52 protein-coding genes (2 of these 52 only partly in view) are annotated in these 57,671 nt (G+C 70.5%); 35 read left to right on the top strand and 17 right to left on the bottom strand.

Annotated elements, in window-relative coordinates; all coding sequences use genetic code 11:
* From ACFPCV_RS15635 to ACFPCV_RS15615, 5 genes are all read left to right on the top strand, one after another.
* Positions 1 to 29, top strand: the final stretch of a protein-coding gene (locus ACFPCV_RS15635; protein ID WP_378056850.1) for a single-stranded DNA-binding protein. It extends 472 nt beyond the left edge of the window; the window shows 29 of its 501 coding nt (coding positions 473-501); its start codon lies beyond the left edge, outside the window; the stop codon is at positions 27 to 29.
* A 42-nt stretch (positions 30 to 71) separates the two neighbouring features.
* Positions 72 to 332 (top strand): 30S ribosomal protein S18, encoded by a 261-nt coding sequence (gene rpsR / locus ACFPCV_RS15630; RefSeq protein WP_378056849.1) that lies wholly within the window; start codon positions 72 to 74, stop codon positions 330 to 332.
* Positions 333 to 346: 14 nt separating this feature from the next.
* On the top strand, positions 347 to 799 hold the full coding sequence (gene rplI / locus ACFPCV_RS15625) for a 50S ribosomal protein L9 (RefSeq protein ID WP_378056848.1): 453 nt from the start codon (positions 347 to 349) through the stop codon (positions 797 to 799).
* Positions 800 to 1,265: 466 nt separating this feature from the next.
* A complete protein-coding gene (gene dnaB, locus ACFPCV_RS15620; RefSeq protein WP_378056847.1) occupies positions 1,266 to 2,645 on the top strand; it encodes a replicative DNA helicase in 1,380 nt (459 codons plus the stop codon).
* Between the two features lie 322 nt (positions 2,646 to 2,967).
* Positions 2,968 to 3,711, top strand: coding sequence for a hypothetical protein (locus tag ACFPCV_RS15615; RefSeq protein ID WP_378056846.1), 744 nt, complete (start codon positions 2,968 to 2,970; stop codon positions 3,709 to 3,711).
* Between the two features lie 85 nt (positions 3,712 to 3,796).
* Here the strand turns inward: ACFPCV_RS15615 and ACFPCV_RS15610 are convergent, their stop codons facing one another.
* The gene (locus ACFPCV_RS15610) at positions 3,797 to 8,053 is read right to left on the bottom strand and encodes a hypothetical protein (protein WP_378056845.1); all 4,257 of its coding nucleotides are present in this window, start codon (positions 8,051 to 8,053) and stop codon (positions 3,797 to 3,799) included.
* Positions 8,054 to 8,295: 242 nt separating this feature from the next.
* Positions 8,296 to 9,108, bottom strand: coding sequence for a hypothetical protein (locus ACFPCV_RS15605; RefSeq protein ID WP_378056844.1), 813 nt, complete (start codon positions 9,106 to 9,108; stop codon positions 8,296 to 8,298).
* A 310-nt stretch (positions 9,109 to 9,418) separates the two neighbouring features.
* Between ACFPCV_RS15605 and ACFPCV_RS15600 the strand changes: the two genes are divergently transcribed.
* Genes ACFPCV_RS15600 through ACFPCV_RS15570 form a run of 7 tightly spaced genes read left to right on the top strand, consistent with a single transcriptional unit; the run spans position 9,419 to position 16,516 of the window.
* Positions 9,419 to 10,555, top strand: a complete 1,137-nt coding sequence (locus tag ACFPCV_RS15600; RefSeq protein ID WP_378056950.1) for an AI-2E family transporter — start codon at positions 9,419 to 9,421, stop codon at positions 10,553 to 10,555.
* Entirely contained in the window at positions 10,552 to 11,682 is a 1,131-nt protein-coding gene (gene macS / locus ACFPCV_RS15595; protein ID WP_378056843.1) for a MacS family sensor histidine kinase, read from the top strand. Before ACFPCV_RS15600 ends, macS begins: the two co-directional genes overlap by 4 nt.
* Positions 11,682 to 12,329 (top strand): response regulator, encoded by a 648-nt coding sequence (locus ACFPCV_RS15590; RefSeq protein ID WP_378056949.1) that lies wholly within the window; start codon positions 11,682 to 11,684, stop codon positions 12,327 to 12,329. The genes macS and ACFPCV_RS15590 overlap by 1 nt, the downstream gene beginning before the upstream one ends.
* Before the next feature lie 30 nt (positions 12,330 to 12,359).
* Positions 12,360 to 13,652 (top strand): serine--tRNA ligase, encoded by a 1,293-nt coding sequence (gene serS, locus ACFPCV_RS15585; protein WP_378056842.1) that lies wholly within the window; start codon positions 12,360 to 12,362, stop codon positions 13,650 to 13,652.
* A gap of 5 nt (positions 13,653 to 13,657) precedes the next feature.
* Positions 13,658 to 14,284: a DUF1707 SHOCT-like domain-containing protein gene (locus tag ACFPCV_RS15580; RefSeq protein ID WP_378056841.1), complete on the top strand. Its 627-nt coding sequence runs from the start codon at positions 13,658 to 13,660 to the stop codon at positions 14,282 to 14,284.
* A 10-nt stretch (positions 14,285 to 14,294) separates the two neighbouring features.
* Positions 14,295 to 15,338 (top strand): L-threonine 3-dehydrogenase, encoded by a 1,044-nt coding sequence (tdh, locus tag ACFPCV_RS15575; RefSeq protein ID WP_378056840.1) that lies wholly within the window; start codon positions 14,295 to 14,297, stop codon positions 15,336 to 15,338.
* Positions 15,338 to 16,516, top strand: a complete 1,179-nt coding sequence (locus tag ACFPCV_RS15570; protein WP_378056839.1) for a glycine C-acetyltransferase — start codon at positions 15,338 to 15,340, stop codon at positions 16,514 to 16,516. The genes tdh and ACFPCV_RS15570 overlap by 1 nt, the downstream gene beginning before the upstream one ends.
* 231 nt (positions 16,517 to 16,747) lie before the next feature.
* Here the strand turns inward: ACFPCV_RS15570 and ACFPCV_RS15565 are convergent, their stop codons facing one another.
* Positions 16,748 to 16,921 carry a DUF397 domain-containing protein gene (locus ACFPCV_RS15565; protein ID WP_378056838.1) on the bottom strand — a complete coding sequence of 58 codons (174 nt, stop codon included), beginning with the start codon at positions 16,919 to 16,921 and terminating at the stop codon, positions 16,748 to 16,750.
* 28 nt (positions 16,922 to 16,949) lie between these two features.
* The gene (locus ACFPCV_RS15560; RefSeq protein ID WP_378056837.1) at positions 16,950 to 17,807 is read right to left on the bottom strand and encodes a helix-turn-helix domain-containing protein; all 858 of its coding nucleotides are present in this window, start codon (positions 17,805 to 17,807) and stop codon (positions 16,950 to 16,952) included.
* A gap of 75 nt (positions 17,808 to 17,882) precedes the next feature.
* Between ACFPCV_RS15560 and ACFPCV_RS15555 the strand changes: the two genes are divergently transcribed.
* Positions 17,883 to 18,152 (top strand): hypothetical protein, encoded by a 270-nt coding sequence (locus tag ACFPCV_RS15555; RefSeq protein ID WP_378056836.1) that lies wholly within the window; start codon positions 17,883 to 17,885, stop codon positions 18,150 to 18,152.
* Between the two features lie 431 nt (positions 18,153 to 18,583).
* Here ACFPCV_RS15555 and leuS read toward each other — a convergent pair whose 3' ends face one another.
* Positions 18,584 to 21,430 carry a leucine--tRNA ligase gene (gene leuS / locus ACFPCV_RS15550; RefSeq protein WP_378056835.1) on the bottom strand — a complete coding sequence of 949 codons (2,847 nt, stop codon included), beginning with the start codon at positions 21,428 to 21,430 and terminating at the stop codon, positions 18,584 to 18,586.
* A gap of 167 nt (positions 21,431 to 21,597) precedes the next feature.
* Positions 21,598 to 22,155 (bottom strand): TetR family transcriptional regulator C-terminal domain-containing protein, encoded by a 558-nt coding sequence (locus ACFPCV_RS15545; protein WP_378056834.1) that lies wholly within the window; start codon positions 22,153 to 22,155, stop codon positions 21,598 to 21,600.
* An 87-nt stretch (positions 22,156 to 22,242) separates the two neighbouring features.
* Between ACFPCV_RS15545 and ACFPCV_RS15540 the strand changes: the two genes are divergently transcribed.
* The 3 genes from ACFPCV_RS15540 to ACFPCV_RS15530 are packed head-to-tail and all read left to right on the top strand — an operon-like array spanning position 22,243 to position 24,145.
* The gene (locus ACFPCV_RS15540; protein WP_378056833.1) at positions 22,243 to 23,100 is read left to right on the top strand and encodes an alpha/beta fold hydrolase; all 858 of its coding nucleotides are present in this window, start codon (positions 22,243 to 22,245) and stop codon (positions 23,098 to 23,100) included.
* Entirely contained in the window at positions 23,097 to 23,705 is a 609-nt protein-coding gene (locus ACFPCV_RS15535) for a VC0807 family protein (RefSeq protein ID WP_378056832.1), read from the top strand. Before ACFPCV_RS15540 ends, ACFPCV_RS15535 begins: the two co-directional genes overlap by 4 nt.
* On the top strand, positions 23,696 to 24,145 hold the full coding sequence (locus tag ACFPCV_RS15530; protein ID WP_378056831.1) for an SdpI family protein: 450 nt from the start codon (positions 23,696 to 23,698) through the stop codon (positions 24,143 to 24,145). Before ACFPCV_RS15535 ends, ACFPCV_RS15530 begins: the two co-directional genes overlap by 10 nt.
* On the opposite strand, the gene ACFPCV_RS15525 is transcribed toward ACFPCV_RS15530, so the two are convergent.
* Entirely contained in the window at positions 24,107 to 24,688 is a 582-nt protein-coding gene (locus ACFPCV_RS15525) for a YqgE/AlgH family protein (RefSeq protein ID WP_378056830.1), read from the bottom strand. The two genes, ACFPCV_RS15530 and ACFPCV_RS15525, sit on opposite strands and share 39 nt — an antisense overlap.
* A 265-nt stretch (positions 24,689 to 24,953) precedes the next feature.
* Between ACFPCV_RS15525 and ACFPCV_RS15520 the strand changes: the two genes are divergently transcribed.
* The gene (locus ACFPCV_RS15520; RefSeq protein ID WP_378056829.1) at positions 24,954 to 26,267 is read left to right on the top strand and encodes an MFS transporter; all 1,314 of its coding nucleotides are present in this window, start codon (positions 24,954 to 24,956) and stop codon (positions 26,265 to 26,267) included.
* Here ACFPCV_RS15520 and ACFPCV_RS15515 read toward each other — a convergent pair.
* The gene (locus tag ACFPCV_RS15515) at positions 26,245 to 27,693 is read right to left on the bottom strand and encodes a CCA tRNA nucleotidyltransferase (protein WP_378056828.1); all 1,449 of its coding nucleotides are present in this window, start codon (positions 27,691 to 27,693) and stop codon (positions 26,245 to 26,247) included. The two genes, ACFPCV_RS15520 and ACFPCV_RS15515, sit on opposite strands and share 23 nt — an antisense overlap.
* Before the next feature lie 66 nt (positions 27,694 to 27,759).
* Here ACFPCV_RS15515 and ACFPCV_RS15510 point away from each other — a divergent pair, with 66 nt between their 5' ends.
* From ACFPCV_RS15510 to ACFPCV_RS15470, 9 genes are all read left to right on the top strand, one after another.
* Positions 27,760 to 28,302, top strand: coding sequence for an NUDIX hydrolase (locus ACFPCV_RS15510; RefSeq protein WP_378056827.1), 543 nt, complete (start codon positions 27,760 to 27,762; stop codon positions 28,300 to 28,302).
* Between the two features lie 6 nt (positions 28,303 to 28,308).
* On the top strand, positions 28,309 to 30,531 hold the full coding sequence (locus ACFPCV_RS15505) for a hypothetical protein (protein WP_378056826.1): 2,223 nt from the start codon (positions 28,309 to 28,311) through the stop codon (positions 30,529 to 30,531).
* Positions 30,532 to 30,625: 94 nt separating this feature from the next.
* On the top strand, positions 30,626 to 32,194 hold the full coding sequence (gene murJ, locus ACFPCV_RS15500; RefSeq protein WP_378056948.1) for a murein biosynthesis integral membrane protein MurJ: 1,569 nt from the start codon (positions 30,626 to 30,628) through the stop codon (positions 32,192 to 32,194).
* Between the two features lie 106 nt (positions 32,195 to 32,300).
* On the top strand, positions 32,301 to 33,860 hold the full coding sequence (locus ACFPCV_RS15495) for a protein kinase family protein (RefSeq protein WP_378056825.1): 1,560 nt from the start codon (positions 32,301 to 32,303) through the stop codon (positions 33,858 to 33,860).
* Between the two features lie 64 nt (positions 33,861 to 33,924).
* Positions 33,925 to 34,551 (top strand): RNA polymerase sigma factor SigM, encoded by a 627-nt coding sequence (gene sigM, locus ACFPCV_RS15490; protein ID WP_378056824.1) that lies wholly within the window; start codon positions 33,925 to 33,927, stop codon positions 34,549 to 34,551.
* Positions 34,548 to 35,333, top strand: coding sequence for an anti-sigma factor family protein (locus ACFPCV_RS15485; protein WP_378056823.1), 786 nt, complete (start codon positions 34,548 to 34,550; stop codon positions 35,331 to 35,333). Before sigM ends, ACFPCV_RS15485 begins: the two co-directional genes overlap by 4 nt.
* A gap of 170 nt (positions 35,334 to 35,503) precedes the next feature.
* A complete protein-coding gene (gene trxB, locus ACFPCV_RS15480; protein ID WP_378056822.1) occupies positions 35,504 to 36,493 on the top strand; it encodes a thioredoxin-disulfide reductase in 990 nt (329 codons plus the stop codon).
* 40 nt (positions 36,494 to 36,533) lie between these two features.
* The gene (gene trxA, locus ACFPCV_RS15475; protein ID WP_378056821.1) at positions 36,534 to 36,863 is read left to right on the top strand and encodes a thioredoxin; all 330 of its coding nucleotides are present in this window, start codon (positions 36,534 to 36,536) and stop codon (positions 36,861 to 36,863) included.
* A gap of 207 nt (positions 36,864 to 37,070) precedes the next feature.
* Complete coding sequence (locus tag ACFPCV_RS15470; RefSeq protein WP_378056820.1) at positions 37,071 to 38,216, top strand: N-acetylmuramoyl-L-alanine amidase; 1,146 nt, start codon at positions 37,071 to 37,073, stop codon at positions 38,214 to 38,216.
* 96 nt (positions 38,217 to 38,312) lie between these two features.
* On the opposite strand, the gene ACFPCV_RS15465 is transcribed toward ACFPCV_RS15470, so the two are convergent.
* The gene (locus ACFPCV_RS15465) at positions 38,313 to 38,939 is read right to left on the bottom strand and encodes a GNAT family N-acetyltransferase (RefSeq protein ID WP_378056819.1); all 627 of its coding nucleotides are present in this window, start codon (positions 38,937 to 38,939) and stop codon (positions 38,313 to 38,315) included.
* A gap of 147 nt (positions 38,940 to 39,086) precedes the next feature.
* On the opposite strand from ACFPCV_RS15465, the gene ACFPCV_RS15460 reads away from it, so the two are divergent.
* Both ACFPCV_RS15460 and ACFPCV_RS15455 read left to right on the top strand, forming a co-directional pair.
* On the top strand, positions 39,087 to 40,391 hold the full coding sequence (locus tag ACFPCV_RS15460; protein WP_378056818.1) for an aminotransferase-like domain-containing protein: 1,305 nt from the start codon (positions 39,087 to 39,089) through the stop codon (positions 40,389 to 40,391).
* Between the two features lie 71 nt (positions 40,392 to 40,462).
* Positions 40,463 to 41,413: a D-alanine--D-alanine ligase family protein gene (locus ACFPCV_RS15455; RefSeq protein ID WP_378056817.1), complete on the top strand. Its 951-nt coding sequence runs from the start codon at positions 40,463 to 40,465 to the stop codon at positions 41,411 to 41,413.
* Between the two features lie 42 nt (positions 41,414 to 41,455).
* Here the strand turns inward: ACFPCV_RS15455 and ACFPCV_RS15450 are convergent, their stop codons facing one another.
* The 8 genes from ACFPCV_RS15450 to rpmH all read right to left on the bottom strand — a co-directional run bounded on the left by ACFPCV_RS15450 (position 41,456) and on the right by rpmH (position 46,944).
* Positions 41,456 to 42,463, bottom strand: coding sequence for a ParB/RepB/Spo0J family partition protein (locus tag ACFPCV_RS15450; RefSeq protein WP_378056816.1), 1,008 nt, complete (start codon positions 42,461 to 42,463; stop codon positions 41,456 to 41,458).
* A gap of 4 nt (positions 42,464 to 42,467) precedes the next feature.
* Complete coding sequence (locus ACFPCV_RS15445; protein ID WP_378056947.1) at positions 42,468 to 43,367, bottom strand: ParA family protein; 900 nt, start codon at positions 43,365 to 43,367, stop codon at positions 42,468 to 42,470.
* Between the two features lie 139 nt (positions 43,368 to 43,506).
* Positions 43,507 to 44,124 (bottom strand): 16S rRNA (guanine(527)-N(7))-methyltransferase RsmG, encoded by a 618-nt coding sequence (gene rsmG, locus ACFPCV_RS15440; protein ID WP_378056815.1) that lies wholly within the window; start codon positions 44,122 to 44,124, stop codon positions 43,507 to 43,509.
* A 125-nt stretch (positions 44,125 to 44,249) separates the two neighbouring features.
* Positions 44,250 to 44,825 carry a Jag family protein gene (locus ACFPCV_RS15435; protein ID WP_378056814.1) on the bottom strand — a complete coding sequence of 192 codons (576 nt, stop codon included), beginning with the start codon at positions 44,823 to 44,825 and terminating at the stop codon, positions 44,250 to 44,252.
* 34 nt (positions 44,826 to 44,859) lie between these two features.
* The gene (gene yidC / locus ACFPCV_RS15430; protein WP_378056813.1) at positions 44,860 to 45,972 is read right to left on the bottom strand and encodes a membrane protein insertase YidC; all 1,113 of its coding nucleotides are present in this window, start codon (positions 45,970 to 45,972) and stop codon (positions 44,860 to 44,862) included.
* Positions 45,973 to 45,977: 5 nt separating this feature from the next.
* The gene (gene yidD, locus ACFPCV_RS15425) at positions 45,978 to 46,340 is read right to left on the bottom strand and encodes a membrane protein insertion efficiency factor YidD (RefSeq protein ID WP_378056812.1); all 363 of its coding nucleotides are present in this window, start codon (positions 46,338 to 46,340) and stop codon (positions 45,978 to 45,980) included.
* Entirely contained in the window at positions 46,337 to 46,804 is a 468-nt protein-coding gene (gene rnpA, locus ACFPCV_RS15420) for a ribonuclease P protein component (protein ID WP_378056811.1), read from the bottom strand. The genes yidD and rnpA overlap by 4 nt, the downstream gene beginning before the upstream one ends.
* Positions 46,805 to 46,806: 2 nt before the next feature.
* Entirely contained in the window at positions 46,807 to 46,944 is a 138-nt protein-coding gene (gene rpmH, locus ACFPCV_RS15415; RefSeq protein ID WP_184810885.1) for a 50S ribosomal protein L34, read from the bottom strand.
* A gap of 421 nt (positions 46,945 to 47,365) precedes the next feature.
* On the opposite strand from rpmH, the gene dnaA reads away from it, so the two are divergent.
* The 7 genes from dnaA to gyrA all read left to right on the top strand — a co-directional run.
* Positions 47,366 to 49,033 (top strand): chromosomal replication initiator protein DnaA, encoded by a 1,668-nt coding sequence (gene dnaA / locus ACFPCV_RS15410; RefSeq protein ID WP_378056810.1) that lies wholly within the window; start codon positions 47,366 to 47,368, stop codon positions 49,031 to 49,033.
* Between the two features lie 563 nt (positions 49,034 to 49,596).
* A complete protein-coding gene (gene dnaN / locus ACFPCV_RS15405) occupies positions 49,597 to 50,730 on the top strand; it encodes a DNA polymerase III subunit beta (protein ID WP_378056809.1) in 1,134 nt (377 codons plus the stop codon).
* Entirely contained in the window at positions 50,727 to 51,674 is a 948-nt protein-coding gene (gene gnd, locus ACFPCV_RS15400; protein ID WP_378056946.1) for a phosphogluconate dehydrogenase (NAD(+)-dependent, decarboxylating), read from the top strand. The genes dnaN and gnd overlap by 4 nt, the downstream gene beginning before the upstream one ends.
* A 45-nt stretch (positions 51,675 to 51,719) precedes the next feature.
* Positions 51,720 to 52,871 carry a DNA replication/repair protein RecF gene (recF, locus tag ACFPCV_RS15395; RefSeq protein WP_378056808.1) on the top strand — a complete coding sequence of 384 codons (1,152 nt, stop codon included), beginning with the start codon at positions 51,720 to 51,722 and terminating at the stop codon, positions 52,869 to 52,871.
* Positions 52,872 to 52,935: 64 nt separating this feature from the next.
* Positions 52,936 to 53,568, top strand: coding sequence for a DciA family protein (locus ACFPCV_RS15390; RefSeq protein ID WP_378056945.1), 633 nt, complete (start codon positions 52,936 to 52,938; stop codon positions 53,566 to 53,568).
* Positions 53,569 to 53,765: 197 nt separating this feature from the next.
* A complete protein-coding gene (gene gyrB, locus ACFPCV_RS15385) occupies positions 53,766 to 55,733 on the top strand; it encodes a DNA topoisomerase (ATP-hydrolyzing) subunit B (protein WP_378056807.1) in 1,968 nt (655 codons plus the stop codon).
* 27 nt (positions 55,734 to 55,760) lie between these two features.
* A protein-coding gene (gene gyrA, locus ACFPCV_RS15380; RefSeq protein WP_378056806.1) for a DNA gyrase subunit A crosses the window boundary here: on the top strand, positions 55,761 to 57,671 show its 5' portion. The gene runs 675 nt beyond the window's last position; 1,911 of the gene's 2,586 nt are visible here — the first part of the coding sequence; it begins with the start codon at positions 55,761 to 55,763; the stop codon falls past the right edge of the window.

The raw sequence follows: 57,671 nt of genomic DNA, 5'->3' as shown, positions 1-57,671 counted from the left end.
GCGGGTTCTCGGACGAGCCGCCGTTCTGACCAACAGCTTCTTTCGGATAGACCAGACTCAGGAGTAATACCGTGGCCAAGCCACCCATTCGCAAGCCGAAGAAGAAGGTTTGCGTGTTCTGCAAGGCGGAGAAGAAGGCCAAGAGCAAGGCCGACCTGCAGGACATCGACTACAAGGACACCACGCTGCTGCGGAAGTACATCTCCGACCGCGGCAAGATCCGTGCCCGCCGGGTCACCGGCAACTGCAGCCAGCACCAGCGTGACGTCGCCATCGCGGTGAAGAACGCGCGTGAGATGGCTCTGCTGCCCTACACCTCGACCGCGCGCTGATCTGAGGAGTCACGATGAAGCTCATCCTCACCGCTGATGTCGCGGGCCTCGGTGGCCCCGGCGACATCGTCGAGGTCAAGGACGGCTACGGCCGCAACTACCTGCTGCCGCGGTCACTCGCGATCGTCGCCTCCAAGGGCGCCGAGAAGCAGGTGCAGACCATCCGCCGTGCGCAGCGGGCCAGGGCCATCCGTGGCCTCGACCACGCGCAGGAGGTCAAGGCCGCGATCGAGAAGATCGAGCCGGTGCAGCTGAAGGCCAAGGCCGCCGCCGGTTCCGGCAAGCTGTTCGGTTCGGTCACCACGGCCGACATCGTGTCCGCGGTCAAGGCCGCGGGCGGTCCGGTGCTGGACAAGCGTGCGGTCGAGCTGTCCGGTCACATCAAGACCGTCGGCAGGCACTCGGTCAACGTGCGCCTGCACCCCGAGGTCACCGTCGCGTTCAAGCTCGAGGTCACGGCCTCCTGAGCGAAGCTCGCGCAGCGAACGTCCGCTGCCGGGGCACCTCGAACTATCGACGGAGAGTAACCAGCAACGCGTCAGCCCCGTGTCGGGTACACCACTCGACCGGGGCTGACGGGTGTTCTGTCGCTCCGGTTCGACGACACGCCGAGCGTGCGGCTTCCGCCCGACACGCCGGTGCTTCACCGGTTGGTTTTTCCACAACCTGTACACAGCCCTTGATCAGGGGTTTCTTTGGCGATGACGTGGGCTGTCCCCAGGTTATCCCCAGGCCGCCCACCGGGCTGTGACTCGTTGCCGCGAACCATCCCCAGGTCTGTCCACAGGGCTGTTTGCGGGCTGGGCGGAAGGGCCCTAGGTTCCGCTTGTCCCGCTGGCTCTGCGTGCGCGGATCACGGTGCCTTGCCGTCGTCGCCGAGGGTGCATAATGTTGGTAGTCGAACATCTGTTCGACAGATGAGGGGGCATTTCGGTGGCTCTGACCGATGACCGGACGGCCGCGGCCGGCCCTCCGGACGGCGGCAACGGCTTCGACCGGCAGCCACCCCAGGACCTCACCGCCGAACAGAGCGTGCTCGGCGGCATGATGCTGTCCAAGGACGCGATCGCCGACGTCGTCGAGGTCCTGCGCCCCGGCGACTTCTACCGGCCCGCGCACCAGCTGGTGTACGACTGCATCCTCGACCTGTACAGCCGAGGCGAGCCCGCCGACGCCGTGACCGTGGCCGCCGAACTGGAGCGCCGCGGCGAGATCCGCAGGGTCGGCGGCGCCCCGTACCTGCACACGCTGATCGCGACGGTGCCGACCGCCGCGAACGCCAGCTACTACGCGGAGATCGTCGCCGAGAAGTCGACACTGCGCAGGCTCGTCGAGGCGGGCACCCGGATCGTGCAGCTCGGCTACGCGGGCGCCGAGGGCGCGGACATCAACGAGATCGTCGATCGCGCCCAGTCGGCGATCTACGACGTCACCGAACGCCGCACGACCGAGGACTACGTGGCGCTGGAGGAACTCCTCCAGCCGACGATGGACGAGATCGACGCGATCGCCTCCCGCGGCGGCACCTCGCTCGGCGTCCCCACGGGTTTCGCCGACCTGGAGGCCGTGACCAACGGCCTGCACCCCGGCCAGATGATCATCGTCGCGGCACGTCCCGGGATTGGCAAGTCGACCTTGGGACTGGATTTCGCCAGGTCGTGTTCGGTGACGCACGGGATGACCAGCGTCATCTTCTCGCTGGAGATGAGCCGTACCGAGATCGTCATGCGCATGTTGTCGGCCGAGGCGAAGATCCGGCTGCAGGACATGCGTGGCGGTCGCATGACCGACGACGACTGGACCAGGCTCGCGCGGCGGATGAGTGAGATCAGCGAGGCGCCGCTGTTCGTGGACGACTCGCCGAACATGACGATGATGGAGATCCGCGCGAAGGCGCGGCGGCTCAAGCAGCGGCACGACCTGAAGCTGGTGGTCGTGGACTACATGCAGCTGATGACCTCCGGCAAGCGGGTCGAGTCGCGGCAGCAGGAGGTCTCGGAGTTCTCGCGGCAGCTGAAGCTGCTCGCCAAGGAGCTCGAGGTGCCGGTGGTCGCGATCAGCCAGCTGAACCGCGGTCCGGAACAACGCACCGACAAGCGCCCGATGCTGTCCGACCTGCGTGAGTCCGGCTCCCTGGAGCAGGACGCGGACATGGTCATCCTGATCAACCGCCCGGACGCCTTCGAACGCGACGACCCGCGCGCGGGCGAGGCGGACCTGATCCTGGCCAAGCACCGTGCCGGCCCGACCGCCACCATCACCGTCGCCCACCAGCTCCACTACAGCCGCTTCGCCGACCTGGCCCAGTCCTGACCGCGTCACATACCGTGTGAGGCATGGCTGATCGGCGTGCCCCGCTCGGGCGGGTGCAGGCGTATCTCGGGCGGTGCAGTGCCGCCGAGGCGTTGGCCAACCGGGACGCGTTCGGGGCGGTCACGTTGCAGGGGGTGCACGGGCTGAGGATCGCGCGTGTGCTGGACCGGGCCGGGGAGCTGAAGGGCGTCGATCTCGACCCGGCCGCCTATCTCGCGCGGGGCAAGCCCGTCGCTCCTGTCGTGCGGGGGCAGCTGGGTTCGAGCTCGACCTTCCTGTCTTCGACTGGGTCGAGGCGCAGGCCGAGCTCGGGTTGCCCGTCGTGCGCACCGCCGGGCCACGGTTGCGGGTCGGGCAGGTGGACGAGCTCAAGGCCGAGCTGCACCGGGACTATCCCGTGCCGGTGTCGGTGACACTCGTGCTCGACGGCGGGTGGCTCGGGTCGAAGCACAGCGGGGTGCTCGCCGAGCAGTTGCGGGCCGCGGGCCGGGACGTGTCGCTCGTGTTCGGGGCGCCGTTCGACCCGGTCGACTCGTCCTACAAGGTGCAGGGGTTGCGGCGGCTGCTGCGGTGGAGCAACCGGACCGGGCGCAAGCTCGAGTTGCTGCGCACCGGGCCGATCGGGATTCCCGCTGTCGCCGCCGGGGCGAAGGTCGCCGCCATCGGGCTTTCCTCGTCGACGCGGCACCTCGGTGGTCCGGTCGCGCGGCGCGCGGACGGGGTGGTGCCCAGGCGGAGTCCGCAGGTGTTCGTTCCTCGGCTGCTGCACTGGCAGCGGGGGGTGGACCTGAAGGGCAGCGAGATCACCGACTGCTCGTGTGCCGCGTGCGCGCGGGCAGGCACCGGGTTGCAGCGGTTCGGCGTGGCCTTCGACAGTTCGGTGCCCTCGCGGGTGCGCAACGCCGCGCGGGAGCACGACCTGCACGCGCTCGCCGGGGTCGTGCGGGGTGTCGGGGCCGCCGCCGATCCCCGCGAGGAGCTGACGCGGCTGCGGCAGGACGCCCGGGAACTGGCGGAAGCGGTCGGGGTGCCGGTGCCGAAATGGCTGGGGAACTGGGACCAGTGAAAGTCGTCGAGTGTCCGGACGCGTCTTTCCGGGCATGGGAAAGGGCCCGGGAGCGCTGCTCCCGGGCCCTTTCTCGGCTACCCGGTCAGGCGATCGGGTGGGTGGTGAAGAGGTTCGCCAGCGCGGCGCGGGTCGAGTCGAGCGACGACCCGTCCAGCTCCAGCGCGGCGGCCTCGGCGGCACCCTGCCGGGTGCCGACGGCCGGGATGACCGGCAGGACCGTCGTGATGTCGGTCGGGTCGCCCGCCGCGGGGATCGCGGGGATGACCGTGGTGACGGCGTTGGCGTCGGCGGGCAGGTCCGCGCGGCCGAAGCCGAACCCACCGAACTGGCCGGCCGAGATCCCCGAGCGCGGCGCCAGCGCGGCACCGACCAGCGGCAGCTCCGGCGTCCGCGGAAGGTCCCGCTGCGCGGGCAGTGTGGTGGGCAAACCGCGCGTCGGCAGGTTGTCCAGCGCCGCGACCGGCAGCTGTCCCGACAGCGGCGCCAGGGTCCGGCCGGCGACCGACACCTTCGCCTGCGGCAGTTCACGCTGCACGGGCAGGCTCTGCGTGGGCAGGTCGTCCAGCTCCACGCCCGGCAGCGACTGACCGCTCAGCGGCAGTCCCGGGGTCTGCGGCAGGTCACGCCGCGCGGGCAGAACCTGCGTCGGCAGGTCGTCCAGCCCCGCGACCGGCAGCGGTGACCCCGGTGTCTGGGGCAGGTCACGCTGCGCGGGCAGGCCCTGCGTCGGCAGACCGCCCAATCCCGCGAGCGGCAGCGGCGTCAGCGTCTGACCACCCAGCGACACCTCCGGCGTCCCCGGCAGATCACGCTGCGCGGACAGGCCCTGGGTCGGCAGGTCGTCCAACCCGGCCACCGCCATCTCACCGCTCAGCGGCAGCTCCGGTGTCCGCGGCAGATCACGCTGCGCGGGCAGAACCTGCGTCGGCAGGTCGTCCAGCCCCGCGACCGGCAGCTCCGCCACCATCTCACCGCCCAGCGGCAACCCCGGCGTCCGCGGCAGGTCACGCTGCGCGGGCAGCGTGGTCGGCAGGCCCTGCGCCAGCAGACCGCCCAACCCCGCGAGCGGCAGCGGCGTCAGCGTCTGACCACCCAGCGACACCTCCGGCGTCCCCGGCAGATCACGCTGCGCGGACAAGTCCTGCGTCGGCAGGTCATCCAACCCAGAGACCGGCAGCTCCGCCACCATCTCACCGCCCAGCGGCAGCTCCGGCAGATCACGCTGCCCCGGCAGCGTGCCGGGCAGGCCCTGCGTCGGCAGGCTGCCCAGCCCGGTGACCGCCAGCTGTGTGGGCAGCGGCGGATCGCCCAGCGGCAGCTCCGGCGTCCGCGGAAGGTCACGCTGCGCGGGCGGCGTGGTCGGCAGACCCTGCGTCACCAGGTTGCCCAGCCCCACGACCGGCACCTGCCCGGACAGCGATCCCAGCGGGGACACGTCGTCACGGGCAGACGCGGGCAGGATCTGCGGGGCCTGCGCGAGGCCGCCGTTCACCGCAAGGTCAGCGACGTCGCCGATCCGGTCCCGGCCGGGCAGGCCGATCGTGCCTCCCGGGAGACTCGGCAGCATGCCGGTGAACGTGCCGTGGACGTCGTCGCTGGGCACGGACCGCTGCGGCGCGAACGACGGCAGCGCCGCGAACGACGGCAGCTCGGTCGGCGACAGGACGCCGGTGACCGGCAGGGTCAGGTGCGAGTCACTCTCGCCGACCTGCAGGTCGCTGTTGTTCGCGGACTCGGCCATCGCCCTGGCGAGCACGTCGACCGGCACGTCGTAGATCGGGGCGTTGACGGCGGCCGGCACGGTGTCGTCCATGCCGGACAGCGAATTGGCCGCACCGCTCGTGGTGGACGTGCCACCGACCTTGCCCTTCGTGTGGGAAAGGCCCTGTGCGTAGGAACGGCCCGCCACCGCGGTGCCGAACGGTTGCACAGCCGCGGCCGCGGGCACGTCGGCCAGGTTGCCGGACAGCACGCCCTGGTCACCGGTGGTGTCGATGTCCCCTCCTGACTCGGCATCGGTGTCGTTCGTCGCCGCCGCGGCGTTGGTCCCCCCGACCCCCGGCGCGGCGACGGCGAAGCTCTGCGCGAGCGGCAGCGCCTGCGGTGCGGCCACATTGCCAGAGCCCAGCCCGTTGCGACCGCTGGTCACGGTGTCACCACCGGCCTCGGTCTCCGTCCGCGACGCGGCGAGCGCGCGGTTGACGCCCTGCGCGGCGAAGGACTCGCCGTACACCTGGCCCGCGCCCGCGACCGGAGCGGTCACGACGTTGCCGGAGCCGGTGCCCCGCGTGCCGTCGCTGACCGAGTCGCCACCGGCCTCCATCTCGGTCTGGTTGACCGCGGCCTGCGTGCCCTTGCCGAACCCGCTGACGCCGCTCCCGAACACCTGGAACGGCATGGAGACCGGGACCTGCCCGATGTTGCCGGAACCGAGACCGGCGGTGCCGGTCGCACGATTGTCGCCGCCTGCCGAGACCTCCTCGACGGCGGATGCCTTGGCGTCCGTGGCGGCCAGCGCACCCGCGCCGTTGCCGAACAGCTGCGCGGCCGTCGCGACCGGCACGGTCACGAGGTTCGACGCCAGCACACCGTAGTCGTCGTCGGTGTTGCGGCCGCTGCCCGACTTGGTGGTCTTGGTCTCCACGGCCGCCGCCTCGGCGCCGCCACTGCCCGCCGCGGCCGCGTTGCCGTACGCCTCGCCAGGCGCGACCACCGGTACCGCGATCATGTCGCCGCCGGCCAGCGAGTCGTCACCGGTGGTGCCCGCGTGGCCGCCCGAGTGCATGACGGCGTCGTTCTGCGCGGCCGAACCCGCGTGACCACTGGCGGCCATCGAGTTCGCGAACACGTCGCCGGAGCCGGACACCGGCGCCTTGGCGACGGTGCCGGACAGGGCGCTGCCGTGGCCGCGGGTGTAGGAGGCGCCGCCCGCCGTCGAGTCGACGGCGTTCTCGCTCACCGCGGTCGCCTCGCCGACACCGGCCGCCGCGTTGCCGAAGCCCTGGACGGGCAGCGCCACGGGGGCGTCCGCGATGGCGCCGGACGCGACGGAGCCCGCGCCGGTGCTGCGGTTGGTGTCGCCCGCGTCGGTGGTGGTCGCCGCGTCGCAGGTCGCGTCGGCGGAGCCGCCGACCCCGCCTGCGTTGCCGCACAGCATGGCCGGGCCCGACGTCGCGGGCTGCACGACGTTGCCTGCCGCGAGCGCCGGTTCGCCGCTGGTCTCGACGTAGGTCGGGACGTTGTGCTTGCCGGTGCGGGTGGTGCCCGAGGTGGCGTCGGCGGTGGACTCGGTGGCGGCTGCCGCCCTGCCCAGACCCATGACCGCGTTGCCGTTGAGCCGCGCGGGCACGGCGACCGGCACGGGCACGGCGTTGCCGCCGCCGACGCTGTCCGCGCCGGTGGTGCGGATGGAACCGCCGGAGGCCGCGGCGGTGGCCGCCTCCGAGGTGGCGTCGGCGAAGCCGCCGCCCGCGACCGCGTTGCCGTCGGCCTGGACCGGCGTCGCGAACTGCGGCGCGACGACGTTGCCGCCGAGGACGCTGTGTGACCCGGCGGTGTCGATGTTGCCCGTTGCCCACGCTTCCTGCGAGGTGGTGCCCGCAGCGGACGCCTTGCCGAAGCCGGCCACGGCGTTGTTGGTGACCTGCACCGGGAGCGCCCAGTCCAGGTCCACCACGTTGCCACCGACGAAGCTGCCCGCACCGCCTGCCGCGGTGTCGCGGTACGTGCCGTAGCCGTGGTGGGAGTCGTTCGTCGTCTCGGCCTTGCCGACGAGCGCGACCGCGTTGCCGGAGAGGTCGACCGGCACGACCAGGTCGGTGTTGATCTGGTTGTCCTGTCCCGGGGTGCCACCCACCTTGTCGACGGCGGGGACGTTCACCTTGTCCAGCGAGGGGGCGGGCGGCAGCTTGTCGCCGCCTGGCAGCGTCCTCAGCTTGTCGGCGACCGGCGTGGCCTTGTCCGCGAGCGGCGCGGCGAAGTCCCGGCCCTGCTGCGGCAGCGGCGCGACGGCGCTCTGGACCTTGGTGACAGCGGGTGCGGTCGCCCTGGCGACGAGCGGGTCGGTGACCTGCGTGGCCTTCGCGACCGGCAGCGCGCCGGTGACCTGGGAGAAGTCGACTGCGACGTCCTTGTGCACTGGCTGCACGTTCTTCTGTCCGAACGGCGTGCCGAGCACGTTGTTGTCGATGTGGACGGGGACGGTGACCGAGCCGTCGAGCGGCGACGCCGGCTTGTCCGGGTTCACGTCCTCGTCGGCAGAAGCGATGCCGGTACCCAGCATCAGCAAACCACCGGTGACTAGCGCGGTCTGGAGACCGCGCTTGGCCCAGGTTTGCATCGTTGGATGCTCCTTTCGTTTTCCCTGTGAGGGGGTTTTGGCGGGTGGCCGGACGCGGAGGGGCATGCGCGTCGGGGCAGTCGGCCACCCGGGTCTGTGGGAAGGCGCGGGAATGCCCGCTGGGGGGTGAAGGGCGCGGCACCGTGCTGTGTCGGCGTTAACTCGACGAGCTCCGCGAAAGCGGACACGGTGCGGTGTCCGCTCAGCGCTCAGAGGCTGATGGCGGACGCGCCGGTCAGAGGTCAGTCAGGTGCGACACCGGGCTGGGCGCCCGGACGGCCGAAGGTGGCCGCGTCAGAAGCCGCGGCGATACCGCCGCGCGTGAGGCTGAAAACGTTGTCCTGCCACGGAAGCGCGGCGAACAGGTGCGAGTCGGCCGGGTTGCCCGCCGAGCTGTGGCCGCCCGTGGTCGGCACCCCGGTCGGGGCGAACGGGAGCGGAGCGGGCACGTTGGGAAGGCCGGGGAGCATCGGCAGGACCGGCTCCGGGGAACCGCGCCTGCTCATGCCGTCGGCGAAGGCGCGGTCCTGTGCTGTGCGGTGGGCGGTGGCGTCGGCGTCGATGCCGGCGGCCGGTGCCACCGCGGCCACGACCGGCGCGAGCGCCGGGGCGGCGGGGAGGGCCGAGCGGCCGTGGCCGTCGGCCGGGTACGCGTTCCGCGCGCCGCTGTCGGCGGTGCCGGGCAGCCGTTCGATGCCCCGCGCCGTGTCGGAACGGAGCTTCTCGGTGGCGTCCTTCACCTTCGCGCCGAGGTCCCGCAACGGGTTCTTCGGCGGTGGCGGCGGGTCCTGCAGGTGCCGCGCGACGGTGCCGACCGCGGACTCGACCGCGGACTCGACCGGCGCGGCGAAGTCCTCGACCTCGGCGACGACCGTCTGCACCCGCTCCTCGACCGGCGGCAGCGGTGCCGCCGCGTCGGCCGACGCGGCGGCCGTGGAAAGCGACCAGGCGAGCGCGGTCCCGGCGGCGATGCCGCCGACGACCGTCAACGTCCGGCAGACCACACGCCGCGCGAACGCGGCGGTCTGCGAGACGTCGTTCTTCGCCTGATCCACTGAACCTCGCTGAGTAGGACGGGGCGGGAAGCCACACCGGGCGATCGTTCGATCACGTTCGGTTCCGCAAGCCGTGCAGCCGAGACACTGTCATCGATGGCCCCCGGCTCGCACGTCCCAAGGGGACACTCCCCCCGATCGTGTGACGAACACAGTGTGCAGCTGGACCTGACGGAACGTAGTCAGCGGTGGTCGGGGCGATCCGCTGCCAAATGTCCGGCCTGCTCGATACCTTGCGTAGGTGACCTCGCCTCCCGAAGAGAATCCCCCACCGGAACGCAAGAAGCGCCGACGAACACCGCCCCACGACGTGACGGGCCTGGTGCCGACCGGGCTACGGGTGAGCGCCGCGCTGGCATGGCGCTTCCTCATGGTCATCGCCGCGCTGTACGTGATCATCTGGCTGGCCGGCTACTTCTCCCACCTGATGGTGCCGGTGGCGATCGCGCTGCTGCTCGCCGCGCTGATGGCGCCGGGGGTGGAGCGGCTCGTGAAGTGGGGCGTGCCACGCGCCCTGTCCGCCGCCCTCGTGATGGTCGCGGGCATCGGCGTGGTCGGCGGCCTGCTGACGTTCGTGATCATCCAGTTCACCGACGGCCTGCCGCAGCTGCAGTCCCAGGTGTCGGACAGCCTCGAGCAGATCAGGACGTGGCTGACCGACGGGCCGCTGCATCTGCGCGACGAGCAGATCACCACGTTCATCGACGACACGATCGACACGATCCAGGAGAACCAGACCGCGATCACCGAGGGCGCGCTCACCACGGCGGCGACCATCGGCGAGATCCTGACCGGCTTCCTCCTCACCGTGTTCGTGCTGATCTTCTTCCTGTACGACGGCCCCGGCATCTGGAAGTTCGTGACGCGCAGCGTGCCGTCGCGGGTGCGGGACCGGGTGGACGTGGCCGGGCGGCGCGGGTTCGGCGCGCTCGTCAGCTACGTGCGCGCGACCGCCGCGGTGGCGCTGGTCGACGCGGTCGGCATCGGCATCGGCCTGGCGATCCTCCAGGTGCCGCTGGTGATCCCGCTGTCCGCGCTGGTGTTCCTCTCGGCGTTCGTGCCGATCATCGGTGCCGTCATCGCGGGCACGGTCGCGGTGCTGATCGCGCTGGTCGCCAACGGGTTCATCGCGGCGCTGGTGGTGCTGGCGATCGTGATCGGCGTGATGCAGCTGGAGAGCCACGTGCTGCAGCCGTGGCTGCTTGGCCGTGCGGTGCGGCTGCACCCGCTCGCCGTGGTGCTGGCGATCACGGCCGGGCTGCTCTCGGCGGGCATCGCGGGTGCGCTGCTCTCGGTGCCGCTGCTGGCGGTGCTGAACGCGGGCATCAAGTCGCTGGTGAACGACGACGTCGTCGAGCCGGCGGACATCGACGTCCTGAACCAGGACGAGCAGCCGCCGCCGGGGGCCGGCAAGGAGGGCGACACGAAGGCCGACTGGCAGCCGTGAGCGGTGGACAGCAGGGCGGGGACCCCACCCTTCCCCTGTGGCGCGCGGCGGTTCTGCTGCGGGTCCTCACCCTGCTGTTCGCGCTCGGCATCATCGCCCGCCACCTCGCCGAGTACCGGCGGCCGTGGCTGGCGCTGGTCATGGCCGGTGTGATGACGGTCTGGACGGTGGCCGTCGCGGTCCGGTACCTGAAGCCGACCGAGAAGCTGCTCGCCTTCGCGGTGGTGGACCTCGCCGTGTGCTGTGCGGTGATGACGAGTTCCCGGCTGGTCCTCACCCCGTTGCAGCTGCACGGCGAGCCGGTGCCGCTGGTCCCCACGGTGTGGGTGACCGGGGTGGTCGCCGCCGGTGCGGTCGCGGCCGGTCCCGTCGCGGGCGGGGTGTTCGGCGGGGTGGTCGCCGCGTTCAACTTCGGGGTGCGCGGCTACGTCGACACGGACCTGACGCGGGACCTGATGCTCCTCGTCGGGGTGGGGTTCGTGCTGGGGCTGGCGGCGTCGTCGTCGCGGCGGTCGGCGGCCCGGCTCGCGACCGCGTTGCGCACCGAGGCGGCGACGGCAGAGCGGGAACGGCTCGCCAGGTCCATCCACGACAGCGTGCTGCAGGTCCTCGCGCACGTGCGCAGGCGCGGCGCGGAGCTCGGCGGGGAGGCGGCCGCGCTGGCGACGCTCGCCGGTGAGCAGGAGGTCGCGTTGCGGGCGCTGGTGTCGAGCGCGCCGACGACGTCCGAGAGCGGCCAGGCCGACCTCGGCGCGCGGCTGAAGCTCCTGGAGACCGGGCGGGTGTCGGTTTCGGTGCCCGCGACGGCCGTGCCGCTGCCCGCCGCGACGGCCGGCGAGCTGACCTCGGCCGTGCGGGAGGCGCTCGCCAACGTCGACCGGCACGCGGGCGCGGCGGCGAAGGCGTGGGTGTTGCTCGAAGACCTCGGTTCGGACATCGTGGTCAGCGTCCGGGACGACGGGGTCGGCATCGAGCCCGGCCGGGTGGCCGAGGCGGAGCGGGAGGGGCGCATGGGCATCGCGGGGTCCCTGCGCGGCCGGATCGCCGACCTGGGTGGCAGCGTGACGCTCGAGACCGCGCCAGGGGAAGGGGTCGAGTGGGAACTCCGGGTGCCCAGATCTCGGTGATGGTCGTCGACGACCACCCCATGTGGCGGGACGGGGTGGCGCGCGACCTGGCCGAACGCGGGTTCGACGTGAAGGCGACCGCGGGCGACGCGGCCTCGGCGGTGCGGATCGCGCGGACCGTGCGGCCCGACGTGGTGCTGATGGACCTCAACCTCGGCGCCGGTTCCGGCGTGACCGCGACCGGGCAGATCACCGGTGAGCTGACCGCCACCCGGGTGCTGGTGCTGTCCGCGTCCGGCGAGCACGCGGACGTGCTGGAGGCGGTGAAGGCCGGTGCGTCCGGCTACCTGCTGAAGTCCGCGTCGGTGGCGGAGCTGGTCGACGCGGTCACCCGCACCTCGACCGGCGACGCCGTGTTCACCCCCGGTCTCGCCGGGCTCGTGCTCGGTGAGTACCGGCGCATGGCGGCCGATCCCGGGCCCCGGGACCAGCCCAGGCTGACCGACCGGGAGACCGACGTGCTGCGCCTGGTCGCGAAGGGCCTGACGGCGCGGCAGATCGCGACCAGGCTGGTGCTGTCGCACCGGACCGTGGAGAACCACGTGCAGTCGACCCTGCGCAAACTGCAGTTGCACAACCGGGTCGAGTTGGCCAGGTACGCCATCGAGCACGGGCTCGACGAGGAACCCGGCAGCGGGCGGCGATGAGCGGGATCGCCGCTCAGTAGGCTGGTGGCCATGCATGACCCGCGCTCACTGCTCGATCCCGCCACGGACGCCGTGCGCAAGCTCGCGCGCCGTGGCTTCACCCTCGACCTGGCCGCCCTGGAGAAGCTGTTCTCCCAGCGCACGGCCGTGATCGGGCAGGCGGACGAGTCCCGCGCGGAGGTCAACCGGGTCGCGAAGGAGGTCGGCGCGGCCGCCAGGCGTGGCGAGGACGTCACCGCGCTGAAAGCCAACGCCCGCGCGCTGAAGACCCGTGTCCAGGAGCTGGAGGAGCAGCAGCGGCAGCTCGCCGCGGAGCTGGAGGAGTTCCTGCTCGGCGTCCCGAACCTGCCGAGCGACGACCTGCCGGACGGCACCACCGACGCCGACGCCGAGACGGTCGGCGGCTGGGGCGAGCCGCCGGTGTTCGACTTCGAGCCCAGGGACCACGTCGAGCTCGGCGAGCGGCTCGGGATCCTCGACTTCGCGCGGGCCACCAAACTGGCTGGTCCCCGGTTCAGCGTGGCCCGGGGGATCGGGGCCCGGCTGGAGCGGGCGATCGCCACGTTCCTGCTGGAGCTGCACACCGAGAGGCACGGCTACACCGAGTTCTCCGTGCCGGTGATGGTGAACCGGCCGACCATGACCGGCACCGGGCAGCTGCCGAAGTTCGAGCAGGACCTGTTCCGCACCGCCGCCGCCGACCGCGAGCTGTTCCTGATCCCGACGGCCGAGGTGCCGCTGACGAACCTGCACGCCGGCGAGACGCTGGCCGCCGAGGACCTGCCGTTCGCGTACACGTCGAACACGCCGTGCTTCCGGTCGGAGGCCGGTTCGTACGGCAGGGACACCCGCGGCCTGGTCCGCCTGCACCAGTTCCAGAAGGTCGAGCTGGTGCGGTTCTGCACGCCGGAGCGGGCCGCGCAGGAGTTCGACGTGCTGCTCTCGCACGCGGAGACGTGCCTGCGGGAGCTGGGGCTCGCCTACCGCGTGGTGAAGCTGGCGGCCGGCGACATCGGTTTCTCCGCGGAACGCACCTACGACATCGAGGTGTGGCTGCCCGGCCAGCGGCAGTACCGGGAGATCTCGAGCGTGTCGGACTTCGGCACGTTCCAGGCGCGCCGGGCCGGGATCCGCACGAAGGCCAAGGACGGCACGCGGGGGTTCGCCAACACGCTCAACGGTTCCGGGTTGCCGATCGGCCGCACGCTGGTCGCGATCCTGGAGCAGAACCAGCAGGCGGACGGGTCGGTCGTGATCCCGCCCGCGCTGGTCCCGTACACCCGCTTCGGACGGATCAACGCGGACGGCTCCGTGGGGGAGTGATCAACGTGAGCGAGCAACCCGGCCCCGTCGACCCGCGTGAGCTTCGGGTGTCCGACGCCGAACGCACGCACGTGGTGAACGTGCTGCAGAAGGCCATCGGGCACGGGATGCTGTCGCTCGACGAGTTCACCGAGCGGACCGACAAGGCGCTGGCGGCGCGGACCCGGGGCGAGCTGAACGCGGTGCTCGTGGACCTGCCGGGGGTCACGCACACCGACGCGGCGGCCCCGGTCAGGGAGAAGCCGGTGGAGCTGCGGGCCAGCATGGCGACGCTCAAGCGCACCGGCGCCTGGACGGTGCCGCGCGAGCTGGTGATCTACAACCGGCTCGGCTCGACCGAGCTGGACTTCACCGAGGCCCGCATCAACCACAGCGAGGTGCGGATCGAGCTGAACTGCGGTGGCGGGTCGGTGAAGCTCGTGCTTCCCGACCGCGCGTCGGTGGTGACCGACCAGGTGCGGATGACCGCGGGCAGCATCAAGGACAAGGTGGGCAGCGGCGGCGGATCGCCGAGGTTCGTGCTGTCCGGTTCGGTCACCGCGGGCTCGCTGGTGATCCGCCGGGCCAGCTACGTGCGCATCGGGAACCTGCTGATCCACTCGTCGTGGCGGATCACCCGCGCCGCGGACTGAGGGAGGAACCATGAAGGCTCTGGTCAAGGCTGCCCGGGGTCCTGGGCTGGAACTGACCGAGGTGCCCGATCCGGTGGCCGGGCCCGGGGACGTGCTGATCCGCGTGCTGCGGACCGGGATCTGCGGCACGGACCTGCACATCCAGTCGTGGGACGAGTGGGCGGCGAACACCATCGAACCCCCGCTGGTGGTCGGGCACGAGTTCGCGGGCGAGGTCGTCGAGGTGGGCGCGGCCGTCACCAAGGTCAAACCGGGTGACCTGGTGTCCGGTGAGGGGCACCTGATCTGCGGCATGTGCCGCAACTGCCGCGCGGGCAGGCGGCACCTGTGCGCGAACACCGTGGGGCTCGGCGTGCACACGGCGGGCGCGTTCGCCGAGTACGCCGTGCTGCCCGAGCAGAACGCGTGGGTGCACACCCACGAGGTGGACCTGGACGTGGCGGCGATCTTCGACCCGTTCGGCAACGCCGTGCACACCGCGCTGTCGTTCCCGGTGCTCGGCGAGGACGTGCTGATCACCGGCGCGGGCCCGATCGGGCTGATGGCGGCCGCGGTCGCCAAGCACGCGGGCGCCCGGCACGTGGTGATCACCGACGTGTCGGAGCCGAGGCTGGAGCTGGCCCGCAAGATCGGCGTGGACCTGGCGCTGAACGTGACCACCACGAAGATCGCGGACGTGTACGGGCAGCTGCGGATGAGCGAGGGCTTCGACGTCGGCATGGAGATGTCCGGCCAGCCCTCGGCGCTGCGCGACATGATCGCGAACATGACGCACGGCGGCCGGATCGCGATGCTGGGGCTCCCCGCGGCGGAGATCCCCATCGACTGGTCGCACGTGGTGCTGAAGATGCTGACGATCAAGGGCATCTACGGCCGCGAGATGTTCGAGACCTGGTACGCGATGTCGGTCCTGCTGCAGGCGGGGCTGGACATCACGCCGGTGGTCACCCACCGGTTCCACTACACCGAGCACGAGGCCGCGTTCGCCACCGCGCGCGACGGCCGGTGCGGCAAGGTCCTGCTGGACTGGTCCACGAAACCAGAGGAGGCCTGATGTTCGGCGCGATGCGGGAGCACCTGCGGTCCGAGCTCGACGAGATCCGCGCGGCGGGGCTCTACAAGGCGGAACGGGTGATCTCGACCCCGCAGAACGCCTCGGTGCGGGTCGGCACGGACGCCGAGGTGCTGAACTTCTGCGCCAACAACTACCTGGGCCTCGCGGACCACCCCACACTGGTGGCGGCGGCGAAGGACGCGCTGGACCGGTGGGGTTTCGGCATGGCGTCGGTGCGGTTCATCTGCGGCACCCAGGAACCGCACAAGGAGCTGGAAGCCAAGCTGTCGGAGTTCCTCGGGACCGAGGACACGATCCTGTACAGCTCGTGCTTCGACGCGAACGCGGGCCTGTTCGAGACGCTGCTCGGCCCGGAAGACGCGGTGATCTCCGACGAGCTGAACCACGCGTCGGTGATCGACGGCATCCGCCTGTGCAAGGCGTCCCGGTTGCGCTACCGCAACCGCGACATGGCCGACCTGGAGCGACAGCTGAAGGAGGCGTCGGGCGCGCGGCACCGCCTGATCGCGACCGACGGCGTGTTCTCCATGGACGGCTACCTGGCCCCGCTGGACGAGATCTGCGCGCTCGCCGACCGCCACGACGCACTGGTGATGGTCGACGACTCCCACGCCGTCGGGTTCACCGGCCCGACCGGCCGCGGCACCCCGGAGCTGTTCGGCGTCACCGACCGGGTGGACGTCGTCACCGGCACCCTCGGCAAGGCGCTTGGCGGCGCGAGCGGCGGCTACACGTCCGGCCGCGCGGAGATCGTGGAGATGCTGCGGCAGCGGTCGCGCCCGTACCTGTTCTCGAACTCGCTGGCCCCGTCGATCACGGCGACCGCGCTGGCGGCGCTGAACCTGCTGGAGTCCTCCGGCGAGCTGCTCGCCCGCCTGCGCGCCAACACGGAACTGTTCCGCACGCGGATGACCGAGGCCGGCTTCGACCTGCTGCCCGGCGAGCACCCGATCATCCCGGTCATGATCGGCGACGCGGCGGAGGCGGGCCGGATGGCCGACCTGCTGCTGGAACGCGGCGTGTACGTGATCGGTTTCTCGTACCCGGTCGTGCCCCACGGCAAGGCCCGCATCCGCACCCAGATGTCCGCGGCTCACTCGACCGAGGACGTCGAGCGCGCGGTGGCGGCGTTCAAGGCCGCCAGAGCCGCAATGTGAACACTCTTCGCAATCGTCCGAACACGCCATCCGGTGATTCGTGCGCAACTGCTAACGATTGGTCAGCAGCAGGCCAACGGGGTGCCACAATGTTCCCCGTCTCTGAGATTGTCAGAGCCCCACGCCGGCGGAGTGAAGCCGAGCGTCGGGGCCCGGCTCCGGCCGGGCTTCGCGCCGCTGGCATCGGTCGCGTAGCCCCCCGAGCGATCGATGCCAGTGGCGCGGTCCGGCTCAGCGGTCGAAGGTCCCGGCCTTCACGCTGACCAGGAGACCGCACAGGTCGACGCGGAGGGCGGGCCCGGCCGGGTTCTTGCTGTCCCGCACCGCCCCGACGTGAGCGAGTTCGACACAGTTGCCGCCCTGCCCGCTCGAACGACTGGACTTGCGCCACCGTAACGGGGTCACGTCCCACACCACCTTCGTCAGCCCGAGGTCACAGCTCCTCCATCACCCTACTGACGAGGGCCATCGACTCGGCTGGCGAGAGCGCGAGGTCACGTAACCGGCCGAACATCCAGGTGTAGCGCTCGAAGTCCGCCGGTCGATCGGGGTAGAGGGCACCGGAGTCGACCTCTACGAGGATCGTCGGCTCTCCGCCGTCGGCCGGGAAGTGCAGCATGGTGAACGAACTGGTCATCGCCGGGTGGGCGCCAGCGCTGAACGGCAGCACCTGCACGGTGATGTTCGGCCGTTTCGCCATCTCGCCGAGGTGGCGCAGTTGCTCACGCATCACGGCGGTCTCGCCGACGTGTCGGCGCAACACCGCCTCGTTCACCACGACACGCAGTTGTGGCGGCGTGGCACGTTCGAGAAGCTTCTGCCTTGCCAGCCGGAAGTCGACTCGGCGGTCGACTTCCTCATCGACGACATCCGGGCTGCTGACAGCAGACACCGCCCGGCAGTAGTCGGCGGTCTGGAGCAAGCCGGGCACGAACTCCGCTTCGTACGTCCAGATCTCCGTCGCCTCGGCTTCTTCGCCGACGAATCGCTCGAACCAGTTGGGCATGGTGTCGCTGTAGGCGAGCAGCCAGCCGCGATCCTCGGACTCCGCCGCCAGCTTGGCGAGGTGGTCGATCAGCGGGGCGCCGATGCCGTAGGTCTGGCACAGCAGGCGGACGGTGCGCGGCAGGATCGTCTGCTTGGCGCTCTCGATCCGGCTGATGGTCGCGCGGCTCAGCCCGGACCGCGTGGCCGCCGCCGCCATCGTCCTGATCCCGGCGGCGAGGCGAAGCTCGCGCAGCTGACGGCCGAGCTGCCGCCGTCTGGTCGCCGGACCGGGCTCAGTGGTCATCGAGAGGTCTCCTTCGGCGCGTTTCACCCGATCGGAACTGTGCTCATGAACGTTCCACCATGTACGTTACCTCACATGAACCAAGCCAGCCCGATCAGGGTCTCCGCAGGTCAGGGCCGCGACGAGGTGTCGGTGTACACGAACGCGGGCGTGAACGCCAACGTAGCGCTCACCCTGTACATGCGCTCGCCGGACGACCTGGGTGTCACCCTCATGTTCGGCACCGAGCGACTCGCGCTGGAGTTCTTCGACGTCGCCAGCCTCGAGCAGTTGCGCGACCTCGCCGACGAGGGCGCGCAACTGCTGCGGACGGCGTTCGCGAAGAACTCCAGCGCCGCGGGCTAGATGCTTCCGTGAAGTTGGCGTCGGGGTTTGTCCTCGCCGAACGGGCAGGTCTCCGGGGTGGCGGAGGGCTGTTTGGCTGCGTTTCGGGCGGGTCTGCCTGCCGTGGGCTTGCGCCACCGTTGGGGTGCGTAGGCGCGGACCCGCTTCGCGGGGCTTTGCTTGTGCCGGGCTTGCTACGCGCCCTGGCTTTGGTGCTGCGAACGGCGCGTTCAGGGCAGAGCCGGTGTCTCGAATGCGTCGTTCGGGGCACCGAGCCCGCGCACCCCGCAAGGGGAGCCGCTGTTCACACTGCCCTGCCCTGAATGGGCCGTTCAGGGCGCTGAGCGTCCTGAACGCGCCTTTCAGGGCACCAAAGCCGGACTGCCCCGCCGCCCCCGGGACCTGCCCGTCCGGCGAGGACGAACCACCTGGTCGCGAAAGCGTCGGCCTGGCTAGACGACCACGTTGACCAGGCGGCCGGGGACCACGATCACCTTGCGGGGTTCGCCGCCGGTGATCAGGGTCGCCACCTTCTCCTCGGCCAGTGCGGCGGCCTTCACCTCGTCCTGGGTGGCCGAGGCCGCGACCGTGATGCGGGCGCGGACCTTGCCGTTGACCTGGATCGGGTACTCGACCGTGTCCTCCACCAGGTACTTCTCGTCCGCGACCGGGAACGGGCCGTGTGCCAGGGAGCCATCGTGGCCCAGGACCGCCCACATCTCCTCCGCGATGTGCGGGCACATCGGGGCCAGCATCTGCACCATCGGCTCCACGACCGACCTCGGCGCCGGCTTGCTGCCGTAGGTCTTGGTCACGTGGTTGTTCAGCTCGATCAGCTTCGCGCCCGCGGTGTTGAAGCGCATGTTCGCGTAGTCGGCGTGCACACCGTCGATCGCCTTGTGCAGGGCGCGCAGTGTCGCCTCGTTCGGCTGTTCGTCACTGACGTGCGGTTCGCCGGTGTTCTCGTCGACGACGTTGCGCCACATGCGCTGCAGGAAACGCTGTGCGCCGACGACGTCCTTGGTGGCCCACGGGCGGGAGACGTCCATGGGGCCCATGGCCATCTCGTAGAACCGGAACGTGTCCGCGCCGTACCGTTCGCACATCTCGTCCGGCGTGACGACGTTCTTCAGGCTCTTGCCCATCTTCCCGTACTCCTGCCTGACCTCCTGGTCGTTCCAGAAGTACCTGCCGTCGCGCTCGACGACCTCCTCCGCGGGCACGTAGACGCCGCGCGCGTCGGTGTAGGCGTAGGCCTGGATGTAGCCCTGGTTGAACAGGCGGCGGTAGGGCTCCTTCGCCGACACGTGGCCCAGGTCGTACAGCACCTTCTGCCAGAACCGCGAGTACAGCAGGTGCAGCACGGCGTGCTCGATGCCGCCGATGTACAGGTCGACACCACCCGGGTCGTCCTGGCCGTGGACCTGTGGCTGCGGCCCCAGCCAGTAGCGCTCGTTCTCCGGCTCGCAGAACCGTTCGGAATCGGTCGGGTCCACGTAGCGCAGCTGGTACCAGCACGAACCCGCCCACTGCGGCATCACGTTCGCGTCGCGGCGGTACGTCCTGACCCCGTCGCCCAGGTCCAGCTCCACGTCGATCCAGTCCGCGGCCCGCGACAGCGGCGGCGAGGGCTCGGAGTCGGCGTCCTCCGGGTCGAACGTCCTCGGCGAGTAGTCGTCGACCTCGGGCAGCTCGACCGGCAGCATGCTCTCCGGCAGCGCGCGCGGCAGACCGTCGGAGTCGTACACGATGGGGAACGGCTCGCCCCAGTAGCGCTGCCGCGCGAACAGCCAGTCGCGCAGCTTGTACTGCAACCGGCCCTCGCCGTGGCCGTTCTGCTCCAGCCACGTGGTGATCGTCTTCTTGGCCTCGTCGATGTCCAGGCCGTCCAGGAACCCCGAGTTGATCGCGGGCCCATCGCCGGTGAACGCCTCGCCGTCGAAGCCCTCCGCAGGCTGGACCGTGCGGATGATCGGCAGGCCGAACGCCGTCGCGAAGTCCCAGTCGCGCTGGTCCTGGCCGGGCACCGCCATGATCGCGCCGGTGCCGTAGCCCATCAGCACGTAGTCGGCGATGAACACCGGGACGCTGGCCTCGTTGACCGGGTTCGTGGCGAACACGCCCACGAACACACCGGTCTTCTCCTTGTTCTCCTGCCGGTCCAGGTCGGACTTCTGCGACGCGGCGCGCCGGTACGCGGCGACGGCCTCCTTCGGCGTCGCGTGGCCGCCGGTCCACCGCTCGTCGGTGCCGGCCGGCCAGGCGTCCGGCACGATCCGGTCCACCAGGTGGTGCTCGGGCGCCAGCACCATGTACGTCGCGCCGAACACGGTGTCGGGGCGGGTGGTGAAGACCTCGATGACGTCATCGGTCACCGGGAAGCGGATGTGCGCGCCCTTCGAGCGGCCGATCCAGTTGCGCTGCATGGACTTGACCTGTTCTGGCCACTCCAGCAGGTCCAGGTCGTCGACCAGCCGGTCGGCGTACGCGGTGATCCGCATCATCCACTGGCGCAGGTTCTTGCGGAACACGGGGAAGTTGCCGCGCTCGCTGCGGCCGTCGGCGGTGACCTCCTCGTTCGCCACCACCGTGCCCAGGCCGGGGCACCAGTTGACCGGCGCGTCCGACAGGTACACCAGCCGGTGCGCGTCGATGGTCCTGCGCTGCTCGACCCTGGTCAGCTCGGCCCACGGGCGACCGTCCACGGGGGTACGGGTGCCCTCGGCGTACTCGGCCTCCAGCTCGCTGATCGGCCGGGCCCTGTCCTGCTGCTCGTCGTACCAGGAGTTGAAGATCTGCAGGAAGATCCACTGCGTCCAGCGGTAGTACGACAGGTCGGTCGTGTTGACGCGGCGGCGCTCGTCGTGACCCAGGCCCAGCCTGCGGATCTGCTTCAGGTAGCGGGTGACGTTCTCTTCCGTCGTCTTGCGCGGGTGCTGCCCGGTCTGCACCGCGTACTGCTCGGCGGGCAGGCCGAACGCGTCGAAGCCCATGGTGTGCAGGACGTTGCGGCCGGTCATGCGGTGGTAGCGCGCGAAGACGTCGGTGCCGATGAAGCCCAGCGGGTGGCCGACGTGCAGGCCCGCACCCGACGGGTACGGGAACATGTCCTGCACGAACAGCTTGTCCTCTGGCACGTCACCCTTCAGCGGGCCGACCGGGTTCGGGGCCTCGAAGGTCCCGTGCTCCTCCCAGTGCTCCTGCCACCGCAGCTCGATGGAACTGGCCAGCGCGGCCGTGTAGCGGTGTCCGGGCACTGCCTCCGAACCAGCCGGTGAGGCGGCGGCGTGGTCACTCATCGTGGGGTCCTTCCCTGGTTGCTCTGCTCCGGAACACAAAAAACCCCTCTGCCGCAGGGCATGAGGGGTTAGCCGCACCGACCTCCGAGACGGTCAGCGCGGCCGGCTAAGGAGCAGGCGTCCGGCGCGCATACCACCAGTCTATCGCGGTGGCCAACCCCGATTTGTCAGGCCTCCAGGCGGGACAGGTGGTGGTCGACCAGCGCGATGGCCTCCTGCGGGGAGCGGTGGCCGAGCAGCACGGCGTCGCCGAGACCGGCGACGACCGCCAGCAGCAGGTCCGCCTCCCTGGCCGGGTCGAGACCGGCCGAGAGCGTCCCGTCGGCCTGCGCGGCGGCGACCATCGCGGCCACCGCCGCGCACAGCTGCGCGTGCCCGGTGCGGAACCGCTCGGCGATCTCGTCGTCCTTGAGCGCGCGCATCAGGAACGCGTTCGCCACCAGCGCCTGGTCCCGGCTCGCGTCGTCGAGCGGGAGCAGGGCGACGACGGTGTCCCGCAGGTCCGTGGTCACCCGGTCCTCGACGTGGTCCCGCAGCGTCGCGGTGGCGTGGCGCAGCATCGCGTCCTTGGTCGGGAAGTAGTGCTGCACCAGGCCCTTGGAGATGCCCGCGGCCGCCGCGACCTCGCCGAGGCTGACCGCCTCCAGTCCCCGGTCGGCGGCGATGCGCCGGACGGCCGCGGCGATCAGCCGCCGCCGCTCCTCGTGGTCGACACGCTTCGGCACCCGAACACCTTTCGCAATACGACCGGATTGCAAAAACCCGGCGGGTCTTTTACGATCCGATCGTATCGCCAAACAGGGGGAGGCCGGATGGGGTTCGTCTCACCACAGGCCCACGCCGAGTACGACGCGGCCTACGACCTGGCGTTCGCGGCACTGCCCGCGCCCGCCGGACAGCACGACGTCCGCACGGACTTCGGCACCGCTCGGGTGTACCGCTTCGGTGAGCAGGGACCCGCGCCACTCGTGCTGCTGCCCGGCCGGGCGGGCACCTCGATCATGTGGGAGCCCAACCTCGCCGCGCTCGCCGCGGCGCACCCGGTGTGGACCGTCGACCTGATCGGCGAGCCGGGCCGCAGCGAGCAGACCTCGGCGATCCGCACCGCCGCCGACCAGGCAGCGTGGCTCGACGCCGTGCTCGCCGGGCTCGGCCTGGACGCCGTGCACCTCGTCGGCTACTCGTTCGGCGGCTGGCTCGCGGCGAACCTGGCCGTGCGGGCGCCTGCACGGCTCGCGTCGGTCACGCTGATCGACCCGGTGCGGACGTTCGCCGGGTTCCCGCTCCCACTGCTCGTGCGCACGACGCTCACGCTCATCCCGGGCATCCGCCGCTGGGCCCGGCCGTCGTTCCTGCGCTGGACCGCGGGTGGCGCGGAAGTGCCCGCCGACGACCCGGTCGCCACGATCATCGACGAGGGCATGCGGACCTTCCGGATCACGCTGCCGGTCCCGGCACCGTTCACCGACGGGCAACTGCGGTCGGTCCGGGTGCCCGTGCTCGCGCTGATCGCGGGCCGCAGCGTCATGCACGACGGCAGGCGGGCCGCCGCCCGTGCCGAGGCGCTGCTGCCCGACGCGCGGGTGGAGCTGTGGCCATCGGCGACCCACGCCATCGCGGGTGAGTCACCGGCACTGGTCAACGCCCGGATCCTGGAGTTCCTGCCGTGATCGGGCTGCTGCTGGACGCCGGGCTGCCGCTCGCCGGGTACTACGGGCTGCGGCTGGCCGGGCAGAGCGAGCAGCTCGCGCTGCTGGCCGGTGCGGCGCTCGCCGGGCTGCGGATCGTGTGGGTGGCCGTGGCGCACCGGCGGTTCGACGGGGTCGCGGCACTGCTCACTGCGGTGCTCGCGGTCGGCCTCGTGTTGACCTTCTTCTCGGGTGACGCGCGGTTCATCCTGGTCAAGGAGTCCTTCGGCACCGCGGCCGCCGCGCTCGTCCTGCTGGCGAGCGCGCGGGGCAACCCGCTCGTGCTGGTGGCCGTGCGTGCCGGGGCGAAGGAGGAGAAGCGGGCCGAGATCGACCGGCTGTGCGCGGACGTGCCCGGGTTCCGGCGTTCCTTCGTGCTGATGTCGGTGGTGTGGGGAATCGCACTGCTGGCCGAGGCCGCGGCACGGGTGCCGCTCGTCTACCTGCTGCCCGCCGACGTCATGGCCGGGCTCAGCGTGGTGCTCCTGCTCGTCGTGATCGGGCTGCTGTCGGTGTGGACCGCCTGGTACGCGGGCCGGGTACAGTCCCGCAACGCGCCCCGACCTACCATCGACACGTGTTCGTAGTCGCGCTGGTTCCGCTGCTGGTCGGGTTGGTCGTCGCGTCGGTCGGGACCCTCGGGTTCATCGAGCGGTTGCCGCGCAACCGGTTCGGTGGCGTGCGCACGCCCGCGACCCTGCGCGACGACGAGACGTTCCGGGTCGGCAACAAGGTCGCAGGCCTGCCGATCGCGGTCGGCGGCGCGGTCGGGATCCTCGGCGGTGCGCTCGCGCTCGCCATGGCGGCGACCGCGGCGGTCATCGTGACCGCCGTGCTCGCACTGCTCGGCATGCTGGTCATCGCCGGTGCTGGCGGGGTGCTGGGGCACCGGGCCGCGGCGGCCGTGCCCGAACCGGAGCCGGAGCTGCCCGAGGGCTGCAAGGGCTGCCAGTGCGGCGGTTGTGGGGTCGCCGCACTGAAGAAGCAGTCAGTTGGTGCGGACGTCGCCGGGGTGGGTGGCGAGTAACGCCAGCGGCATGCCCTGCCGCCGCAGCACCCGGCCCCACAGGTCCTGGTCCGTGGGCGCCAGCACGTCACTGGGCAGCGCGGGCACCACGATCCAGTCGCCGCGCTCGATCTCACCCGCGACCTGGCCGACGTCCCAGCCCGCGTAACCCGCGAACACCCGCAGGCCCTTGAACTTGGGCACCAGCACGTCGGGGTCGGCGTCGAGGTCGACGAGCGCGACCGGGCCACGCACCCCGATCAGGCCCTTCACCCCCGCCGCCTCCTCGCCCGTGCGCAGGGAGGCGAGGCACAGGGCCGTCTTCTGCTCGACCGGGCCGCCGACGAACACCGAACCCGGGTTCGTCACGTGCGGACCCCAGTTGGGCAGCACGTCGTCGACCGGGACCTCGCTCGGGCGGTTCAGAACCACACCGAGCGTGCCTTCCCCCCGGTGGTCTATGACGAACACGACGGTCCGGCGGAAATTAGAGTCGGTGAGACTGGGTGCCGCGACGAGCAGCGTGCCCGGCTCTACGGTCGCGTCGGGAGCGTCGGATCGCACCAGGACATGATCCCATTCATTCAGCGGGAATCCAGCACGCCTACGGTACCCGGGGAACAATGGGAGCCATCTCCTCGTTGGAGGAGATGGCTGGACGCCCTTGTGTCCCCCGGGCTCAACTAGAACAGCCTTCATGGAATACCGGTACGGCCGGAGCCATGTCGCGCCATCCGCCGTGAGGCGACCTGGCGCCCAGCCACCCGAACGGCGGGGATGTCACGAGAGTGGCAGACCCGCCGTTCGCGGTTTCCCATAGGCTCGACCCGTGACGACCTCTGCCGATGTGGATCCGCATCACAGCCGGATCGGTGCGCGTCGGCTGCTCGCCATCGACGGCTTCCGCAGGCTCCTGTTCAGCCGTTTCTCGTCGCAGTGGGGCGACGGTCTGTTCCAGACGGGCCTCGCGGGCGCGGTCGTGTTCAACCCGGAGCGGGCGGTGTCGCCGCAGGAGATCGCGGCCGGGTTCGTCGTGCTGCTGCTGCCGTACTCGGTCATCGGGCCGTTCGCGGGCGCGCTGCTCGACCGGTGGGACCGGCGCCGCGTGCTCGTGGTGGCGAACCTGCTGCGCGGCGCGCTAATCCTGGTCTCGGCGATCTGTGTGACCACCGGGGTCGCCGGGTTCCCGATCCTGTTGCTCGCGTTGATCGTCATCGGCATCAGCCGGTTCGTCGGGTCCGGGCTGTCCGCTTCGCTGCCGCACGTGGTGCCGGTGCCCAACCTCGTCGAGGCCAACGCGTTGTCGGTCACGCTCGGCGCGGTGGTGTCCGTGATCGGCGGCGGCTGCGCCATCGGCCTGCGCACCCTGTTCGGGGAGGACAACACCGGGTCCGGCCTGACCACGGCCGTCGCGATCATCGGTTCGGGACTGGCGGCGTGGCTCGCGTCCCGGTTCGTCCGCGGCGCGCTGGGCCCCGACCGGGTCGTCGAGCCCGCCACCGCGGTCGCGGCGGTCGCGCACGGGCTGTTCGACGGGGCCAGGGTCGCCGCGCGCACCCCCACCGTCGCCGCCGGGTTCTGCGCGCTGCTCGCCCACCGCGCGTCGTTCGGGATCTCGCTGCTGATGACCGTGATCCTGATGCGCTACAGCTTCGAGGACTGGGGCCCGGTCGAGGCCGGGCTGCCGGGGCTCGGGGTGGTGCTCGGCGCGGGCGGCATCGGCATCTTCCTCGCCGGTCTCACCACCGCGCGCCTGGTCACGAGCCTCGGCCGCAAGCGGACGGTGTTCCTCGCGCTCGGGCTGGCCGCGATGTCCCAGTTCGGGCTCGGCATGCCGATGATCCTGCCGACCACGCTGGCCGCCGCGTTCCTGATCGCCTACACCGGCCAGGTCGTGAAGCTGTGCGTGGACGCGGCGGTGCAGCGCGACATCGGCGACGAGACCCGCGGCCGGGTCTTCGCCCTCTACGACATGCTGTTCAACATCACGCAAGCGCTTGCGGTGGCGGTCGCCGCCACCGTGATCCCGGCCAACGGCGAGTCGGTGACCCTGATCGTGGTCGCCACCGTGGTGTACCTGGCCGGGATCACCGGCTTCGAACTGGTCAGCAGGCGCGGGGTCAGGAGCCGGCGGGAGGCGTGATGCCCTCCGCAGCCGCCCACGTGCGCAGCTCCGCGATCGCCTCGTCGTGGTCCAGTGGGCCGCGGTCGAGGCGGAGCTCCTTGAGGTGGCGCCACGCCCTGCCCACGAGCGGGCCGGGCGGCAGGCCGAGCAGCCGCATGATCTCGTTGCCGTCCAGGTCCGGGCGAACGCGGGCCAGGTCCTCCTCGGCGGCGATCCTGCCGATCCGCTCCTCCAGGTCGTCGTAGGTGCGCTGGAGCGCGGCCGCCTTGCGGCGGTTGCGGGTGGTGCAGTCGGCGCGGACGAGCTTGTGCAGCCGGGACAGCAGGGGACCGGCGTCCGTCACGTACCTGCGTACCGCCGAGTCGGTCCACTCGCCCTTGCCGTAGCCGTGGAACCGCAGGTGGAGGTACACGAGCTGGGCGACGTCCTCGGTGATCTCCTTCGAGTACCGCAGCGTGCGCAAACGTTTGCGGACCATCTTGGCGCCCACGACCTCGTGGTGGTGGAAGCTCACGCCGCCGCCCTCGACGAACCGCCGCGTCGGCGGCTTGCCGATGTCGTGCAGCAGCGCAGCGAGCCGCAGCACCAGGTCCGGCTCCGCGCCCGGCTCCTCCAGGTCGATCGCCTGCTCCAGCACCACCAGCGAGTGCTGGTAGACGTCCTTGTGCTGGTGGTGCTCGTCGATCTCCAGCCGCATCGCGGGCAGCTCGGGCAGCACGTGGTCGGCGAGGCCGGTGTCGACCATCAGCTCGATGCCCCGGCGCGGGTACCGGCCGAGGAGCAGCTTCGACAGCTCCACCTGGACACGCTCGGCGGTGATCCGCTCGATCTCACCCGCCATCTCCCGGATCGCCGCCAGCACGCGCGGGGCCACGGTGAAACCGAGCTGGCTCACGAACCGGACCGCGCGCATCATCCGCAGCGGGTCGTCGGCGAAGGACTCCTGCGGGGTGGCGGGCGTGTCGAGCACGCGCCGCTTCAGCGCGCCGCGGCCGTCGTGCGGGTCGACGAACCGCTTCGTCGCCATGTCGATCGCCATCGCGTTGACCGTGAAGTCGCGGCGGACCAGGTCGTCCTCGATCGTGTCGCCGAAGCGGACCTCGGGGTTGCGGCTCATCCGGTCGTACGCGTCCGACCGGAACGTGGTGATCTCCACGGTGGTGCCGCGCTTGGCCGCGCCCATGGTGCCGAACGCGATCCCGGTGTCCCAGATCGAGTCCGCCCACCCCGCCAGCAGCTCACGCACCCGCTCCGGCCGCGCGTCCGTGGCGAAGTCGAGGTCGTTGCCAAGACGGTCCATCATCGCGTCCCGTACGGTGCCGCCGACGAGGTACAGCTGATGCCCGGCCGCCGTGAAGCGGGTCGCCAGCTCGTCGGCCACAGGAAAGCGCACCTGTTCCTCCGGATCACGGGTACTTGCGTCGATGGTGTTGAGCTTGGACACGAGGAACGAGCCTAACTGCCGCTGATCGGGTAACCCGGACGCCGTCCCAGCATTACGATCGCGAACATGCCCCCGTCGTCCGGCAGGTCGCGTGGTGCCCGGTCGGGGCGCCGCGGCAGACGACGCGGGCGGCGCCTGGCGGCCGTCGACGAGACGTCGGCGGGCGGCGTCGTGATCAACGTCGCCCGCGACAAGGTCGTGCTCATCGGGCGGCTCGACCGGCGCGGACGGCTCCTGTGGTCGCTGCCCAAGGGCCACATCGAGGCCGGCGAGACCGCCGAGCAGACCGCCGTGCGGGAGGTCGGGGAAGAGACCGGCATCCTTGGCGAGATAATTCGACCGCTCGGCACCATCGACTACTGGTTCGTCGCGGAACGCCGCAGGATCCACAAGACCGTGCACCACTTCCTCATGGTGGAGCGCGGTGGCGACCTCTCCGACGAGGACGTCGAGGTGACCGAGGTCGACTGGGTCGCACTGGACGAGCTGGAGGACAGGCTTGCGTACGCCGATGAGCGCCGCCTCGTCCGCACGGCGCTGGAACTGCTCGCGATCCACCAGGACGGCGAAACCACCGAGGACGTACCGGTCGAGGCTGATGGGGGCTGAGCAACCATGACGCGCGGCTGGCGGGCGGGTGCGGCTGTGCTCGCGTCCGCACTGCTCGCACTGTCCGCACCGCTCACGGCGGCGGGACCCGCCTCGGCGCAGCCGATCGGGCAGCCGCTGCCGCTGGTCGGCGGCGGGCAGCAGCACCTGGAGCTGACGGTCGACGGGCTCACCCCCAGGGTGGTCACGGCCGCGACGCAGGAGGTCACGGTCACCGGCAGGGTCACCAACACCGGTGACCGCCGCGTCGACGACATCAGCGTCCGGCTGCAGCGCGGCGAGGCGATCGACTCCGACCGGGCGCTGCGCGACCTGCCTGGCCAGGCGACCGACACGGCGGCCGGTGCGTTCGAGAACGTCAGCAGGAGACTCGAACGGGGGGACAGCGCCGAGCTGTCGGTGACCATCCCGCTCCGCGGCGCCGGGAGGACGCTGGCCATCGAGGAGCCCGGCGTGTACCCGCTGCTGGTCAACGTCAACGGCACCCCGGACTACGGCTCCCCGGCCCGGCTCACCGCGGTGTCGATCCCGCTGCCGGTCCTGTCCGTGCCAGGCGGTGGCCCGGCGGCGAGCCCGAAGGCGGCGCCGCCCGAGGTGACGATCCTGTGGCCGCTGCTGGACGAGCGGCCCAGGGCGCTGCCCACTCCCGCCACCGACAGCGCCACGCTGCTCGCCGACGACGAGCTCGCCGACTCCCTCGCCGCGGGTGGCCGCCTGTTCAACCTGGTCAGCGCGGTGCGCACCGCGACGGCCGCGAACCCCCAGCTGCTGCGGTCGGTCTGTTTCGCGGTCGACCCGGACCTGCTGGAGACCGTGTCGAAGATGACGGAGGGCTACCGGGTGCGGACCCCGGCCGGCCAGTTCGTCGCGGGCAAGGGGGCGCAGGCCGCCGCCGACTGGCTCACCAGCGTCCAGGACCTGACCAGGGGCCACTGCGTCGTCTCCGTGCCGTACGCGGACGCCGACCTGGCGGCGCTGTCCCGTGCCGGCGCCGCAGACCTGACCCAGCTGGCCGTGCCTGCCAGCGCGTCGATCACGGCCCGGCTGCTGTCGGTGCAGCCGGTCAAGGACGTCTACTGGCCCGCCGGCGGCACGTTCGACCAGAACACGCTGATCAGCCTCGCGTCGACCGGACCGGCGACCATCCTGGCCGACGCGGGGCACCTGCAGAAGGTCGAGGGCCGCGGCCCGTACACGGTCAACGTCGCGCAGACCGCCAACCCGGTCCGCGCGCTGCCGGTCGACTCGCTGGTGTCCGACGCGCTCGCCACCCCGAACAGCCAGCGCGCCCCCATCGCGGGCACCACCGGCGTCTCCGTGCAGAAGGGGCTCGCCGCGCTGACCTACCGCGCCGCGTTCGACGAGCGGGTCGGCGGCCGGGTGCTGATCACGCCGCCGAGGCGGTGGCTCGCGTCGAACACCGAGCTGGACCAGTTCCTCTCGCTCGCCGGGCAGCTGTTCGACGAGGGGTTCATCACCCCGCTGCCACTGGACCAGGCGGTCGCCGCGCCGGATGGTGGCACCGCGGAGAGCCTCTCCTACACCACGCAGGACAGCTCGCAGGAGATCCCGACCCCGGTCACCGCCGACGTCATGCGGATCAACGCGACCAAGCGGGACATGCTCGACGCGATGGCCGAGGACAACACGACCCAGGTCGACCCGAACCAGCTGCTCGCGCCGATGCAGTACGGCCTGCTGCGCGGGGTGTCGACCGCCTGGCGCGGCCACACCGACGGCGCCGCGAACTCGGTCGCGTTCGTCGACGACCAGCTCGACGCGCTGCGTGAGCTGGTCGTCGTCAACAACCCGGGCCGCCCGTACTCGCTAGCGTCCGGCGACAGCCCGATCCCCATCAAGATCGACAACGGGCTGCCCGTCGCGATCGTCGTGCGGATCACGCTGAGCCCGGTGCCCGGCCTGCACCCGGAACCGATCCGGGACATGCGCATCCCGCCGCTGTCCTCCGCGAGCCAGTACATCCAGGCCGAAGTGGCCCGGTCCGGCCGGTTCACGGTGGACGTGCGGCTGTCGACACCGGGGGGCACGCAGCTCGGCGAGAGAGTGCGGCTGGAGCTGAACTCGACGTCGTACGGCATCATCAGCGTCGCCGTGACCGGCACGGCGGGCGCGGTGCTCGTGCTGCTCGTCGGGATGCGTGTCTTCCGCCGGGTCAGGGCGGCGCGCGCCGGTGACCAGAAGCCGAGTGAGGAAATCGTTGACCCCTAGCGGCGATACGACCCGGCGCCTCGGGTCACAATCACAGACCGTGGACGGCCGGTCTCAGCAGCAGCCACCGTCGCTCGCCAAGGCGAGCGGCTCGATGGCGGTCGCCACGCTCGTCAGCAGGATCACCGGGTTCGTCTGGAAGATCCAGCTGGCGTGGGTGGCGGGCCTCGGCGTGGTCAACGACTCGTTCACCGTCGCCAACACGCTGCCCAACATCGTCTACGAGCTGCTGCTCGGCGGTGTGCTGGCGAGCGTGGTGGTGCCGCTGCTGGTCCGTTCGCAGGACGACCCGGACGGCGGCCAGGAGTACACGAACCGGCTGCTCACGGTCGGCATGACGATGCTGTTCGCCGGCACGGTCGTCGCGGTCGCGCTGGCGCCGCTGCTCACCGGCCTGTACATGGACGACTCGACCGGCAAGGCCAACAGCGAGCTGGCCACCGCGTTCGCCTACCTGCTGCTGCCCGAGATCGTCTTCTACGGGCTGTTCGCGCTGCTGTCGGCGATCCTGCAGGCCAAGCACGTGTTCGGGCCGACGGCATGGGCGCCGGTGATCAACAACCTGGTCATCATGGTGACCATCGGCCTCTACGCGATCGTGCCGGGCGAGATCTCGCTCGACCCGGTGCGCATGGGCGACGTGAAGCTGCTCGTGCTCGGCGTCGGCGTGACGCTCGGCATCGTCGTGCAGGCGCTGGTCCTGGTGCCCGCGCTGCGGCGCACCGGGTTCCGCTACCGGTGGACGTGGGGGCTCGACTCGCGGCTCAAGGAGTTCGGCGGCCTCGCGCTGTGGATCCTCGGGTACGTGGCCATCAGCCAGGTCGGCATGGTGGTCACCACCCGCGTGCTGACCGCTGGCGCGGACGGCGGCGCCTCGATCTACTCGAACGCCTGGCTGCTGTTCCAGCTGCCGTACGGCGTGATCGGGGTGTCCCTGCTGACCGCGATCATGCCGAGGCTGTCCCGGTCCGCCGCCGACGGCGACACCAGGAAGCTGATCGGGGACCTGTCGCTGGGCAGCAGGCTCTCGACGGTGATGCTGGTGCCGATCAGCGCCGTGCTGACGGTCGCGGGGTCCGCGGTCGGCATCGCGCTGTTCGGTGTCGGCGAGGCCGACGTCGCCGACGCGGCCCGGCTCGGTGACGCGCTCGCGTTCTCCGCGTTCGGGATCCTGCCGTACGCGCTGGTCATGCTGCAGCTGCGGGTGTTCTACGCGATGAAGGACGCGCGCACCCCCACGCTGATCATGATCGTGATGACGGTGGTGAAGATCCCGCTGCTGTACTTCTGCTCCGACCGGCTGCGCCCGGAGGACGTGGTCATCGGTGTGCTGCTGGTGAACTCGCTCACCTACGTGGTGGGCGCGGTGCTCGGCCAGATGTGGCTGTGGGTGCGGCTCGGGCGGCTGCAGAGCATGCGGGTGGTCCGGGTGATCCTGCAGACGATCGTCGCCGGGGCCGCCGGGGTGCTCGCCGCGTGGGGCGCGACGATCCTCGTGGACATGCTGCTCAGCGGCGCGGGACCCCGGCTCACCGCGTGGGTGCACCTGGTCGTCCAGGGCCTGGTGACCGCGGTGGTCGCGTTCGGCCTGCTCGCCGCCTTCCGGGTACCGGAACTTCAGCCCGCCACGCAACGGATCACACGGCTGGTGCGTCGCGGTTAGTAGTCAACGACAGGAATAAAGGACCCACGTCACGTACCCTCGTTTTGATACTCACAACAACGGAGGGTGTCTGCCGCGCGTTGGGGCGCTGGGCGGGGAGAGAGCAGTGACCACGAGACGAACCGAGTCCTTGACCGGCGAGTTGCCCCCCGGCGGAGAGCCAGGCGGGGAGGGTTTCCTGCTGCCCGGAGCCGTGATCGGCGACGGCCGCTACCGCCTGCTCGCCCAGTTCGGGCACGACATGCGCGCCAACGCGCACATGTGGCGGGCCCGCGACGGGCAGCTGCGCAGGGACGTGGCGCTGACCGTCCTCGTCGGCGACCCGCAGCACGGTCCCCGCGCGCAGGCCGCGCGCCGGACGCTGGAGCGGGCCGCGCACGCCGCCGCGTTCACCCACCCCGCCGCCGCCCGGGTGCTGGACGTGCTGAGCCTCGGCAACGGTGTGTCCCCCGGCGAGGGCCTGCTCGGCATCGTGGTGGCCGACTGGTCCACCGGCACCGACCTGACCGACGTGATCGCCGAGCACCCGCTGCCCGCGGGCAGCGCTGCCCGGCTGCTCGAACCACTCGCGGCCGCGGTCGAACGCGCCCACCACGCCGGTCTCGTGCTGGGAGTGGACCACCCGCAGCGCATCCGCGTCGGCACCGACGGCATGCTGCGGCTCGCGTTCCCCGGCCCGCTGCCCGATGCCGTGCCCCGCGACGACGTCAAGGGCCTCGGCGCGATCCTGTACCTGCTGATGACCGGCCGCTGGCCGTTGCCGGGCGGCCCGGACGTCATCCCGTCCGCGCCGGTCGCCCCGGACGGCTCGATCGTGCCGCCGCACGTCCTCGCCCAGTTCATCCCGCCGGACCTGTCCACGGTCGCGATCCGCAGCCTCGAGGACACGCAGATCGGCGGCATCCACACCAGCGCCACCCTGCTGGCCGTGCTCGAGGAGGCGGCCCAGTCCGCGGAGCGCACCGAGTTCCTCGGCGCGATCGCCGTGCCCGTCGAGGAGACCGAGGGCGCGCCGGTGTGGACCACCCGCCCCCCGGTCCGCGACAAGGCACGCAGGCGCAAGCTCGCCGTCGGGGTGACCGCGCTCGCGATCGCGGTGGTCGCCATCCTCGCCTGGCTCGGCACGCTGCTGATCGACTTCTTCGGCGAGGACAGCGTCAGCGGCGGCGACCCGGTCGTGGTCGAGGCACCGACGCCGACCGACGGCAACGAGCCGCCGCCCGCACCGAAACCCGCCGGCCCGATCCAGCCGGCGTCGATCGAGGTGTTCAACGTCGGCGGCACCCCGGACAACCCGGACCGCGCCGGTTTCGCCACCGACGGCGACCCCGGCACCGAGTGGCGCACCGACACCTACCAACAGCAGTTCCCCGCGCTCAAGCCCGGTGTCGGGCTGATGGCGGCGTTCGCGGAGTCGGTGCGGTTCTCGTCGGTGGTGATCGACTCGCCGAGCCCGAACACGGTCGTGCAGATCCGCTCCGCGCCCTCCGCCGAGGCGGAGCTCGACGAGACCAAGGTCATCGGCGAGGCCACGCTGCAGGGCGGCAAGACGGAGATCAAGCTCGCGAACGCCGAACCGGGGCAGTACATCCTGGTCTGGATCACCCAGCTGGGCGAAGGGAACAAGTCGGCGCTGGGTGAGGTGCGGTTCATCCGTGCGGAGTGACCGACCGGCGAGTGGGCGGGGCCACACCGCGAATGGGTGAACGGCCGACCGATATCCTCCTCACGTGACCACCGCTGCCAGCTCGGACGCCGACCTCATCGCGGCACATGCCGCCGGGGATCCGCGTGCCTTCGGTGAGTTGGTCCGCCGGCACCGTGATCGGATGTGGGCGGTCGCCCTGCGCACCCTCCGCGACCCCGAGGAGGCGTCCGACGCCCTCCAGGAGGCGTTCATCTCCGCGTTCCGCGCGGCGGGTTCCTTCCGGGCGGAGTCGCAGGTGACGACCTGGCTGCACCGGATCGTGGTGAACGCGTGCCTCGACCGGGTGCGGCGCCGGCAGGCCAGGCCCACCGTGCCCCTTCCGGAGACCGGGCCAGGTGAGCCGGCCACCCCCAGGGACTCGATGTCCGAACGGGAGACCAGGCTCGTCATCCAGAAGGCGCTCGAACAGCTGTCCGACGACCAGCGGGTGCCGATCGTGCTCGTCGACGTGGAGGGCTACTCGGTTGCGGAGACCGCCAGGATGCTCGGCATCGCGGAGGGCACCGTGAAAAGCCGCTGTGCGCGGGGGCGTGCCAAGCTGGCCAAAGTTCTGGGGCATCTGCGGAACCCCGATGCAGATGCGAACGTCCCAGATGGCGCAGTTGAAGGGCGAGACGTGCCCGTGCGGCGCCACTGGGAGGGACGATGACGGACAGCACGAGGGGAACGGGGGTTCCCAGCGGGCCGCCGTGGTCTGTCGATGTGCTCGCCGACCTGCACGCCGGTGCACTGGACGCCAGGCAGTCCGCCGCGCTGTGGGCTCGGGTCGGCAACGATCCGGAGGCGCAGGCGATCCTCGCGGCGCTCGACAGCGTCCGGCACGACCTCGACGCGCTCGGTGACGCTCCTGCCGAGCCGATGCCGGCACACTTCGCGGCCCGGCTCGACAACGCGATCGCCGCGGAGGCGGCCAGGTCCATGCCGGCGGCGGCACGCCCCGGTGTGGCGCCGGTAACCGACATGGCGCAGGCCCGCAGCAGGCGCAACCGCAGGATGGGGTGGATGGGCGGGCTCGTGGCCGCTGCCGCCGCCGTCGTCGCGGTCGCCTTCGTCGCGCTGCCGGGGGAGCAGCCGACGGGCGGCACGGCACAGCCGGAGGACGGTGGCACCTCCCAGGAGGCGCCGGACGGCGAGGCACCGAACGACGCGCCGCCGCTCGCGTTGAAGGCCGACGACCTGGGGCCCGCCATCAACGGCCTGACCGGCCAGGAGGACTACGGCCCGCTGGAGGACGAGCAGGGTCTCGCTGACTGCCTGTCCTCGAAGGGGATCGAGAACCCGTCGGTCATCGGCGCGCGGGAGGTGACGATCGACGGCACCGCGGGCGTGGCCGCCCTGCTCGCGGGCGGTACGGGCGAAAAGCGGTTCCGGCTGGTCATCGTCGCGCCGGACTGCGAGGGCGACCTCATCACCGACACCTCGCTCGGCTGAGGGCACGAGCAGAACGTCGTAGGAGCCGGGTGCGGACACACCGTCCGCACCCGGCTCTTCGCGTGCGCGGGCCGGCGTGCGGCCGGTCACCGCGCACGGGCGGAACAACCGGCACCTACGATCGTGTTACACGAGTGCGCATTCAAAGAGCGCCCCGCTTCGGAGGTCTGATGTCCGAGAACGTCCGCGACGTCATCATCGTCGGGTCCGGCCCGGCCGGTTACACGGCCGCCGTGTACGCGGCCCGCGCACAGCTCGAACCGCTGGTCTTCGAGGGCACGCAGTTCGGCGGCGCCCTCATGACCACCACCGAGGTGGAGAACTACCCCGGTTTCCGCGACGGCATCATGGGCCCGGACCTCATGGAGCAGATGCGGGCGCAGGCCGAGCGCTTCGGCGCCGAGCTGCGGGCCGAGGACGTCGAGGACATCCAGCTCGATGGCCAGGTCAAGTACGTCACCGCGAACGGCGTCCGGTACGCGGCTAAGGCGGTCATCCTCGCGATGGGCGCCGCGGCGCGGTACCTGCACGTGCCGGGTGAGCAGGAGCTGCTCGGGCACGGCGTGTCCGCCTGCGCGACCTGTGACGGCTTCTTCTTCCGCGACCAGGACATCGCCGTGGTGGGCGGCGGTGACTCCGCGATGGAGGAGGCCACCTTCCTGACCAAGTTCGCGCGGTCGGTCACGATCATCCACCGGCGCCAGGAGTTCCGGGCGTCGCGGATCATGCTCGAGCGCGCGAAGGCGAACGAGAAGATCCGCTGGCAGCTCGACTCCGAGGTGCTGGAGGTCCTCGGTGCCGGCAGTGTCTCGGGCGTCCGGCTCAGGAACACGGTGACCGGCGAGGAGTCGGTGCTGGACGTGACCGGCCTGTTCATGGCCATCGGCCACGACCCGCGCAGCGCGCTGGTCAAGGGTCAGGTGGAGGTGGACGCGGACGGGTACGTCCAGGTGCGCCAGCCGTCGACGTACACCGCCATCGACGGCGTGTTCGCCGCCGGTGACCTGGTGGACCGCACGTACCGGCAGGCGATCACCGCGGCGGGCTCCGGTTGCGCCGCGGCCATCGACGCCGAACGCTGGCTCGCCGAGCACGGCGAGCCGAACGCCCACTCGGCACCGGAACTCGTCGGCGGCGGCTACGCCCCGACCCAGAACTAGCGCAAGAAGCTTGCGAAGCGACCATCACTGAGGAGAGAACATGGCCGGAAACACCGTGACCGTCACCGACGCGTCCTTCACCGAGGACGTCCTGAACAGCGACAAGCCGGTGCTGGTCGACTTCTGGGCGACCTGGTGCGGGCCGTGCCGGATGGTCGCGCCGGTGCTCGAGGAGATCGCCGCCGAGCACGGTGACAAGCTCACCGTCGCGAAGCTGGACGTCGACGCGAACCCGACCATCGCGCGGGACTACCAGGTCCTCTCCATCCCCACGCTGATGGTCTTCAAGGGCGGCGAGAAGGTGAAGGAGATCGTGGGCGCGAAGCCGAAGGCGGCGCTGCTGAACGATCTCTCGGACTACCTGTCCTGATCGTCGATCCGGACAACCGTCCGGCGGCGCACACCGTCTACTTGGTGTGCGCCGCCGCCGCATGTGGAGTAAGCAGTTGGACGCGGGACGTGACCCCGCAGGCCGCTTCGCTGGGGGCAGGGCACAATAGTGGACCAGCAGCTGTGCTGCGACAGGAACAGCAAATAAGCGCCGACCTGGTCGGTGCCCTATCCGAGCGAGGGGTGCATGCGGGTACTCCGCCGCGGTGACGCGGGACCGGCAGTGGCCGAGGTTCGCGCAACGCTCTCAGGGCTTGGTCTCCTGACGGCGGACCCGTCAGCTTCCCCTGATGTGGCTGTGTTCGACGCGGCCGTCGAGCACGCGGTGAGCACGTTCCAGCAGCAACGAGGCCTGATCGCCGACGGCCACGTCGGCCCGGCGACGTACCGGGCGTTGAAGGACGCCACCTACCGGCTGGGTGCGCGGCCGCTCGCGTACCTCGTGTCGTCGCCGGTCAGCGGCGACGACGTGATGACCCTGCAGGAGCGCCTGCTGGAGCTGGGCTACGACGCTGGCCGTGCCAACGGCGTGTTCGGCGTGCAGACCGAGGCGGCGCTGCGGAACTTCCAGCGCGACTACGGCCTGACGGTGGACGGCATCTGCGGCGCGGAGACCGTGCGTGCGTTGCGCCAGCTGTCGCCGAGGGCCCGGGGCGGGTCGCCGGTGCTGCTGCGTGAGCAGGAGCGGGTCCGCAAGGCCGGGCCCCGGCTGCGCGGCAAGCGCATCGTCATCGACCCGGGTCACGGGGCGGGCGACACCGGGGTCTCGGTGTCGGGCGTCAACGAGGCCGAGCTCGTGTGGGACCTGGCCCGCAGGCTCGAGGGCAAGATGGCCGCGACGGGCATGCAGGCGCTGCTGTCGCGTGGTACCGACCAGTGCCCGACCGAGGGCGACCGGGCGCAGTTCGCGAACGAGGTGGGCGGCGATCTGTTCCTGTCGCTGCACGCGGACGCCAACCGCTCACCGCTGGCGCAGGGCGTGGCGAGCTTCCATTTCGGCACCACCGGCAGCACGTCGACCATCGGGGAGACCCTCGCCGGCTTCATCCAGCGCGAACTGGTCGTGCGCACCGGGCTGCGGGACTGCCGGGCGCACCGCAAGACGTGGGACACGCTGCGGCTGACCCGTTGTCCCGCCGTGCGGGTGGAGATCGGCTACCTGACCAACGCCGACGACCGCCGCCGCCTCACCGACTCGTCGTTCCGGGACGTGGTGGCCGAGGGCATCCTCGTCGCGGTCAAGCGCCTGTACCTGCTCGGCCAGAACGACCAGCCGACCGGCACGTTCACGTTCGCGGACGTGCTCAGGCACGAGCTGGCGAAGGCCGAGTAGTTCGCCGAGCGGAGCTTGCGGAGCGAACATCGCCAATGTTTCACATGAAACAGCCCCCGGGATCCGGTCCCGGGGGCTGTTTCGTGTCCTGAGTGGCTACCGCTGGAGCACGGGGCTCGCCGTGGACACCGAAACGGTGCCCAGGAGCCGCTCCAGGGCCGCTTCCACGTCTTCCTTCCAGGTGATCGCCGAACGCAGTTCCAGGCGCAGGCGGGGCCAGTGAGGGTGCGGCCTGACCGTCTTGAAGCCGACGCTGAGCAGGAAGTCCGACGGGACGACGCAGGACCTCTCCTCGTCGGGCCTGGCGTCGCCGAACGCCTCGATCGCCTTCACGCCACGGCGCGTCAGGTCCTTGGCCACCGCTTGGACCAGCATCCGGCCGATCCCGCCGCGCCGGAACTCCGGCAGCACGTGGAACCCGGTCAGCACGACCGCGTCCGGGCTGGGCGGCGAGGTGGGGAACGCCGCGGCCCTCGGCACCGCGTTCGGCGGCGCGTACAGCACGAACCCGACCGGCAGCTTGTCGCTGTACACGATCCGGCCGCAGGAGCCCCATTCCAGGAGCACGCTGGAGACCCAGGCTTCCTTCTCCAGCTCCGCGGTGCCGAACTCCTCCGCCTGCTCCCTCAGGTGCGGGGCGAGCTCCCAGTACACGCACGAACGGCTGTGTTTGGGGAGATCCTCGAGGTTGTCCAGCGTGACGCCCACGACGCGTCGCGACACCTGACCTCCCACCCTGGGCCTCGAGCAGCCCGTCACTGTGTGCCAAGCCAGGATACGTCCGGTTGGGCGGGAGCCGGAACCGGCAAAGGTGAATATCGGCCCGGTTACACTCGATCGGACCGACGAACCGGCTGAAGAGAGCCCCTCATGTCCCTCGAGCCAGCAGGCAGCAGAAGCCTCGATCCGCACCTCCGCCGCTATGCGGCGCGGGCTGCCGGAATGACGGCGTCCGAGGTACGAGCTCTCTTCGCCGTCGCCAGCCGCCCCGAGGTGGTCTCCCTGGCGGGCGGCATGCCCAACCTGACCGCGCTGCCGCTGGACTCGCTGTCCGGCGAGGTCGCGAGCATCATCAGCAAGGACGGCCTGGTCGCGCTGCAGTACGGCTCGGCCCACGGCCTGCCCGAGCTGCGGGACCAGATCTGCGAGGTGATGGCCCTGGAGGGCGTCACCGGTCACCCGGACGACGTCGTCGTGACCGTCGGCTCGCAGATGGGCCTGGACATGGTGACGAGGATCTTCTGTGATCCCGGCGACGTGGTCCTGGCCGAGGGCCCGTCGTACGTCGGCGCGCTCGGCACGTTCGCCGCCTACCAGGCCGACGTGGTCCACGTGGCCATGGACGACGACGGCCTCGTGCCCGACGCGCTGCGCGAGGCGCTGCGGGCCGCCGAGTCGGCGGGCCGGCGGGTCAAGTTCCTGTACACGATCCCGAACTTCCACAACCCGGCCGGTGTGACGCTGGCCGTGCCGCGGCGCGCGGAGGTCCTGGAGATCTGCAGGCAGCACAACGTGCTGGTGGTCGAGGACAACCCGTACGGGCTGCTCGGCTTCGACGGGCAGACCTACCCGGCGTTGCGCTCCATGGACCCGGACAACGTGGTGTACCTCGGGTCGTTCTCGAAGACGTTCGCCGCGGGTCTGCGGGTCGGCTGGGTGCTGGCGCCGCACGCGGTGCGCGAGAAGCTGATGCTGGCCGCCGAGTCGGCGACGCTGTGCCCGCCGACCCTGAACCAGATGATCGTGTCGCGCTACCTCGCGACGCACGACTGGAAGGGGCAGATCAAGTCCTTCCAGTCGGCATACCGCGACCGGAGGGACGCGATGCTCGCCGGGCTGGAGCAGCACCTGCCCGCCGGCTGTTCGTGGACCGTGCCCGCGGGCGGGTTCTTCGTGTGGATGACCGTGCCGGAAGGCGTGGACACCAAGGCGATGCTGCCCCGCGCGGTGACCGCCAGGGTCGCGTACGTGTCCGGCACCGGGTTCTACGCGGACGGGTTCGGCAGCAGGCAGCTGCGCCTGTCGTTCTGCTACCCGACGCCGGAACGGATCCAGGAGGGCGTGCGCAGGCTCGCGGCCGTGCTCGCCGCGGAGCTGGAGCTGTCCCGCACGTTCGGCCCCATCCACCAGCGGCCGGTTTCCGGTCCGCAGGTGCCCGGTCCGGACATCGCGTAACCTCCTTTTCCCGCACGCAACGCACGTCCGCTGTCCACAGTGGACGATCTGGTCCCCGAGGGAGTCGAGCTGTGTCCGATCTCGCCGTGGCGGTGCTGTCCGGTGGTCTTTCGCACGAGCGTGAGGTGTCGCTGCGGTCGGGCAGGCGGCTGTCGGCCGCGCTGCGGACGGCCGGCCTGACGGTCGAGGAGTGGGACGCCGACTCGGCACTCCTCGACCGGCTGCGGGAGCACCGGCCGGACGCGGTGGTCGTCGCGCTGCACGGCGTCGAGGGCGAGGGCGGCGCGGTGCAGACGGTGCTGGAGATGCTCGACGTGCCCTACGTCGGCTCGGACTCCCACGCGTGCCGCCGTGCGTGGGACAAGCCGACCGCGAAGACCGAGATGGCGCGGGCAGGCATCGCGACGCCGGACTGGGTGGTGCTGCCGCACAGCACGTTCCGCGAGCTGGGTGCCCAGCCGGTGCTGAACGCGATGGTCGATCGGCTCGGGTTGCCGATGATGCTCAAGCCGGAACAGGGCGGGTCGGCCCTCGGCGCTCAGGTGGTGCGGGACGCGGCCGAGCTGCCCGCCGCGATGGTCGGCTGCCTCGCGTACGGGGAGACGGTCCTCGCGGAGCGGTTCGTCCAGGGCGTGGAGGTGGCGGTCGCGGTCGTCGAGGGTTCGGACGGTCCGGTGGCGCTGCCCGCGGTGGAGATCGACCCGGAGGGTGGTATCTACGACTACACCGCGCGGTACACCGCCGGGCTCACGACGTTCCACCGGCCTGCCCGGCTCGACGACCGCGCCGCGGCCGTGGTCGCGGATCTGGCGGTGGCGGCGCACCGGCTGCTGGGTCTGCGTGACGTGTCCCGGACCGACGCGATCGTCGCGCCGGACGGGACCGTCTACTTCCTCGAGGTGAACTCGTCGCCGGGGCTGACCGAGACCTCGCTTCTGCCGATGGCGGCGGAGGTCGCGGGCCGCTCGCTCGGCGACATCTACGCCGGTCTGATCGAGCGCGCGGTCGCTCGCTCTCAGTGAGAGTTGATCACCGGAGAGCAATCGTCACCGTGACATAAGGGGCTAGTATGATCCCTCATCCTCGTCACGTGTCCGGTTTGCCCCATTTTTTGCCATCAGTTGCACGATCCGCTCAAGATCGTCCACCGACCCGAACTCGACCACGATTTTGCCCTTGCGCTTGCCGAGTTCGACCTTCACGCGGGTGTCGAACGTGTTGGAGAGCCGGTCCGCCACGTCCTGCAGACCGGGGGCCTGCATCGGCTTGCGCTGCGGGCCCGCCTTCTGCTTCGCGGGCGCCTGGCCCTTGAGGAGCACGACCGCCTCCTCGGTGGCCCGCACCGACAACCCTTCGGCGACGATCCGGGCGGCCAGCTCCTCCTGCTGACCGGCGTCCTCGAGACCGAGCAACGCACGGGCGTGCCCGGAGGAGAGGACCCCGGCGGCGACCCGGCGCTGCACCGCGAGGGGGAGCTTCAACAGCCGGATCGTGTTCGTGATGACCGGACGGCTGCGCCCGATGCGGGAGGCCAGCTCGTCGTGGGTGACGGCGAACTCCTCGAGCAGCTGCTGGTACGCCGCCGCTTCCTCCAGCGGGTTCAACTGCACGCGGTGGATGTTCTCCAGCAGCGCGTCCCGCAGCATCGCCTCGTCGGCGGTCTGCCGGACGATGGCCGGGATCTTGCCCAGCTCCGCGCGCTGGGCGGCCCGCAGCCGCCGCTCGCCCATGACGAGCTCATAGGAGTCGTCACCGAGCTCGCGAACCACGATGGGCTGCATGAGCCCGAACTCGCGGATCGAGTGCTCCAGTTCGGCGAGCGCGTCCTCGTCGAAGACCTGGCGAGGCTGCTTCGGGTTGGCCTTGATCGCGTCGATCGCGACCTCGCGGTACACCGCGCCCGCGACCGCGCCACTTGGCGGGGCAGGCGCCTCCTCCTGCACAGGTGCGGCCGCGGGCTTCGGCCGCGGCGCGGTCGGCAGCTTCATCGCGCTGCTGCCCGACCCGTCCGCCGGTCCCTGCGGGATCAGTGCCGCGAGACCCCGGCCAAGACCACCCTTGCGCTCACTCATGCTTCTACTCCTCGCCGAAACCGCGTTCGGCCATTTCCCGTGCCGCGTCCAGATAGCTCATCGAACCCCGCGAACCGGGGTCGTACGCGAGCACCGTCTGCCCGAAGCCGGGTGCCTCGGACACCTTCACACTCCTGGGGATCACAGTACGCAAGACGGTCGCGCCGAAGTGCTTCCGCACCTCCGAGGTCACCTGATCGGCGAGCTTCGTGCGCCCGTCGTACATGGTGAGCAGGATGGTCGAGACGTGCAGGTTCGGGTTGAGGTGGTTCTGCACCAGCTCGATGTTGCGGAGGAGCTGGGAGAGACCCTCCAGCGCGTAGTACTCGCACTGGATCGGGATCAGAACCTCCTCGGCGGCGACCATCGCGTTGACGGTCAGCAGGCCGAGCGAGGGCGGGCAGTCGATGAACACGTAGTCCGGGTTCAGCTCATCGAACGCACCGGTCGGCAGCGCGGCCTTGAGCCGGGACTCGCGGCCCTCCATACCCACCAGCTCGATCTCCGCACCGGCGAGATCGATGGTCGCCGGCACGCAGTAGAGGTTGGGGGACTGGTCACTGACGGCGGCCGCGTCGGTGAGCGACACCTCGCCGAGGAGCACCTCGTAGATCGACGGCACGCCTGAGCGGTGGTCGACGCCGAGCGCCGTGCTCGCGTTGCCCTGCGGGTCGAGGTCGATGACGAGCACCTTCAACCCGTGCATGGCGAGCGCGGCAGCGAGGTTCACCGCGCTGGTCGTCTTGCCGACGCCACCCTTCTGGTTGGCGACCGTCAGGACACGACGTTTCACCGGCTTGGGCAGGTCGTGCTTGGGATGCAGCATGCGGGTCGCCCGCTCCGCCTCTTCGGCGATCGGCGTCCACCCGGAGACGGCGGTCGCTGCCTCGACGGTCTCGTGCATGGTTTCGCTGGCGCCCTGAACATCGTGGCGTCCGGTCATCGGTGGCTGCACCTCGCCTCGCTCGGCACGACTGTGTCTGATGATCGCCTCGCAAGCTCGGCGATTTCGTGCGGTTTCACGTGAAACAATCCTCGCTCCGTCACTTCTTGCTCCGCCGCGGAGCACGTTCGCGCGCGCCCTTGGCAGGGGCAGAACGTGTCACCACGATGATGGTCGTAGGGACCGCGAGCAGGTCGGCGCCACACCGTTCGATCACCGGAACCGAACCACCCGTGCGGGCCACAGCGCCGCCATCACGTGCCGCTTCCTCCTCGGCACTTTCCCCCTTGAGTGCGATGAGCCGACCGCCCTGCCGGAGCAGGGGAGCGCTCCACGCCCACAGACGAGCAAGCGGCGCGACCGCTCGCGCGATGACAACATCGGCATCCGCGAGCTGCTGCTTGATGGCCTTCTCTTCCGCGCGGCCCCGAACCACACTTGCGGACAGCGCAAGAGTATCGACGACTTCGGTCAGCCACGCCACTCGACGAGCCATCGGTTCCAACAATGTGATGTCGAGATCGGGCCGGGCGAGGCAGAGGGGCACGCCGGGCAGTCCGGCGCCCGAGCCGAGGTCCACCACACGGGCGCCTTCGGGGATCGCCTCGGCGACGACGGCCGAGTTCAGGAGGTGCCGGTCCCAGAGGCGCTCGACCTCACGGGGTCCGATCAACCCTCGTTCTACGCCGACGGCGGCGAGCAGTTCTGCGAACTGCACCGCCGCCGTCAGAGTGTCACCAAAAACTGTTGTAGCGGTCTCCGGGGGCGGAGACGCGGACGGCGTCTCGGCCAACCGAATGCCACCCTTCTTGAGTTAGTAGTAGCGATGTTTCACGTGAAACGTCAGGGCTTGGGGAACACGACGACCCGGCGCCGCGGGTCCTCGCCCTCGCTCTCGCTGTGGACCCCCTCGATGGCGGCGACCGCGTCGTGTACGACCTTGCGCTCGAACGGGGTCATCGGCTGCAGGCGAACCTTCTCGCCGTCCGCCAGCACCCGCTCCGCCGTCGCACGACCGAGGTCCTTCAGCTCCTGGCGACGGTCCGCACGCCAACCCGCGACGTCCAGCATGAGCCGGCTACGCGTGCCGGTCTCCTGCTGCACGGCGAGCCGGGTCAGCTCCTGCAGCGCCTCGAGCACGTTGCCGCGCGGGCCGACGAGCTTCTCCAGATCGTCACCGCCGTCGATGCTCACGACCGCGCGGCCGGCCTCGACGTCGAGATCGATGTCCCCGTCGTAGTCGACGAGGTCGAGCAGGCGCTCGAGGTAGTCCCCAGCGATGTCGCCCTCGCGGACGAGCAGGTCCTCACCCGACGGCCCCCGGTCACCGTCCTCGGCAACCCCGTCGGTTGGCTGTTCATCGGCGTCGGTGTCCACCGCTTCGCGGTCGGCATCCGACTCCTGCACCGTCTCCGGCACGACTTCTCCTCTCCAGGTCCGGATCAGCTTCGCGTCAGCGCTTCTTCCGGCCTGTGTTCTTATTGCGGGAACGGTCTGCGCTCAGACCGGAATCGGTGGAGCCGTCCGTGTTCGCGACGCCGTTCGGGGACGCTGAACCGGTCGACTTGGTGGTGCCGTTCGCCTTGGGGCGCGCGGTGCCCGCCGCCTTCGCGTTCGGCGCGGGCTTCGCACCGGGGGAGGACTTCTTGGCGGTACCGGCCGCCTTGGCGTTCGGGGCCGGCTTCACACCAGGGGCGGGCGCGGCGCCCGGCCGCTTCTTGGTCTGGTCCGGCTTGGCACCCGGCTTCGGCGCGAGGGTGGTCCGCTTCTCGATGGCCGCGCTCTTCTTCTCCTCTTCCTCGCGGTCGATGCGGCGGTAGACGAGCTTCTGCTGCATCAGCGTCCAGGTGTTGTTGGACAGCCAGTAGAGGAGCAGGCCGATCGGGAAGAAGAAGCCGAACACGAGCACACCCAGCGGGAAGATGTACAGGGTCAGCTTGTTCATGATCGCGGTCTGCGCGGTCGCCGCCTCGGGGTTCTGGCGCTGGACCGAGTGCCGCGCGGTCAGGTGCGTCAGGACGCTCGCCAGGATCATGAGCGGGACCGACACGATGATGACCGAGGTGCGGTCCGCGCCGAGCGCCTGCATCTGGTCCATCGGTTGCGTGATGAAGTTCGACAGACCCGCACCGAAGAGCTTCGCGTCGATGTACGACGCGACGCCCTGCTCGTCGAAGAAGTAGTTCTCCGTGTGCCCCGGCTGGAACGAGCGCAGCACGTGGAACAGACCGATGAACACCGGGATCTGCAGCAGCATCGGCAGGCAGCCACCGAGCGGGCTGAACCCGTGCTCGCGCTGGAGCTTCTGCATCTCCTGCGCCTGGCGCTGCCGGTCGTTCGCGTACTTCTTCTGGATCTTCTTGATCTCGGGCGCGAACTCCTGCATGGACCGCATCGAGCGGACCTGCTTCACGAACGGCTTGAACATGATCGCTCGCAGCGTCCACACCAGGAAGACGATGCCGAGCGCCCAGGCGACACCGCTGGCCTCACCGAACACGTGCCCGAACACCCAGTGCCAGCACCAGAGGATGAACGACACGGGGTAGTAGATGAAGTCGAGCACGAGAGCTACTCCTTGGCGGCAGAGTGGTGTTCCTGGCCGGCCGCGGCCGGCGCTTCGAGGTCTTCGTTCGCGGAGCCTGCGGAGCGAACCGTCGGGCTCTGTTTCTCCGGCACCGGGTCGTACCCGCCGGGGTGCCACGGCCCGCACCGGAGCAGTCTGCGCACGGTGAGCCAGAAGCCGCGCAGCGCGCCGTGGGTCGTGAGTGCCTCGACGGCGTACGCGCTACAGCTCGGCTCGAACCGGCAGCTGGGGGGAAGCACCGGCGAGATCCACCGCCGGTAGAAGTTGACGGGCACCAGCAGCACCCGCGCCACCGGGCCCGGTCGCCGCGTCGCGGTTCCGTGCTCGGTGTCGTGCGTGGTGGTCACTGGGCACCGCCGGTCGCAGTGTCGGTCTGTTTGTCGGTCGCGGTGCCGCTGTCCCCGTTGGCGCGACAGAGCCGCAGCCGTCGGAAGGCGGAGTCGATGTCGCCGCCGAGTTCTGCGCTCGCCGCCGAAGCAGCGGATGGCAGCGCCCGCACCACCAACGTGCAACCCGGACGTACGGTTCCCAGCCGGTCCCGCACGACGTGGCGAAGGCGGCGGGCGACCCGGTGGCGAACCACCGAGTTGCCCACCGCCTTGCTGACCACGAACCCGACCCGGGGCACCGCACCGGCGTCGGTCATGACTGGGTCGACCTTGACCGCGTCGATCCCGAGCGCGCCGAAACCAGCGACCTCCTCGGCCGTGATGGCGTGCACGACGAGCCTGGGGCGCCCAGCACGACGCCCCTTTCTGGTCACGAGCCGAAAGTTGTCGCTACCGGTCAGTCGACTGGGCGCGGGGAGCAAGCTCAGGCGGACAGGCTCTTGCGACCCTTGCGACGGCGAGCCGCGAGGATGGCCCGGCCGGCGCGGGTACGCATGCGCAGACGGAAACCGTGGGTCCGCGCCCGGCGGCGGTTGTTCGGCTGGAAAGTACGCTTGCTCACGGTTGAATCTCCCGATACTGGCTCGTCAAAGTACGTCGCGTCCCCGTCGCGGCCTTACGGCGCGCAGGACTCACCCACAACAGACGGGAGACCTTCACAGGGTACGCACCCGCGTCCGGCCGACGCACCCGGGGGTGCGTCGACACCGCTCGACGACACGCCGCGCACACTCGGTGCTTGCTTCCGGACATGCCTTGTGGCAGGGCCTGGCGCTTGTTAGCGTGCGTGCTCTTGGTTGGCCAGTCGGGAGTGGGAGCCCAAGTTACGGCAGGCCCTCCGACGGGTTCCGCTGCGGCCCGCCGTACCTTCGTGCACAGTTGTGGACAACTTGTGGATGCCGCTCGTACGTCGGGTCGTGTCCGCCACGGCTGAGGGGGTCGCAGTGATGGTGCATGGCCAACGAGGGGAGGGGAGCTCGTAGGTGTCCGAGCAGCAGATGAACCTGAGTGTGGTGTGGGAGCAGGTCGTGCGGGAGTTGTCCGCAGGCACGCTCTCCCCGCAGCAGCGGGCGTGGATGCGGGTGACCCGGCCCATCGGTTTGCTGGATGGCACCGCGCTGCTCGCGGCACCGAGCGACTTCGCGAAGGACGCGATCGAACGGGCGCTCCGCGACCCGATCACCGACGCGCTGTCACGCAGGCTCGGCCGCGTCGTCTCACTGGCCGTGAAGGTCGACCCCATGGGCTCGAAGCCCGCCCTGCCGCCCGTCGTCGTGCCACCGGTGCCGGGGCCGCCGCGTGGTGGCCCGTCGGCGCCGCCGCCACCACCGATGCCGCCCCAGCCGCGACCGGGCACCCCCCGGCCGGGGGTCGGCTCGCTCGTCGAGCAGACGCTGGTGATGGCGCCGATCCCCGCGGTGGACCGCAACAGCACTAATAACACTGAGAAGCCTCCCGGCCACCGCGACAACAACGCGGCGGACAACGCCGACAACGAGGAGGTGGACGAGGTCGGCGACGCGCTCGCCACCGTCCACGAGATCTGGCCGCCGTACTCCGGTCAGCCGCCTGCCGCCGGGCAGCCGTTCACCGCGCCGGCACAGCCGCAGACCTCGAAGACCCGCCTGAACGAGAAGTACACGTTCGACACGTTCGTCATCGGCGCGTCGAACCGGTTCGCGCACGCGGCCGCGGTCGCCGTCGCGGAAGCACCGGCCCGCGCGTACAACCCGTTGTTCATCTGGGGCGAGTCCGGGCTCGGCAAGACGCACCTGCTGCACGCGGTCGGCCACTACGCGCAGCGGCTGTTCCCCGGCATGCGCGTGCGGTACGTGTCGACCGAGGAGTTCACGAACGACTTCATCAACTCGCTGCGCGACGACCGCAAGGTCGCCTTCCAGCGGCGGTACCGCGACATCGACGTCCTGCTGGTGGACGACATCCAGTTCCTGGAGGGCAAGGAAGGCACCCAGGAGGAGTTCTTCCACACCTTCAACACGCTCCACAACGCGAACAAGCAGATCGTCGTGTCGTCCGACCGGCCGCCGAAGCGCCTGGAGACCCTCGAGGACCGGCTGCGCACGCGGTTCGAGTGGGGTCTGATCACCGACATCCAGCCGCCGGAGCTGGAGACGCGCATCGCGATCCTCCGCAAGAAGGCAGCGCAGGACCGCCTGGCCGCACCGGCCGAGGTGCTGGAGTTCATCGCGGCCCGCATCGAGCACAACATCCGCGAGCTGGAGGGTGCGCTCATCCGCGTCACCGCGTTCGCGTCGCTGAACCAGCAGCCGGTCGACGTGGGGCTCGCGGAGATCGTGCTGCGGGACCTGATCCCGGACTCGCAGGTGCCGGAGATCAGCGTCTCGACGATCATGGCCGTCACGGCCGAGTACTTCAGCGTCTCCCTCGACGACCTGTGCGGCCCCGGCAAGACCAAGGCGCTCGCACAGGCCCGCCAGATCTCCATGTACCTGTGCCGGGAGCTGACCGACCTGTCGCTGCCGAGGATCGGCCAGACCTTCGGCGGCCGCGACCACACGACCGTCATGCACGCGGAGAAGAAGATCCGCAAGGAGATGGCGGAGCGCCGTCGTGTCTACGACCAGGTCCAGGAACTCACCTCGCGCATCAAGCAACGCGCCCGCGGCTAGTACCGAACTCCCTTGTGCGGGCACGACGTTCCCCAACGTGTCGTGCCCGCCGCTGTGGTCTCCGTCGCACTCTCGGCCCGTCGTCACCCGGAAAGGGGATTCATGACCATCCCCAGCCCTGTGCACCACCTGGGGGCAGACCGGGTCCCTTCTGGGGAGCAGCCTGTGGACAACTGTGGAGCACCTGTGGAAGAACCTTGCACAGGGTCGAGTTGTCCACCGGGCCCCCGAGTTGTCCACCGGTTGCACCCAGGCTCTGCCCACAGGCGCCGACACGTCGCGACGTGCGCGTATGAGGTCTGTCCACACAATCCACAGGACCTACTACTACGACTGTTTTTATCTCTAAGGGTTATCAACAAAAGAAAAACAGGGGCGGCGGGTTCGCGAGCGAGCGTCGCGTCGCGGAGGCACTCGGACGGCAGGGCCCGGGTGGAGCGGGCGATCCGCACGCTCTACGGTGGCGAGACACGTCTGGTGCTTTGCGGAGCTTGCGGAGCAAACATCGAGGTCGCTCGAGGCGGCCCTTGCTTGCCTGTCCCTCGTGTCTGGAAAGGACTCTCATGAAGATCCGCGTCGAGCGCGACGGTCTCGCCGACGCCGTCGCCTGGGTCGCGCGTTCGCTGCCGACCCGGCCGCCGGTTCCCGTTCTCGGCGGGATCCTCCTGGACGCGAGTGGTTCCGACGGGTTGACGATCTCCGGCTTCGACTACGAGGTCTCGGCGACCGTCGGTGTCGCGGCGACGATCGCGGACGGCGGCCGGACCCTCGTGTCCGGCCGGTTGCTCGCCGACATCACGAAGTCCCTTCCTGCGCAACCGGTCGAGATCCTCGTCGAGGGCTCCCGGGTCTCGATCGCCTGTGGCAGCGCGAAGTTCTCGCTCCCGACGATGCCGGTCGAGGACTACCCGCAGCTCCCCGCGATGCCGCCGCACGCCGGTCAGCTGGCCGGTGAGGTGTTCGGGCTCGCGGTCAGCCAGGTCGCCGTCGCCGCGGGCAAGGACGACACGCTCCCGATGCTGACCGGTGTCCGCGTGGAGATCTCGGGCGACAAGCTGACGCTCGTGGCGACCGACCGCTTCCGGCTCGCGATGCGTGAGTTCCCGTGGCAGCCGGACGAGAGCCTCTCGTCCGCCGGTGAGATCGCGGTGCTCGTCCCGGCACGCACGCTGGCCGACGCGGCGAAGGCGCTCGGCACGTCCGGCAAGACCGTCGAGATCGCGCTGTCCCCGAGCGACGGGCTCATCGGGCTGTCCGGCGGCGGCCGCCGCACCACCAGCCGGCTCCTCGACACGGAGTTCCCGCGCTACCGCCAGCTGCTGCCCTCCGAGCAGACCGCGGCCGCGATCATCGACGTCCCCCCGCTCGTCGAGGCGATCAAGCGCGTGTCGCTGGTCGCCGAGCGCGGCACCCAGGTCCGGCTCGAGTTCGCCGACGGCGGGCTGCGCCTGTCCGCGGGCGGCGACGACGAGGGGTCCGCGGAGGAGGAGCTGTCGGTCGAGTACACCGGCGAGCCGGTGACCATCGCGTTCAACCCCGGCTTCCTCCAGGAGGGGCTCGGCGCGCTGCACGCCGACCGCGCGGAGCTGTCCTTCACCACCCCCAGCCGTCCGGCGCTGATCAAGCCCGTGGGCGAGGATGGGAACGTCGTTCCCGGGTACCTGCACCTGCTGATGCCGGTGCGGTTGCCCGGCTGACCGGTTCCCACGCCCAGGAGGAGAAACCAATGCAGCTCGGTCTCGTCGGTCTCGGCCGGATGGGCTTCAACATGCGCGAGCGGTTGCGCGCGGCAGGCCACGAGGTGGTCGGCTACGACCGCAACCCGGACGTGAGCGACAGCGAGTCGCTGGCCGACATGGTGTCGAAGCTGTCCGCGCCGCGTGCGGTCTGGGTGATGGTGCCCGCGGGCGAGCCGACGCGGCAGACCATCGCGGAGCTTCGTGACCTGCTCGCCGACGGTGACGTCGTGATCGACGGCGGCAACTCCCGCTTCTCCGATGACACGCGCAACGCCGCGCTGCTCGCGGAGAACGGGATCGCCTACCTCGACTGCGGTGTGTCCGGTGGCGTGTGGGGCAAGGACAACGGCTACGCCCTGATGGTCGGCGGGGACGCGAAGGACGTCGAGCGCGTGCTGCCGATCTTCGACGCGCTGCGGCCGGAGGGCCCGCGCGAGGAGGGCTTCGCGCACGCGGGCGCCGTCGGTGCGGGCCACTACGCGAAGATGATCCACAACGGCATCGAGTACGGCCTGATGCAGGCCTACGCCGAGGGCTTCGAGCTGCTGGAGGCCGCGAAGGTCATCGAGGACGTGCCCTCGGTGGTCAAGGCGTGGCAGCGTGGCACGGTCGTCCGGTCCTGGCTACTCGACCTGCTGGTGCGCGCGCTCGACAACGACCCGGAGCTCGACGACCTGCGCGGGTACGTGGAGGACTCTGGCGAGGGCCGGTGGACCGTCGAGGAGGCGATCAACCTCGCCGTGCCCGCGCCGGTGATCTCGGCCGCGCTGTTCGCCCGGTTCCGTTCGCGGCAGGACGACTCGCCCGCGATGCGTGCGGTCGCCTCGCTGCGCAACCAGTTCGGCGGGCACGCTGTGCAGTCCGCGGGACCGACCTCGGGCTCGGGCAGCACGCAGGGCTGAGGTGGCCGAGCGGAGCGAACGTCGTCATCGAGCGGAGCTTGCGGAGTGTACGTCCGGCACCTACAGGTCACGGACTTCCGCTCGTGGGAGCACGCCGACCTGGAACTCGAACCGGGACCGGCGGTGCTCGTCGGGCAGAACGGCCAGGGCAAGACCAACCTCGTCGAGGCACTCGGCTACGCGGCGACGCTCGGCTCGCACCGGGTCGCGACCGACGCGCCGCTGATCCGGCACGGGTGTTCCCGGGCGATCGTGCGGACCGCGGTCGTCAACGAGGGCCGCGAGCTGACGATCGAGCTGGAGATCACCGCGGGCAAGGCGAACCGCGCGCGGGTGAACCGGGGGCCGGTGCCCAGGACCAGGGACGTGCTGGGGATCCTGCGCACGGTCCTGTTCGCGCCGGAGGACCTGGCGCTCGTGCGCGGCGACCCCGGTGAGCGGCGCCGGTTCCTCGACGAGCTGCTGGTGTTGCGGACGCCGAGGTACGCCGGGGTCCGCGCGGACTACGACCGGGTGCTGCGGCAGCGCAACGCGTTGCTGAAGTCGTCCGGCCACGCCAGGCGCGCGGGTTCGGGGCGCGGTGACGCCCTGGGGACCCTGGACGTGTGGGACGGGCACCTCGCCCGGCACGGCGCCGAGCTGCTCGCGGCCAGGCTGGACCTGGTCGCGGACCTCGCGCCGCACCTCACGGCCGCGTACGCGGGGGTCGCGCCGGAGTCCCGGCCCGCGACGATCCGGTACCGGTCGGGGATCGCGGACCTGTTCCCCGCCGAGTACGGCACGACCGGGCGCGCCGACCGGGAGGTGCTGACCGACGCGCTGCTCGCGGCGATGGTCGCGCACCGCGACCAGGAGCTGGACCGCGGTGTGAGCCTCGTCGGCCCGCACCGCGACGAGCTGGAGCTGACGCTGGACCGGCACCCGGCGAAGGGGTACGCGTCGCACGGCGAGTCGTGGTCGTTCGCGCTCGCGCTGCGGCTCGCGTCCTACGAGCTGTTGCGGGAGGACGGCGGGGAACCGGTGCTCGTGCTCGACGACGTGTTCGCGGAGCTGGACCGGCGAAGACGCGAACGGCTCGCGGAGGTCTCGCTCGCGGCCGAACAGGTGCTCGTGACCGCCGCCGTGCCGGAGGACGTGCCGGCCGAGCTGACCGGTGCCCGCTACCTTGTTTCCGACGGGGAGGTCCGCCGTGAGTGATCACCGGAGAGTGACGGCGCGTGGTGTGACGACCCCCACATCTGGGGACAAACCTGTGGATAGTGTGGATAACGCCGATGCTCGGCGCCCGCCAGCCACCCCCGGGCGGCCGAAAACCGGCGATCTGGCCGCCCCGGCGGGGAGCGACGGCGACGGCAACCCTCGATCAGACACGCAGAGTGACCATCAGCAGCTCCGTGGTCCGGACCTCGCGCGTGCCGCGCTGGCCGCCGCGCGGGCGGCGTCGGGCGGCCCGGAGGCGAAGAAGAACAAGGTCGTGCGGCGCGGTGCCGGCGCGGTCAACCGGCGGCGGCGCCGGTGGTCGGGCGCGGGTGCCGACGAGCGCGACCCGCAGCCGCTCGGGCGCATCGCGTCCCGCGTCGCACTCGAACGCGGGTGGTCCGGCCGGCTCACGACCGGCAGGCTGTTCGACCGGTGGAGCCAGATCGTCGGCGAGGAGGTCGCCGAGCACGCGCAGCCCGTCGAGCTGAAGGGCGGTGAGCTGACCGTGCAGGCCGACTCGACGGCGTGGGCGACGCAGCTGCGCCTGCTCCAGAAGCAGCTGCTGGCGAAGATCGCCGGCGGGGTGGGTCACGACGTGGTCAAACGGCTGAAAGTACTGGGCCCAACGGCCCCTAGCTGGCGGTTTGGCACACGGCACGTGCGTGGCCGCGGCCCGCGCGACACCTACGGGTGACTCCCGTTGGCGCTATCGGGCCGGAAGGTGTGAAATCCGCGAAGTAGGGCCCACGCAGGCGTACGGGGTCGGACGAGAGGCTGCCAGCGCGTCTGTGACGCGGCTAGGGGTGTGTTAGCCCCCTTCCACGGGCGCGCACCGGTATTATCTAGACAGGCGATCGGCTATGCCCTTTCCGGACAGGAGACACCCCGCCCGTGGCGACTAACAACCATGAATACAACGCGTCCTCCATCACGGTCCTGGAAGGCCTCGAAGCTGTTCGCAAGCGGCCCGGCATGTACATCGGGTCGACCGGCGAACGCGGTCTCCACCACCTGATCTGGGAGGTCGTGGACAACTCGGTCGACGAGGCGATGGCCGGGCACGCCACGAAGGTCGAGGTCACGCTGCTGGCCGACGGCGGCGTCCGGGTCATCGACGACGGCCGCGGCATCCCGGTCGAGATGCACCCCGTGCACGGCAAACCGACGATCGAGATCGTCATGACCCAGCTGCACGCGGGCGGCAAGTTCGACAGCGACAGCTACGCGGTCTCCGGCGGCCTGCACGGTGTGGGCATCTCGGTGGTCAACGCGCTGTCCACCAGGGTCGACCTCGAGGTGCACTACCGCGGCACGATCTGGCGCCAGAACTACTCGCGCTCCGTGCCCGGCCCCCTCACCGAGCACGGCCCGACCGAGAGCACCGGCACGTCGGTGACCTTCTGGGCCGACGACGAGATCTTCGAGACCACCACGTACAACGCCGAGACCATCGCGCGCAGGCTCCAGGAGATGGCCTTCCTCAACAAGGGCCTGACCATCTCGCTGCGTGACGAGCGGGTGACCGAGGAGGAGACCCACGAGGACGCCGACGGCCAGTCCGCGCGCGTCAAGGACCGGGTGTACCACTACCCGGGCGGGCTCGAGGACTTCGTCAAGCACATCAACCACACGCGCGAGTCGATCCACAACAACGTGATCGGGTTCGAGGCGAAGGGCGACGGCCTCGAGGTCGAGGTCGCCATGCAGTGGAACACCGGCTACAGCGAGTCGGTCTACACGTTCGCCAACACGATCAACACGGCCGAGGGCGGCACCCACGAGGAGGGTTTCCGCGCCGCGCTGACCCGCGTGGTCAACGTGTACGCGCGCGACAAGAAGCTGCTCAAGGAGAAGGACGCCAACCTCACCGGCGACGACGTGCGCGAGGGCCTCGCCGCGATCATCTCCATCAAGCTGGCCGAGCCGCAGTTCGAGGGCCAGACCAAGCAGAAGCTCGGCAACACCGAGGCGAAGACGTTCGTGCAGACCACCTGCAACGAGATGCTCGCCGACTGGTTCGAGCGCAACCCGTCCGACGCGCGCACGATCGTCAGCAAGGCGGTCGGCTCCGCGCAGGCGCGGATCGCGGCCCGCAAGGCCAAGGAGCTGGTCCGCCGCAAGGGCGCGCTCGACATCGGCGGCCTGCCCGGCAAGCTGAAGGACTGCCGCTCCACCAACCCGGAGGAGTGCGAGCTCTACATCGTGGAGGGCGACTCCGCGGGCGGCTCGGCCAAGGAGGGCCGCGAGTCCCGCTTCCAGGCGATCCTCCCGATCCGTGGCAAGATCATCAACGTCGAGAAGGCCAGGATCGACCGCGTTCTCAAGAACACCGAGGTCCAGAGCCTGATCACCGCGCTCGGCACGGGCATCCACGAGGACTTCGACGTGTCGAAGCTGCGCTACCACAAGATCGTGCTGATGGCGGACGCCGACGTCGACGGCCAGCACATCCGGACCCTGCTGCTGACGCTGCTGTTCCGCTTCATGCGCCCGCTCGTCGAACAGGGTTACGTCTACCTGGCGCAGCCGCCGCTGTACAAGATCAAGTGGCAGCGCGCGGAGCCGGAGTTCGCGTACTCCGACCGCGAGCGCGACGGACTGATGAAGGCCGGTCTCGAGGCGGGCAAGAAGATCAACAAGGATGACGGTGTCCAGCGGTACAAGGGTCTCGGCGAGATGAACGCCGACGAGCTGTGGGAGACCACGATGGACCCGGCGCACCGCCTGCTGCTCCAGGTCACGCTCGACGACGCGGCCACCGCCGACGAGCTGTTCAGCGTGCTGATGGGCGAGGACGTCGAGGCCCGCCGCTCGTTCATCACCCGCAACGCCAAGGACGTCCGCTTCCTCGACGTGTAGTCCGGGAACGCGTGTGAAAGGAATTTCGTGACCGAGACCTTGCCGCCCGTGCCACCGGACAACGACCGCACCGAGCCGGTCGACATCCAGCACGAGATGCAGCGCTCCTACATCGACTACGCGATGAGCGTCATCGTCAGCCGAGCGCTGCCGGATGTCCGGGACGGCCTCAAGCCGGTGCACCGGCGCGTCCTCTACTCCATGTACGACACCGGCCTGCGGCCGGAGCGCAGCCACGTCAAGTGCTCGCGCATCGTCGGCGACGTCATGGGTAACTACCACCCGCACGGCGACTCCGCGATCTACGACGCGCTGGTGCGGCTCGCGCAGCCGTGGTCGATGCGGTACCCGCTGATCGACGGACAGGGCAACTTCGGCTCACCGGGCAACGACCCGCAAGCCGCCATGCGCTACACCGAGGCGCGCATGACGCCCCTCGCGATGGCGATGCTGCAGGACATCACCGAGGAGACCGTCGACTTCTCGGACAACTACGACGGCAAGACGCAGGAGCCCGACGTCCTGCCGTCCCGCATCCCGAACCTGCTGGTCAACGGCAGCAACGGGATCGCGGTCGGCATGGCGACCAACATCCCGCCGCACAACCTGCGCGAGGTCGCGTCCGGCGTGGTGTGGGCCCTGGAGAACTGGGAGGCCTCCGACGACGAGACCCTGGCCGCGATGATGACGCGGATCAAGGGTCCCGACTTCCCGACGCACGCCCTGATCCTCGGCACGCAGGGCATCGAGGACGCCTACCGCACGGGCCGCGGCTCGATCCGCATGCGTGCGGTGGTCGAGGTCGACGAGGACGCCAAGGGCCGCACGGTCCTCATCGTCACCGAGCTGCCGTACCAGGTGAACCCGGACAACCTGATCGAGAACATCGCGAACCTGGTCCGCGACGGCAAGATCGGCGGCATCGCCAACGTCGACGACGAGTCGTCGAAGCGGGCGGGCATGCGGATCGTGATCACGCTCAAGCGGGACGCGGTCGCCAAGGTCGTGCTGAACAACCTGTACAAGCACACGCAGCTGCAGCACAACTTCGGCGTGAACATGCTGTCGCTGGTCGACGGGGTGCCGCGCACGCTGCGCCTCGACCAGATGATCCGGCACTACGTGCGCCACCAGGTCGAGGTCATCGTCCGGCGCACCCGCTACCGCCTGCGCAAGGCGGAGGAGCGGGCCCACATCCTGCGTGGTTACGTCAAGGCGCTCGACGCGCTCGACGAGGTCATCGCGCTGATCCGCCGCTCACCGACCGTCGACGAGGCCCGCACCGGCCTGATCGCGCTGCTCGCCGTCGACGAGATCCAGGCCAACGCCATCCTCGAGATGCAGCTGCGCCGCCTCGCCGCCCTCGAACGGCAGAAGATCATCGACGAGCTGGCCGAGATCGAGCGGATCATCGCCGACCTGCAGGACATCCTGGCCAAGCCCGAGCGCCAGCGGCTCATCGTCCGCGACGAGCTGATGGAGATCGTCGACAAGCACGGCGACGACCGGCGGACGAAGATCATCCCCTACGACGGCGACGTTTCCGTCGAGGACCTGATCGCGGTCGAGGACGTCGTCGTCACCATCACCCGCACCGGGTACGCGAAGCGCACCAAGACCGACCTGTACCGCGCGCAGAAACGTGGCGGCAAGGGCGTCCAGGGCGCGGGCCTGAAACAGGACGACATCGTGGCGCACTTCTTCGTGTGCTCCACCCACGACTGGATCCTGTTCTTCACCAACAAGGGCCGGGTGTACCGGGCGAAGGCGTACGAGCTGCCGGAGGCCAACCGCAACGCACGCGGCCAGCACGTCGCGAACCTGCTGGCGTTCCAGCCGGACGAGACGATCGCGCAGATCATCGAGATCAAGGACTACCAGGTCGCGCCGTACCTGGTGCTCGCGACCAAGAGCGGTCTCGTGAAGAAGAGCCGCCTG

It is taken from the genome of Actinophytocola glycyrrhizae, assembly GCF_042653545.1.
Taxonomy (GTDB): domain Bacteria; phylum Actinomycetota; class Actinomycetes; order Mycobacteriales; family Pseudonocardiaceae; genus Actinophytocola; species Actinophytocola glycyrrhizae.
This window is presented reverse-complemented; position numbering and strand designations above follow the sequence as displayed.

Bases quoted from the DNA above. Each gene is read 5' to 3' on its own strand.
- ACFPCV_RS15505 (WP_378056826.1), top strand. From the start codon at position 28,309: ATGACGCGCGGCTGGCGGGCGGGTGCGGCTGTGCTCGCGTCCGCACTG.
- ACFPCV_RS15450 (WP_378056816.1), bottom strand. From the start codon at position 42,463: ATGAGTGAGCGCAAGGGTGGTCTTGGCCGGGGTCTCGCGGCACTGATC.
- ACFPCV_RS15555 (WP_378056836.1), top strand. From the start codon at position 17,883: ATGAACCAAGCCAGCCCGATCAGGGTCTCCGCAGGTCAGGGCCGCGAC.
- ACFPCV_RS15590 (WP_378056949.1), top strand. From the start codon at position 11,682: ATGGTCGTCGACGACCACCCCATGTGGCGGGACGGGGTGGCGCGCGAC.
- ACFPCV_RS15445 (WP_378056947.1), bottom strand. From the start codon at position 43,367: ATGCACGAGACCGTCGAGGCAGCGACCGCCGTCTCCGGGTGGACGCCG.
- trxA (WP_378056821.1), top strand. From the start codon at position 36,534: ATGGCCGGAAACACCGTGACCGTCACCGACGCGTCCTTCACCGAGGAC.
- trxB (WP_378056822.1), top strand. From the start codon at position 35,504: ATGTCCGAGAACGTCCGCGACGTCATCATCGTCGGGTCCGGCCCGGCC.
- ACFPCV_RS15610 (WP_378056845.1), bottom strand. From the start codon at position 8,053: ATGCAAACCTGGGCCAAGCGCGGTCTCCAGACCGCGCTAGTCACCGGT.
- ACFPCV_RS15470 (WP_378056820.1), top strand. From the start codon at position 37,071: ATGCGGGTACTCCGCCGCGGTGACGCGGGACCGGCAGTGGCCGAGGTT.
- ACFPCV_RS15460 (WP_378056818.1), top strand. From the start codon at position 39,087: ATGTCCCTCGAGCCAGCAGGCAGCAGAAGCCTCGATCCGCACCTCCGC.
- murJ (WP_378056948.1), top strand. From the start codon at position 30,626: ATGGCGGTCGCCACGCTCGTCAGCAGGATCACCGGGTTCGTCTGGAAG.
- ACFPCV_RS15560 (WP_378056837.1), bottom strand. From the start codon at position 17,807: ATGACCACTGAGCCCGGTCCGGCGACCAGACGGCGGCAGCTCGGCCGT.
- tdh (WP_378056840.1), top strand. From the start codon at position 14,295: ATGAAGGCTCTGGTCAAGGCTGCCCGGGGTCCTGGGCTGGAACTGACC.
- ACFPCV_RS15540 (WP_378056833.1), top strand. From the start codon at position 22,243: ATGGGGTTCGTCTCACCACAGGCCCACGCCGAGTACGACGCGGCCTAC.
- ACFPCV_RS15485 (WP_378056823.1), top strand. From the start codon at position 34,548: ATGACGGACAGCACGAGGGGAACGGGGGTTCCCAGCGGGCCGCCGTGG.
- ACFPCV_RS15510 (WP_378056827.1), top strand. From the start codon at position 27,760: ATGCCCCCGTCGTCCGGCAGGTCGCGTGGTGCCCGGTCGGGGCGCCGC.
- ACFPCV_RS15570 (WP_378056839.1), top strand. From the start codon at position 15,338: ATGTTCGGCGCGATGCGGGAGCACCTGCGGTCCGAGCTCGACGAGATC.
- serS (WP_378056842.1), top strand. From the start codon at position 12,360: ATGCATGACCCGCGCTCACTGCTCGATCCCGCCACGGACGCCGTGCGC.
- dnaN (WP_378056809.1), top strand. From the start codon at position 49,597: ATGAAGATCCGCGTCGAGCGCGACGGTCTCGCCGACGCCGTCGCCTGG.
- leuS (WP_378056835.1), bottom strand. From the start codon at position 21,430: ATGAGTGACCACGCCGCCGCCTCACCGGCTGGTTCGGAGGCAGTGCCC.
- rplI (WP_378056848.1), top strand. From the start codon at position 347: ATGAAGCTCATCCTCACCGCTGATGTCGCGGGCCTCGGTGGCCCCGGC.